We start from the raw sequence: 56,496 nt of genomic DNA on the forward strand, positions 1-56,496 counted from the left end.
AACAGGTTCTGTCCTCGATAACTAATGACATATCTTATATCAGTTTTTTCTGTTTACACAAAACTTGAAACGCTCTCAACACGGTAGATAGGGGTTTGACATTGCTACAGTCAGGTCCACATACTCTTCTGCCATATGTACTGCCATAGCACCATCTGCCACTGCTGTTACTATCTGACGAAGTAACTTTGTTCTGACATCTCCTACAGCATAAACACCCGGAATACTCGTTTCAGTGTTTTCACCTGCCACAATATATCCTTTATTATCCAGTTCTATCTGATTATCTAAAAAATCTGTTGTCGGTTTTCTTCCTATACTCACAAACAGGCCGTCACATTCTATAATGTTTTCTTCTCCTGTAACTGTATCTTTCAACCGCACACCAGTCAATCGTTCTCCATAAATCAGTTCATTTACTGTATTATTCCATCGAAACTCTATATTTTCAGTTTTCATCAGCTGGTCATGGTAGATTTTCGTTGCACGTAATGTATCTCTACGATGAACAATGATGACTTTCTTAGCAATTCGACTTAAAAGAGCAGCATCTGATACAGCAGAATTTCCACCACCAACAACCACCACGATCTTATCTTTATAAAACATACCATCACAGGAGGCACAATAAGCAACCCCATGACCTATCAATTCTTTTTCTTTAGCGAGACCAAGTTCTCTTGGATTTGCTCCAGTAGCAATCACTACTGTTTTCCCAATATAAATTCCCGAACTAGTTTCTACTCTCTTAAGCTTTCCTGTTAAATCCATATTATAAACTTCAGCATATTCACTTTTAGCGCCAAATTTTTCCGCCTGTTTTTGCATTTTCTCTGCCAATGAAAATCCGTCAATTCCATTTTCAAAACCAGGATAGTTATCAATCTGCCAGGTCAATGACATCTGACCACCTGCAGATAATTTTTCTATAACAATGGTATCAAGTCCTGCTCTGGCTGCGTATAATGCTGAAGTATACCCTCCAGGTCCTCCCCCTACGATAATCATATCGTAAACATGATTTTCATTCATACAGCAGTCCTCCTTTTATTTTTCCAATGCTTCATTAATAAAATTCTCTATCATTATTTTTGATTCAGGTGCAACAATAGAATCTATTGCCTTTCCATTTCGATATAAAACCAGCGTAGGAATCACCTCAATCTTTTCAGCTTCTGCAATCTGCGGTTCTTCATCAATATTTACTTTTCCAGCAACAAGAATATCGCTGTATTCTTCACTTATTTTTTCATAAGCTGCTCCAATTCTACGGCAATAACCACACCAAGGTGCCCAGAAATCAACCAAAACCGGTTTTTCCTTATGAATTAATTGTCCAAACTTTTCTTTATTTATATTTATAGATGTCATATTTTTCAACTCCTTCTCCTATTTGAACTTAATATACCCCAAATAAGTGCTTGCTTCCGTGATGATATCACAGAAAAGTTTACTTTATTACGCTTTTTTACTTCTATTTACAGCATATGTCAGTTATATAATTGACTCTTCTCAATAAATTAAGTATACTCTCAGCTTTGACAGTTACAAAAAGATGGGAGTATTATACGTTCAATTCATTATTTTCGGCAAGTAAGAAATAATCAATATGAGAATCACATAACACAAAAGGATGTGCTGCGGTAACTTCTACATTACCTTGGCACATCCTTTCGTACTATTATTTTTTGCTATTCTTCTTAATGGCAGCTGTGGCTTCCACATCCATGCTCACCACATGTATGTCCTTCCCCGTGGTTGTGCTCATGGTGAGAACATTTCACATCCGGATTATACTCAAGTGTTTCATTGATAAAAGCTTCTACTGCTTCATCTGCATCTCCGGAAACTCCTCCGAAAAGCTTGATGCCTGCTGCCGCTAACGCTGTCTGTGCGCCACCTCCGATTCCGCCACAAATCAAAACATCTGCATTCAATGCATTAAGAACTCCTGCCAATGCGCCATGTCCGCTTCCATTCGTATCTACTACTTCTGAATGTACTACTTTTCCTTCCTCTACATCGTAAATCTTAAATGTCTCTGTGTGTCCAAAGTGCTGGAAAATCTGTCCATTTTCATATGTTACTGCTATTCTCATAATACCTTCTCCTTTTTCTGCTGCATATTTTTTGTAAATTTCCTGTTTGTAACATCCTCCAAAGCTGCAGTTGCCGCTCTGACCGTCACAGATTCTGAAATCCCCACCCTCGATTCTGAGTGGATATCCATCAATGAGTGCATCTGCTATTTTCTTCCTGGCAATCCCGTAAATTCGTTGAACCGTTGTTCTTGCGATCTGCATAGATGCTGCACATTGCTCCTGACTATAACCTTTCTTGTCCAAAAGACGGATTGTCTCGTACTCATCTACCGTCAGAACAATGGGTGTTTTTTTCTCCGTATCATCTGCCGGAAGAAATTCTAAAACATTGGGGAAATGGCAGACTTTTCTGCATTTTACTGGTCTCGGCATAAACTGCTCCTTTCTCGCTTTTCTTATATAATAGTCCTATAAAAGGCATATGTCAATAATGTTTTTGACATATGCCTTTTATGAATCACCTTATAGTATTACTTCTTTTCATTATTTTTTAATTTACAGATACCCTGCGTCATTGTTCCCATTGGACAAAATGTACACCAGGTTCGTGGCTTATATAACACCATTACAATCAACCCTAATAACAAAGATGTAAGCATCAAACTATAAAATCCAAAACTAAACTGTGCCACCCAATCAGCTACTGTTCCGGCAGTATATGTCCATCCCCACGGAACACGGAAGGTCCAGAATAATTTGATGGCTTCACGCAAGGAGGATGCTCCGGCACCAACTAAATATGTCTGAAATACCATATTCCCAAACATTGTAAGGAAAAATATCAAAAAGCCGTATCGGAACCATTTTGAACTCATCCATCGCGGGGTTGGTTTATTTCTTGAGCATTTTAAATCTCCACCAAGCTTACTAAAAAGCTGGCCACGTCCACACAAATGATTACAGAAAAATTTATTTTCACCGAATATTGCTATTCCTAACGGCAACAGGAAATCAATCATCCCAAACCAAGCGAACAAAACATTAAAAAAACCGAGAGCAAAATAAAGGATCGCCCATATCCATAAATAATCATACCAATGTTTCTTTTTCTTCACATCGCTGTCCTCTCTTTCATTTCAATACAACCTGCCGGACAGGACTTTGCACATTTTCCACATCCTACACACACTGTTTCTTCTACCACAGCATAACATCCATGGTAAACTTTGGCCGCTGCCAGCGGACAAGTATTTTCACATACTCCGCAGGCAACACATCTTTTTTTATCGACACTTGCCACTCTTTTTGCCAATGCTTTATTCCCCTTTCAAATTTTGTATCTCTATTGTACCTGAAAAAGGTAAATCCTTCTGTGACATTATTACATAAGAATTTACCTAGAACGCTAATAACTAGAATGACATATTTTTATTATACATTACCTTTATATTTATATATGATGTTTAGAATCTCCTCGGTTGTTCTAATAATTACTTTTTGTTTTTCTTTCATTGTTATAGATTTGCTTTCTTCTTCAGCTAACGAAGAATAAAGGTGGATGGTATTAGCATGATGCCATATCTCATCGCAAATTTTTTCAATTTCATCAGCCCTCCGAAATGCCTGGTCTGTTTGTATTTGCAAGTGTTCTCGTTGCTCTTCCAGATGATTCATCTGTTCTAGTAACTGATCCCTTTCTTTCTGCAATTCATCATGTTGTGCCTGCAGTTGATCCATTTGTATTTTAATTTCGCTCATCTTATCTTTCTGTCTCCGCATAAGCATCATCAAATATATAACTATGAATGCAAATAATAGTATTATGTACAGCATAAACTTCTCCTCACGACACATATATTTCGACGTTTTTCCGCAAATCAACTATTGATAATGGCATAGAAAGAACAGTTAGTTTTCCTGAATTCTTTTTAATTTCAACAGCATCAGGATTGCCTGTGATTATAATTACAGGTGTTGTCCTGTCAGCACGCCATGGCTGATTCGGTTGTCTCGTCATATCTTCGGTAACAATCCAAAGATCCGGTTTATGTTTTCCTAATTTTGTTTTAGCGCTTTCCGGTGTGTAAAACAGCATGATCTGCTCTGAAATAAACTGCAATGCTTCTTTTAATCCTTTTGCATAGTGTTCATTGCCACAAATCAGTGCAATAATAGAAGCATCTTTCTTTTTTTGTGTTACCTGAATAAAATCCAAAACTGGTGTGTTATAGAGACTAAAGTCTTTTTCCAAATTAACTTTATCATAGTAGCTCTTTGCTGCCTTGCACATTCTCAGACAAAAATGTTCTATGTCTATACGAATATCGATTCTGTTCTCCTGTATGTTCATACTGTCCAACTGACAAACTGACATTCCACAGTTCAATCCAAGATGAAAGTGTATATTATTTTCATCATTTAAAAATCCTTTGTTTTGATGAAGATATTCACACCGAAGCTGCCAACAGCGTTCTCCGCAAATATATGGCTTTTCATCGGATTGAGATAGTTTAAAGTGATCCCCTGCATATTCATCAAACCAACGGATATACTGGGTTCCCACATCACGGGTCGGATTTTTTTGCCGATCCAGCATAACCCGACCATCTCGATAATGTTTAACAATTTCCGGGAAAGCAATACCTCCACAAATATCTGGCAAAGTCAATGCCAATGCCAGTGCAGACTGCCATCGTCCATCTACAATATTCAGTTCTACTTCTTCAATTCGGTCCAAAAATGTAAAACTGACATCTCCATGCATTATTTATCCCTCCCTCATATTTACAACCGTCATGTACTATAGTCAGTATATTTTTATTTATGGCATATGTCAATTATTTAATTGACGCATCTTAAAAAAGCAAGTATACTATGTTCGTAAAGGAGATGACTGCTATGAGCTTCGAAAATTATTTTCCACTATGGAATGACTTAAATACAGCACAGAAAAAACTAATTTCAGACAATTTAATCACGCGGGATGTAAAAAAAGGAACGATCATTCACAATGGAAACCTGGACTGTACTGGATTATTACTGGTTAAATCCGGGCAGCTTCGAACTTACATACTTTCAGATGAAGGACGAGAGATTACACTTTACCGTCTGTTCGATATGGATATGTGTCTTTTATCCGCCTCATGTATCATGCGGTCTATTCAATTTGAAGTAACCATTGAAGCAGAAAAAGATACGGATCTTTGGATCATCCCTGCTGAAATCTATAAGGGCATCATGAAAGAATCTGCTCCTGTCGCAAACTATACCAATGAGTTAATGGCTACCCGTTTTTCTGATGTCATGTGGCTGATTGAACAGATTATGTGGAAGAGTTTGGATAAGCGTGTTGCTTCATTTCTTTTAGAAGAAACATCCATTGAAGGAACAAATGAACTGAAAATCACTCACGAAACTATCGCAAACCATCTTGGTTCCCACAGGGAAGTTATCACTCGAATGCTTCGATACTTTCAAGGCGAAGGACTCGTCAAACTCTCTCGCGGCAAAATAACAATCCTTGATTCGAAAAGACTGGAAACACTACAAAGATCATAAAACGTTTTTTTCTCTAAAGAATCCTCCATTTATCAGAATTATGAAAGTCATTCTAATAAATGGGGGATCTTTTTATACTACAATCAAACTATAAAAATATTTTATTTATTTCTAATAATCCATACCACATGCATATGATCTTTCAATCAGTGCATGGTCATTAGCCACTGCATCATAAAAGCGGAATCCACCTGAAAAGTTGTATGTTTCATATCCATTTCCTTCTAAAATACGGCTTGCAATATAACTGCGTAGCCCACTCTGGCATATCAGGTAAACAGGCTTTCCCTTCTCAATTTCATTGATACGTTCCCTTAGTTCATCTACAGGAATGTTTTTGAATCCATCCATATGCCCCCTGTTAAATTCACCTACAGTTCTCACATCCAGCAACACAACACTTTTATCTCTAGAAATCTTATCCATATCTTCCAGATGCCATTGTTTTAAGGTACCTTTTGCTATATTGTCTATCATGAATCCTGCCATATTTACAGGATCCTTGGCAGAGGAATAAGGCGGTGCATATGCGAGATCCAAATCCTTCAGCTGGGTTGCCTTCAGCCCTGCATGAATTGCTGTTGCCAGCACATCAATACGTTTATCAACTCCTTCATATCCAATAATCTGAGCGCCAAGCAAACGATAGGTCTCTTTTTCAAAAACCACCTTCATGGTCATCACTTTTCCACCAGGATAGTAACCGGCATGACTCATAGGAGAAAGAATTACTGTATCTACCTCTAATCCTGACTTTTTGGCATTGGTTTCATTGATACCTGTAGTGGCTGCTGTCATATCAAACACTTTTATAACGGAGCTTCCCTGACTGCCCAGGTAACGACTATCACCGCCACAAATATTATCAGCGATGATTCTGCCCTGCTTATTGGCTGGTCCTGCCAAAGAAATCAGCACATCATTACCCGTAACATAATGTTTTACCTGAACTGCATCACCTGCAGCATAAATATCCGGTACAGAGGTTTCCATTCTGTCATTCACTACAATACTTTCCTTGATGCCAAGTTCCAGACCGGCTTCTTTTGCTAATACTGTGTCTGGTGTGACTCCGATTGCCAGAACTACCATATCAGCCTGAAGGGATGGATTATCTTTCAACAGGACCTCCACTCCGTTGTCTTTTTCTTTAAATCCTTCTACTGTATAACCCAGTACCAGTTTTATCCCATGCTTTCTCATTTCATTATGGATCATGGATGCCATATCCGGGTCAAAAGGGTTCATCAGCTGCTTAGGCCGCTGGACAATCGTAACATCCATGCCAAGCTCCCTCAAATTTTCTGCCAGTTCCAGACCAATAAAACCGCCACCTGCCAATACAGCCGATTTTGGATGATTCTTATTTATATATTCCTTTATCCGAAAAGTGTCTTCTACAGTACGAAGTGTAAAAAGTTTATCAATACCTACTCCGGGAAGTCTCGGCTGTGTTGGCTTTGCACCTGGAGAGAGGATCAGCTTATCATATTTTTCTTCAAATATCTCACCATTCTCTAAATTTTTCACTGAAACCGTTTTACGTTCCGGATGTATGGAGATAACTTCATGATGAATTTTCATGTTAATACGGAAGCGTTTAAAAAAACTCTCTGGTGTCTGTAGTGTAAGTTCTTCCGGGTCTGTGATCACGTCTCCAATATAATATGGAAGTCCACAATTTGCATAGGATATGTATCCGGATCTTTCAAACACAGTAATTTCTGCATGCTCATTCAGTCTGCGTATTCTTGCTGCGGCTGTAGCTCCTCCGGCTACACCTCCTACAATTATTACCTTCATCTTATTTTTCCACCTTTCCTGAGTAAGCTGCAATGCCACCGATATTATTTACTTTAGAATATCCCATTCGTTGCAGTATCCCAGTTGCCTGGCGGCTTCGTGAACCGGAATAACAGTATACAAACAGTGGGATATCCTTATTCTTCGCTACAGAAGCAATATTGTCAAGTTGCTGCAACGGCACATTTTTACTTTCTGGTATATGTCCTTCCTGATATTCCTGCGGTGTACGTACATCCAGCAGAACTGCACCAGCAGTCCTTTTATATTCTTCTATGCCTTGATTAATATTCGACTGTTTAAAGAGATCAAAAAATCCCATTAGCACACCTCCCTAAAGCATTTCTAAAATCGCATTCTTAGGTCTCGCCCCTGAAACCTGCTGTACAATCTTCCCATTCTTCATAACCACTAAAGTCGGAATGCTCATAATACTGAACTTATTTGCCAGTTCAGGCTCTTCATCTACATTAATCTTTCCAACTTTAATATCTCTACGCTCACTTGCAATCTCCTCTACAATAGGTACTACCATGCGACAAGGTGCACACCAAGATGCCCAAAAATCTAAAAGAACGGGTTTATCGGAATTCAGTACTTCGTTCTGAAAATTATTTTTATTGATATTAATAGCAGACATTTTACAGTCCTCCTTATCTTTTTCTTTTTGTAGATTTATTATAGTCTTAATTTCATTTATTTTCCGTGATTACATCACCATACCTCATTAACTTAACTTCTTGCCATACCATCTACACTTAATATAACCCCTGTAATATAACTCGCCTCATCTGAAGCAAGAAACACAAACGCATTGGCAATATCTTCTGGCTGTCCAAGACGACGCAATGGAATTCTTTCAATCATAGGTTCGATAACTTCCTTTGGCACGGCCTTCATCATATCAGTTTCTGTAATCCCAGGTGCAACAGCATTAACACGAATACCTTTAGGTCCTAGTTCTCTTGCTAATGATACAGTCAATCCGTTTACTGCAAACTTCGATGCCGGATAAGCAAACCCACTTGGCTGTCCCGAAATACTCACCATGGAAGAAGTTGAGAGAATGACCCCCTTGCCTCTTGCCACCATACATTCTGCAGCTACACGAGTAGTATTAAATACTCCTTTTACATTTAGATCCATGACTTTATCGAAAGTCTCCTCTGTATAATCCATAAATGAGGTGTTTTCTGAAATTCCTGCATTATTTACCAGTATGTCGACACATCCATATTTTTCAGTTGCCTCTTTAAAAGCCTTTCTGACAGACTCCATGCTTGCCAGATTTGGACTAATTCCAGCAACTATTGCATTGGGATATTTTTCTTTTAATTTATCTACAGCAACATCTGCCGATTCCTGTGAACTTGCTGCCAACACAACTGAAGCACCTTCCTTCAAGAATTTATCAGCTGTAGCAAATCCTATACCACGGCTTCCACCCGTAATGATTGCAACTTTATCTTTTAATCTCATTTAGACTACCTCCTTACTTAGTTTCTAACTACATTATAAGCAAAAGGTAGATTATTTTCTGTGATATCATCACAAAATATCGCAATAAAAAACCCTGTTGCTCACGCACCAGGGTTTTGGTTTATCCATCCGTATTTAACACAAGATTAGGCTTCTATTCAACTTCTGAAAACTGATCTTTTCCAACATTACATAATGGGCATTCAAAATCTTCCGGAACATCCTCCCACTTTGTTCCTGGTGCAATACCACCTTCAGGATAACCTTCCTCTTCATCATATTCCCATCCGCAAACGTCACATACATATTTCATTAGTTTGTTCCTCCTTATAAATATATTAATACACAGCATATATTACTGTTGTATTTGTGTTGTTCTGTAACCTTAATATGTATAAATGCTTTTAGCATTTCCATAATCCATGCAGGTTACAATATGCATATACTTCTTCTACCTGTTCACCATCGCAAAGACAAAAATCTGCTACCGGCTCCTGCCCTGGATTTAACTGTTTTCTGTATATTCCCTGGTTTGTATTTAATGTAATCCATTCAATGAAATGCTCTTCAAGCATTGGATGTTTTGTCTCTCCGACCACGACATGAACATGACTGCCTTCTATCGTATATACAGGTACATGCTTCTCGACAGCAGCATCTGTCACTCCGGCTTTTAATTCCTGCATAGGTTCTCCGCAACAAATTACAGGTACACCCTTATCCTTTACCTTTTCAACAATGTTTCCACAATGCTTACAAATATAATACCTTACTTCCATGCCTTTTTCTCCTTCCATGTGTAAAATTTATAATTCAATTGTCTCCTTAATAATTCTCTTCATGTACTTCAAAATAGCTCTGTGGATGATTACATACCGGACATACTTCAGGCGCCTTAGTTCCTACCACAATATGTCCACAGTTACGGCATTCCCATACCTTAACTTCGCTCTTTTCAAATACCTGTGAAGTTTCAATATTCTTAAGAAGTGCACGATATCTTTCCTCATGGTGCTTCTCAATCTCACCTACTGCCCTGAATTTTGCTGCAAGCTCAGGGAATCCTTCTTCCTCAGCTGTTTTAGCAAAGCCATCATACATATCTGTCCACTCATAATTTTCGCCTTCTGCCGCTGCCGCCAGGTTTTCCTTTGTATCACCAATTCCTGCTAATTCCTTGAACCACATCTTTGCATGTTCTTTCTCATTATCTGCAGTCTTTAAAAACAATGCTGACATCTGCTCGTAACCTTCCTTTTTCGCTATAGAAGCAAAATAGGTATACTTATTTCTTGCCTGTGATTCCCCTGCAAATGCCTCCTGTAAATTCTTCTCTGTCTGTGTTCCTGCATATTTGTTTGCTGCCATCTCTTTTACCTCCGTTTTCTTTACTACTTTTTCAAAATCTGATGCCGGGTGCTTGCACAAAGGACATATAAAGTCATCTGGTAATTTCTACTTTACCTTCTCCCTGCATTTCGGGCAAATGCCTTTAAATGAAATATCATAATCCACAAATTCAATTCCATGAGTGTTATGAATTCTTTCCAGCAAATCCGGTATTTGATCCATATCCACATCAAAAATTTCACCGCACTTTATACATCTTACATGGTAATGATTTTTCAATATAAAATCAAATCGGTTCGGTCCATCCGGAACTTCAACCTTTCTTAATGCACCTTCCTCTACCAATATATCAAGATTTCTATATACAGTTCCTTTTCCAATTGTTGGATATGCTTCTTTTATAAATTCATACACTTCATTTGCCGTAACGTGTCTTCTCATTTCGTATACGGTATTTCTTACAAGATCTTTTTGAATGGTATTTCTCCTACTTGTCATTCGTCCTCCTTATTAGGATTAGTTCTTAATAAGGATTATATACCACTATTATCTTGTCGTCAATAAAAATAGTAATAATTCTCATTATTATTATTTTATTTACGTTCAAATACATATTCTGAATCTGAAGATAAATCAGACCTAAACGAATATCCGAGTCTGTCAAATTTCTGAATCTCCACCGGATTTTCAATATTATTTTCCGCTATGAATCTGACCATTTCACCACGAGCCATCTTGGCATAGGTACCTTTTGTTACCATTTTATTTCCGGATAACTCACAAAATACAATCGTAATATATCTGTCCTGTGGTGTCAGATACTTTTCTATACATTTTGAGTATTCTTTTGATGCAAGATTAATGATAATCCTACTGTCATCGATTACTGAGCGGTATAACAATTCTCCCCAGTACTCATACAGATTTTTTGCATCTCCAATTCCAACCTTTGCCTGCATTTCAAGACGATAAGGAGTCACACCATCCATTGGTTTTAAAATGCCATAAAACGCAGACAAGATTCTTAAATGATTTTGCAAATACTCAAACTGTTGGATTTCAAACACAGATGGTGCCATATATTGAAATGCAATCCCTTCATATGCTAAAACAGCCGGAGTAAGCCTGTTATAAAGATCCATATTTTCCAATCTGTTAAAGTTCTGCTCTGCAATCTTGTCATTACATTTCCAGATAGCTTTCAGTTCTTCTTTTGATTTGCTTTTCATCCAGTTTAATACTTCTGCTGTCTTATCAATATAGAAAGGCAGTTCAACCGGTGCCAAGTTATCGGTATCTACAATCATCTTTTTTGCAGGTGATAAAATAATCTTCATTATGCCAATTCCTTAAGCATATTTTCAGGATCATCTGCCGCCTTGACTTTATCATTTGCCTTTATAATGATTCCCTGCTCATCAATATAACCTGTTCCACGGGCTTGTCTACTGCGCCACCTGCGGGAAGTCCATGCAGGTACGGTATGAAAAAGTCGGCAGAAGCGGGAAGAACCGTTTTACCGGTGAGATGCGGGAACCGATTGACAAGGCATACTATATCTGCCAGACCTACAACCGGCTGAGTAAGAACGCCTGTACCAGCCACAAGATTGAAGCAAGGGATTTGTATAATCTAGTGCTGAAGGATATACAGGAATTGGCGGAGCAGGCCATGAAAGATGCGGATATGTTTTACCAGCGGCTCAGCAGCCGGATGGAGCGCCGGTATCTGATGGACGCTTCCCAGACAGAGAAGGAACGGAAACGGCTGGAAGCCCAGAATCAGGAAATTGACGGGATGTTTTTAAGCCTGTACACGGATAAAGCCAAAGGCATCCTGACCGAACAGCGATTTATGAAACTGACGGTGGCGCTGGAACAGGAGCAGGAAGCCAACCAGAAGCGCCTGCATGATCTGGCGGTGATACAGAGCCGGGCAGATGCGCAGGAAAGCGAAGTCCGTACCTTTATCAAGGAAATCCGGCACTATGCCGCCATTGAGGAACTGGACGTGTCCGTACTGAACCGGCTTATCAGCAAAATCCTGATTGGCGAGGTTAAGAAGGTGAATGGCCAGAAGGTGCAGGAAGTCAAGATTGTGTATAACTTTGTTGGGGAAATCCCGGAGATTGCAACATAAGAACAGCGAAGCCCTCCCCATGCAGGGGAGGGCCTTTTGTTTTGGCTAAATATGTGATATTCAAATTGCGAGTAATTGTCTGAGTATTTAACGCACATGCAAATATCTGCATTTTTATAAGTGTCCGCCTTGTGCTGCAACCAATCGCTGGAACAACCCGTTTTCTTCTAATAATTCTGTTGGCGTTCCCATTTCCACGACCTGTCCATGATCCAAAACAACAACTTTATCCGCATTTGCAATCGTCCTCATGCGGTGCGCAATCACCAACACAGTTTTTCCTTGCAGCAGTTCTGACAACGCCTGCTGGACAAGGGTTTCATTTTCCGCATCCATAGAAGCAGTGGCCTCGTCCAATATTACAACAGGAGCATCCTTTAAGATTGCCCTAGCAATCGAAATACGCTGTCTCTCACCGCCGGAAAGAATACACCCATTTTCTCCGATATTGCTTTGATAGCCTTCTGGTAGCCGTGATACGAACTCCTCGCATTGCGCGGCTCTTGCCGCCGCCAGTACTTCCTCATCGGTGGCATTCTGCCGCCCCAGCCGGATATTTTCCATGACGGATTGATCAAACAAAGTAACTTCCTGGAACACAATCGAATAATTTTTGAACAGCGTTTCAGGCTCTACTGTAGTAACGTCCACACCGCCTAATAAAACCCTGCCGGAATCAGCATCCCAAAATCTTGCCGCCAGCCGGGAAACGGTAGATTTTCCGCCGCCTGACGGGCCTACCAGAGCAGTAATCTCACCCTGCTTTGCCACAAAGGAAACACCATTCAGGACACGCTCGCCATGTCTGCCAGAAACAGCCGTATCCTCCAAATCTGCATGATAGGTAAACACAACATCCTGAAATTCAATATCATATCCCTGATTATTGCAGACAGGCAGCCCGCTCTGCTCCTTGATAGCCTCCATTTGTTTTGTCCGTTTAATACTGACAAGAGATGAGATCATTTCCGCCATCAGCATGAACGATGAACCAAATGGCTCATATACACGCCCGGCCATAACAAGATATAAAATAAACATGGTAACTGAAAGGCTTCCATCCGCAACCATCAGACCACCTGCAAGCAATACCGCCACAATCCCAAACCGTAAGAAAAATTGTGCTAATGTCACGGCGATTCCTGGGGGCAGCTCATTTTGGAACGCACAAGACACAACATGCTCTAACTTTTTGTCCACATCCTCAAGATATGCTTTTTCAAGTCCGTCCGAGCGCAGTTCTTTCATCACATCTAAATACTCCTGCACACTGTCATATGCGGCTCGATGCGCATCCAGATTCCGTTCTTCTGCCTTTATTTGTTTTTTTCGTGCGGCAAGCACTACAAGTGCAGAAATTGGAACCGGAAGGATAATACACAATCCCATACGCCAGTCAATCACCAGCAATCCGCAGGAAATAATGATAAACATGATGACAGTTCCCAAAAAGCCGGGTACCGCATTTGAAAACATGCGTTCCAATTTTGAGCAATCCCCCATCATCGTTGTTGTCAAATCGGATAGATCTCTTTGACCAAAGAAAGACAACGGCAGACGGCGCATTTTTTCAGCAAGGGACATCCGGCGCTCAGCGCTTTCCTCATATGCCACCTTATAGGTCAAGTTGTATTGAACCCACTGAGTGACAAAGATAAGCGCAGTCAAAAAAGCACATAATAAAAGGATAAACGGAATATTTGATTCTGCGCCGCCACGACCGACCGTTTTATCAATCAACGCCATTGTCATAGTCATCAGCAAGGAAACAGGCAGCATGACACAGAGATGCGCCGCCGCTGTCGCAGCGATACCTTTTTTCAAATCCCGTGCGCCCTTATCACTGAGCGCAAGCATTTCTTTTAGCATGACCGCACCTCCTTTGTAAGCTTCCAGGAAATAGACTGATTGTAGTCCTCCCACATACGGGCATATTCCCCCTGCAGTTCCAGTAATTTTTCATGTGTTCCTCTCTCTACAATGCTTCCTTCTTTCATTACTAAAATCTGATCCGCATTTTGTACCGTACTCAAACGATGCGCAACCATAATAACCGTTTTCCCTTTTTGCAGTTCCACAAGAGCCTTCTGGAGCTGCGTCTCGTTTTCCGGATCGGCAAATGCTGTGGCCTCATCCAACACAAGAATAGGCGCATTTTTTAGTATCGCTCTGGCAATTGCAATCCGTTGTACCTCGCCGCCGGACAGGTACACGCCTTTTTTCCCGACCACACTGTCAAGGCCATCCGGCAGCTTCTTCAAAATATCATCACACTGTGCCAGATGTGCCGCACGAAGGATCGCATTCCGGTCTGCATCGTGGCAGCCGCCACGGATATTATCCTCAAGCGTTGCCTTCCGTAATTTAGGATTCTGGAATACGAAAGCAACCTGCTTCATCAGAGATTCCCTCTCAATCTGCTCCAGCGGCGTTCCTCCAATCAAGATGGTTCCCTCTTGCGTATCGTAAAAACGAGGGATCAAGCTGGCAATAGTCGTCTTTCCGGAGCCGGAGTGTCCTACCAACGCAGTCGTAGTACCTGTCGGGGCACTAAAGTTAATATCGGAAATCGCAGGCGTTTCTCCCGTGGGATAAGTAAATGTCACATGTTCAAAACAAATATCCCCGTTCTGCGGTTTTACAGGCTGCATCGGCTGCTTTTGTGGTTTCGCCAAAAGAATGGTATCGATTCTTCGCATAGATTCTACCGCCTGCATTTTATAATTGCTCATATACATAATTTTATTGAGCATGGAAGCGCAGGCCGGAGCGAACACCAGATAAAACAGGAATTTTCCTGCAAAAGCAACGGTATCACCTGAAAACGTCATTCCTATCAGCGCTGCCGGGACAAGTACCAAAAAGGAAGCGTTCACTATTGTATTAAACCCGACATATCCTGATTTACACGCCATTGTAAAAGCAAGGGCGTCGTCACGGTATGCAGTAATTGCGTCCCGGAATTTTCTTATGGACCAGGCGGATTGTCCAAAAACCTTGATAACCGATATTCCCCGTACAAATTCTACTGCCTCATGGTTCATTTCTTCCTGTGCGTCCTGATACCGTTTCATAAAGCGCATGGTTTTTTCACCCATTATGGTCATCTGGCAAGTAAAGCTGACAATCAGAAGCAGGAGCAACGGTAAACCGATCCGCCAGTCAATCGCAAGCATTAAAATAAGCCCGACAACCGTCGCTACTTGTGCGCCCACAAGATCGGGCATCTGATGCGCCAGATAGCTTTCTACTTGGGCGCTGTTTTCATCAATAATCTTCCGCAGTTTTCCACCGGGATTTTCTTCAAAATAGCCCAACGGCATTTCAGAAAGATGGCGAAGCGCTGCCATTTTCAAATTCTTTTCCGTATGAAACGCCCCCACATGAGAGCAAAGAAGTGCAATGAAATTGACTGCTAACCCCGCCAACTCAAACACAAGCGCCCATATCCCCCATTGCATCATATGCACAGTGCCATATCCGCCGCCCGACATGCCGATGAGCAATTCTCTTGTGGCAAAATAAATACACAGAAAAGGTGCCAGTAATAACAGAGAACTGAATCCTGCCAAAATCTGAGACATGCTGAAAAGCCCTTTGTATTTTCCGGAGAACTCAAGCAACCGTGGGATTCCTGTTTTTAGCGGTTTTTCTGTTTGTGAGTTTTCTCCAAACACCTTTTTCATATAGAGTATCCCCCTTTCGTCTAATTTAATAAATTTTTTTATCTCACCAGAATGGATATGAAGAATATGTGTGGCGCAGCGCAGGATCAGTTCCGGATCATGGGTAACCATCATACTGCAAAAAGCATTTTCGTTTGCTTCCCGGATCATTTCCGCAGTTCTCATCAGATTATCTCCATCTTGACCGCTTGTGGGTTCATCATACAGCATAATTTCTCGATTTGTACATAACGCCACACTAAGCGAGAGCCTCTGCTGCTGACCGCCTGACAAAGAACCCGGATGGCGGTTTTCCAATCCTGCCAGCCCCATTTTCTCCAAAATGGCTACCGCTTCAGTCTCTGTAACAGTTCCTTTATTCAGCATCAGTTCACCTAGCACCGAATCACTGAACAATTGATGGCCGGGTTCCTGCATGACCAGGTAAGCCTGCTCCGGCAGCTTTTTGTTTGATATTCGCTCTCCATTGATCCGCACAGTTCCATGATGTTTCAGCAAACCGCAAAGACAAAGCGCAAATGTTGATTTCCCCGCACCATTTTCTCCAATGACCGCTACAATTGCACCTTTGGGAATCGCCAGTCTGTTTATATCCAATACTTGCCTCATTTGACGCGAAAACCGAAGCCCTTCTATTTCAAGAAAAGCCGCCTTTTCCATGTCCTTTTCCTGCCTAATCGTGCGTGTCCCCATATTCCAAAGTTGTTTGCGGCGTACTGCTCTTAAGCCCGACTGTTCAAGTTTTTGACGCGACAGCGCCAGAATTTCATCCGATGTAAATTCATTTTCTATTTGTCCATCTTTCAACAGAACGTACCTGTCTGCAATATCTTCCAGATACCATAAACGGTGTTCGGAGATCAGAATCGTCTTTCCCTCGTCCTTCATGGTTCGAATCAGATCTTGCAGCTTTCGGATGCTTTCCATGTCCAGATTCGAGGACGGTTCATCCATGACGATGACCTCAGGCATGGAGGCATACACGGAACCACATGCAATTTGCTGCTTTTCCCCACCGGATAATTGAAAAATATCTCTGTCCATCAAAGTCTGTATATCCAGCTTCCAGGCAGTTTCCTTTAAGCGTTCCACCATTTTTTCATGCGGGATGTTCAAATTTTCCATATTGAACGCCATCTCTCCGGTCGTATCCAGATGAAAAAACTGTGTCCTCGGATTCTGAAACACGCTGCCCGCCACGGCGGCAACCTGGGGAAGGGATGCTTCCTTTACATGGACGTTTCCAACAGTAATGTCTCCCTCCAGGCGTCCCTGATAAAAATGAGGAACAAGGCCATTGACCATGCGCAGCATCGTCGTTTTCCCGCATCCGCTTTTTCCGCATAATACGATACATTCGCCGCGTTCCGCATGAAAATGAATATGCCGGAGAGCCGGTGGTTCTGATCCGTCCGGAATACCGCCCTGATAGGCAAAGCTGACATCATCGAAGGTAATCATAGTCCTCCCCCCTTTCAAACAATCAGGTTCCATGCCAATATTCCGGCCGATACGGTAATGATGCACCAATCCAGAATGGACAGTTTTACTTCTATGTAGCTGCTGCGGCGTGTATCTCGGTCAAATCCTCTTGCCATCACAGCGGCGGACATTTCATCCACAACAACGGAGCATTGCATCAAAAAAGGAACCATCATATACTCCAACATATGGACAGGTCGAGTCAAAACATTGCGCCAGTTCCATGCCAGCCCCCTCAGGCGGAGTGCCTGATTTACCATTTGCCATTCCTCCTGAATCGTGGGAACAAAACGGAACATTACCGCCAGTGGTATTACAACCTCGGACGGCATGTGCATTTTGGTAAGTGCGGATATATATTCTCCAATTTTCGTTGTCTTTGTAATAAGATAAAAGGACGCAAACAGAGGGAGGATAAAACGCAAAACATGGCAGATAGCTGTCATAATGTTCCTTGATACCCCGGTTAGATGCGGCACCATATACAAATCTGAAAGCAGCATGGCAAGAAAAAGAACGCCTGTATAAAATGCCCGTTTCCATTTCATGCAAAGAAGCGTGGTAAACACACATAACGCAAGCAACGATATTTCCTGTATGTACGACAAGCCTGAAAAGACGGAGAAGCAAGCTGTGACAAACACCGCCAGCTTGCTCCTCGGATCTAATATGCCAGTCGGATTATTCCGCTCCATCACGCAGTGATTCCCGCTTTCTCAAAATGCTTTTTCAGAATGCGCTTTCCAAGGAGACCTCCCAGCAGACCGCCGATCAGTGCAAAGGCGATCAGAACCGCAACAATCCAATCAGGTGTCAGGGCATCCAATGCTGCGGCATAATCCGCGCCATAATAGGTTGCACAATTCTCCAGAAACGCTTCCTTTGCTACAATAATTGCAAAAAACGGTCCCATTGAAGTCATATTGAATACGACATAGCTTGCAGCCAGCATACCGGCAGATCTTCTCTCTTTTCTGGATACGATTACTTCCGCAAGGATTCCCCAGATAACGGAAAACAGCAGCGGATAAAATGTTGACATAGAAGTGATTAGTCCCACCAACACAGCCAATATCAGGATTGCACCTTTCTTGGGAACCTTTGCCGCATACAGCATGTATACTGTACCCAGAACGATACCGGCAATCAGGGGAGTTGCTAAAAAGAGAACCGGAACAATGGGCAGAACCATCGATGACAGGACGGTCAGAACCACAAGATAAATGGCGCCGAAAGCACCTGCGGCAATTAAATCTTTTGTCGTAAGTTTTGTTTTCATATAGATACCTACCTTTTCATTATTTTGGTTAGTTTATGCTAACTCTTATATATTGTAGCATTTATCGATCTTTGCTTCTACTCTAAAAGGCCGACAAAACGCAAAAATGCTCCAAAAAGCCAAAAAAGTGACGCTATCAAAAGACAGCATCACCGAATCTTTCGTTCCTGTTGATTTTACTTTGGTTATACCGCAGCACTTGATTTTTGTGACTTACGATAGGCATTGGGTTTGCATCCCATCACGGCGTAAAAGGCTTCTGAAAACTTGCTTGGATTCTCATATCCCATCATCAATGCAACCTCACTGATTTTATGATCGGTCTGACGCAGTAACTGCGCAGCCTGATGCATCTTGTAATTCCGCAAATACGCATAAGGAGATTCTCCATACACCTGCCGGAACCCATCCTTTAACTGCGTCAGGCTTAAATCATGTTCCAAAGCTAACTCCTTCAAATTTGTTCTCTGCGTCATATCCTGCAGCAAATGCTCTTTCACATGCTTAATACGCTCCACAGTTGCTCCCGAAAGATACTCCCGGTATTCTTCAAAAACTGATTGTTTTGACTGAAAATGATAAAGCAGCTCCAATACCTTTAACCTCAAAAATGGTAACGATGGATGGGGAAGTGCCAAATGTGCATATAACTCCTGATATACATGCTCTATTTCCGCATTACGGCGATACACATGGCATTCTGTATTGAGAGAATACTTTTCAACTATTTTCTCTGCACTGATTTGAAAAGCCTGTAATTCGTGTCCCCTTTTCATGATTTCCGGAAAAAGCAAAATGGTAGAGCCGTAATAATATTTTAAAGGAAAAGAAGAAGCAACCGGCGGATGCAGTTGACTGTTAATCGCAATATCTCCCTCTCCTAAATAGATATAGCTCTTATTATCGAAAGCACACTCATATCTACCCTTTTCGCAATGATTGATTTCAATAACATTTTCTTTTCCACTTCCACGAAAACAGCTTTCGATAGCAAAATCAACCACCATTAACTGTACGCCCGGAAAAATATCATATACCCACATATCAGCGGGGGCATCACCCGCCTGATAATCTACATAAGTAATAAAAGGTTCCTTGCCCGGATTTTTCTTATATTGCTTTAAATATTGAAGTTCTGTCGTAGCTGATACACCTCCAGATGACGCTTTTATATGGTTAGCGTTAACTAATCATAGTTTACAATATGGGGACATAAAAGTCAATTTGAACACAGAAAAGTTCCTTATGAAGAAGGCAAAAGAAAATTTATCTACACTGGAATCGACAGTTATTTATTTTTCTTTGTGGAGAAGATGGCTGTATGATTATTTTCTTAATTCATCACTTAACATTGTGGCAAAGATTTGCCCATCCTTTATCTTTTTCTGGCATTTCGGACAAATACCTTTAAATAATATGTCATATTCTAAAAAGTCCGTTCCATGTGTATCATGAATTTTTTCTAGCAGGCCCAATATTTCATCCATATCCACATCTGAAATCTCACCGCAGTTTACACACCTCACATGGTAATGGTTCTTTAATGTAAGGTCGAACCGATTAGGTCCATCCGGAACTTCCACTTTTCTTAAATCACCTTCTTCTACCAATATGTCGAGATTTCTATATACAGTCCCTTTGCCGATTGTAAGACAGGATTCTTTTACAAATGCATATACTTCATTTGCCGTAACATGTCTTTTCATTTCACATACAGCGTTTCTTACAAGATCTTTTTGAATGGTATTTCTTCTACTTGTCATCAGCTCTCCTTATTAGGACTAGTTCTTAATAAGGATTATATATCACTTTTACTCTATTATCAATAATAATAATTATTATTGTAAAAGTGGCCAGTTCTGGAACCTTTAATCTAAATCATAATTCTATTTCGCGTTCAAAAACATATTCTGAATCTGATGATAAATCAGACCTAAAGGAATATCCAATCCTGTCAAATTTCTGAATTTCCACCGGATTCTCAATATTATTTTCTGCCATAAATCTGACCATTTCTCCACGAGCCATCTTGGCATAGGTACCTTTTGTTACAAATTTATCTCCGGATAACTCACAAAATACAATCGTAATATATCTGTCCTGTGGTGTCAGATACTTTTCTATACATTTTGAGTATTCTTTTGATGCAAGATTAATGATAATCCTACTGTCATCGATTACTGAGCGGTATAACAATTCTCCCCAGTACTCATACAGATTTTTTGCATCTCCAATTCCAACCTTTGCCTGCATTTCAAGACGATAAGGAGTCACACCATCCATTGGTTTTAAAATGCCATAAAACGCAGACAAGATTCTTAAATGATTTTGCAAATACTCAAACTGCTGGATTTCAAACACAGATGGTGCCATATATTGAAATGCAATCCCTTCATATGCTAAAACAGCCGGAGTAAGCCTGTTATAAAGATCCATATTTTCCAATCTGTTAAAGTTCTGCTCTGCAATCTTGTCATTACATTTCCAGATAGCTTTCAGTTCTTCTTTTGATTTGCTTTTCATCCAGTTTAATACTTCTGCTGTCTTATCAATATAGACTGGCAGTTCAACCGGTGCTAAGTTATCGGTATCTACAATCATCTTTTTTGCAGGTGATAAAATAATCTTCATTATGCCAATTCCTTAAGCATATTTTCAGGATCATCTGCCGCCTTGACTTTATCATTTGCCTTTATAATGATTCCCTGCTCATCAATAAGATATGTAGTTCTTACTACACCCATAGATACTTTTCCATAATTTTTCTTTTCTTTCCAGACATCATATGCTTCAATAACTTTACGCTCCGGATCTGCTAATAGCGTAAATGCCAGTCCGTATTTTTCTTCAAATCTCTTGTGAGACGCTACAGAGTCCTTGCTTACTCCGAGAATAACAGCTCCCTTCTCAGTAAACTGTGGATAACGCTCAGAAAAGCCACATGCCTGCTTCGTACATCCTGGTGTATTATCCTTTGGATAAAAATATAAAATTATTTTTTTACCTAAATAATCACTTAATTTATGCACTTCTCCGTTCTGATCCGGCAATTCAAAATCCGGTGCTTTTATTCCTAACTCTAGCATTTACTATTCCTCCGCTTTTGTATTTTCCACCTGTTTTCTTGTTCTTTTATTGCCTGAAATCATTTTATGACCAGAATAGACTGCCATAATCATGCATATCAGAGAGCCAAATGCAAAGTATTTGTGTGCTGCTTTTAACCCTTTATATCCTGTATAAAAAGTTCCAATCATTGTGATTAAAGCTCCTACTGACCAATATTTATGTGCTTTCATGTAATTCCTCCATTTTTTCAGTGTATTCAATTCTAATTATACGCTACCATATTCCTATGTCAATTTGATAATAGAGCATTCCTATAAAATTTTTCAAAATGTCATTGTCAAAACTATGTTTTGTTATCCTTTAATTTATCTTTGAAATAATTGACAAAAAGCTTGCTTTCAGGAGATTACTATTTAATCTCTTTTCCATCTATATATAGTTGAAATTTATCAGGATTATTGACAACATCATAGTCCTTTCCGTATTCTACAGGTCTATATTCGGCTGTCATTACCGATTCCCCGTCTTCAATATCCTCTTTCCATAAATAGATGTTCATATCAATGCTCGTCGCATATCCTCTGTCTGTGGAGAATTTTGTCGAATGAAAAGAATCATCCTTGTACATCTGCAAAAGTTTTCTTGCAAACGCTTCTCTATCCTCAATATCTTCCCTATTTGCGACCACGGTTATATTTTCATCCCGATTTACAGAAAAAGTTCCAACTACATCTGGTTCGCCTTCTTTATGACTGGATTCAAATTTCCCATAAATACTTCCTACAGCAATTATCAAGATTGCTGTTCCTGAAATTACTGCAATTATCCTTTTCTTCATATTTTTAATTTCCTTTTAATTTTTTTACTGCGTAATTGATTACTTCTTCCGGTGTGGGCCTGTCTCCTTTAAGTGTCATTTTCTTCCATTCTTCCTGCACAGCCGGGTCAGGATTATCAAATCCTTCATCTATGGCTATCTGCATTTCTCTGCGTACTTCTTCTGGTATTGTGTTATACTTTTCTGCAATCTTCTCATATATAGTTTTCTCTCTCATTCATTTTCCTCCGATACTGTTGGCATGAAAAGAGACTTTACAACTTAAAATTGGATAAAAAGGACAAAAAAAGAAGAGCTGCTTGCTCTTCCCATATAGTAGTAGTAAAATAATATGTCATGCCAGCACAATATATTACCTAGAATATCGCTATAACAGAAAAGGGGCTGCATTGTGACAGCCCCTAGTTTACTTCATCACGTTGTCTACATTCTGAATGAACTCGTTCCCTGGTTTATTTTAGCATCGGTCTGGATTTTGTTTCATAAAGATAAATTCTGCCACAGAGCGGTCGTATGTTTTAATGTGTCCAAACAGCCAGTCGATTACATTTTTCTGTACAAGTTCACTGAACCGATCTGTTGGTCCTTCATAATCCTGAAGGTATTCATACAGTTCCTGAATTGTCTTTTTAAACTCTTCATGTTTTTCATAATGTTTTTCACGCTCTGGATAACCGGATTTTTCCTGAAGCTTTTCCTCTTCTTTGAAATGAAAGCCAGTATATTCATCCAGATAATCCAGCATTTTGATTGCTTTTACTTTGCTGTCGCCATTTTGACAGGCAGTTACAAAGTTCTGGATACGGTCGATCAATTCTTTATGCTGGGTATCAATTGTTTCATTTCCTGTTACTAAATTGTCATCAAAGGTAATGTTTAAATCGTAAGTCATAATTTGACCTCCATTTCTTTTGTATGTTCTCTTAGGATCTTTTAATGTCTGGCAGTTTCGTACCTGCATTTTCTGCTTAGTCTTCTACAGGAACGAAAACATCTTTTCCTAATCCACAGATTGGGCATGTCCAGTCATCTGGAATATCCTCAAATGCAGTTTCTGGATTGATACCAGCGTCTGGATCTCCTACTGCCGGATCATAAATATATCCACATGGTTCACATTCATATTTTATCATAGTCATTTTCCCTTTTCAATGTCGATTTATTTTTGTTACCAAGTTCCTAGCAATTTTTCTAACACTTTTTTTCTTGTATATCTGTATTATACATGATAATTATTTCTCCTGTCAATAATAGTAATTATTATTATTTTACTTAGCATAAACTGATATTTGAATTGCAAATTTACATATTGTATATATCATGGGAATAGTTGAATAAAAAAATGAACTCTATTCATTAAAGACAGAGTTGCTGAAAATTATTTCTCTCCAACAACTTTTTTCGTCTTTAAGTCCTTGAAACACAATACTGTCCAATCAGATTCATCCAACTGTTATATTTATTCTTTTCACACACCTTTCGGCAAATTTCATTTTCCATCAATACACAGAACATCTTATCATAATCAAATGCCCAAACAGCACCATTCACATGGTTTTCCACTGCTTTCTGATCTATGTTCTTTAAACGTGTGACCATTTTTTCAATTTCTCCATTTCTCAAGTTACCGATATTTTTGCAGATAAACCGAAAGAAATTCAACGTTGCATATTCGTCATGCCAATGGAACTCTTCTGGATTGTTTATAATTTTACTGACTCGCTGCTGTTCTTTGATTATCTGATCAGCTACACCTTTCATCGAATCTTCATATCTCATATTACTCACCTACTCTTCCTCAACGCCCAGTGACGGTTTAAATCTTTTATCCTTTGCCTGCGGTACCACGATCTCATAAAAATAAAATCCTAAATATCCAAGTGCCTGCTTCTTCATTTTATAAAAAGAAGTCCTGCCTATTCCTAACTCCTGCTGTACTTCCACATCTGTCTTATTATAATGACTGCAAAAACAGGAATGAAGGATTTCACTGAGCATCACACCATTCGGTGCATAGAACTTCACCAGTGTCATTCCACGATAGATCATATCAGACAAGCCATAAATGATCATCAGGTTATTCATTTCCCGGTGCATCTTTGGCACATTCAGCTGATTGTTATAAATGCTCAGATAACTCAATGCATATGCCATATCTTCATTGATTTTCTCCTGGCACTCCATATCCAGTTCTTCTAATACAACCTGGTTTTCTAAAATCAGTTTCTGGTAGCTTGTCATCAGTTCTTTAATATCAGTATAATGTCTTTCGATTGTAACTTCCAGATAATCCTGTGCATGACTTGCCATCTGGAAGGTAATTTCTTTCATTGATTTAATTGCATAATCTCTGTCTGTCATCAGTTTCAAAATCTCCTTATCATCATCACACTAACTGGCGGTCTTTCAGACCAGTTCGCTTTCCCCATGATTTTGATGGGAAGCAATTACTTACTACAACTTGCAGAAGCGGATATCCAAAAGGAATTGTGGGAGCTGCCTTTGCTGACCGAAATCCATCTTCTTATGTAAAACCTGCAGGAATATAAAGGGAAAGTGACTATCCCTGCCGGTTAATAATCCAAATAATATCGTCTATACCAATCTCTCCTTATGCTGTTTTTCTCTCCATAAACCATTTATCCACTTCGTAAAACAAGTGGCTTTCCTGCCCCTGTATCATACAGGTGTACATCACTCCTACACCGCCTGCCTTTCTGCTGGCGCATCGCTCAATTTTCAAAATTCTGTCAATACTATATTTTCTTCCATCCTCCCATGTAAAAAATATGGGAACCAGCCGTCCGTCTTTCCGGAACTCTGCCACTACATCTACATATACTTTGTTCATGCCGACACCTCACTATAAAATCTCGATTGCTCTTGGTGATGCCGGGATTCTGCGGATATATCCATTTTGCTCCAACTGCTTGATTCTGGAAAAAGCAGATGATGTTGATCTTACTCCGATCAGTTTTCCAAATTCCCGAACTGTCGGCGGGTATCCATGCTCCTTCGTATAATTCAAAATACACTGATAACTTTCTTTCTGTTTTCTGGTTAATGCTTTTTTCAAATCTATCCCTCCAATTACCCATGAAAATAACTGTGTGGATGGATCGTGTGCGTACCAGCGTCTAAGTGGGATAAGACTTTATCCTGATACATTGCCGCTCGCTGTATACTGAAATAACCAAACCGTCGTCTGATCTCATCTACAGTACGATCCAGCTTCTCTAACTTTTCCTTTTTCTCCTGATTTCCAAATAAATCCAACTGTACGGGAATATCATCTAACACAAGATCCGAAGCTCGGATTCCCAGGCTTCTAATGGGATGTTCCCATTTGTAATTATCTTTAAATAGCTGAAATGCTGCAGTTACAATCTCATTTGTAATATTCGTTGGCTGTCGTAAATGTATCTGTCTGGAAAAACTATACAATCCATTATCTCGAACTGTAATTTCTACTGTTTTGCATTTAAATCCATGTTTCCGCAATCGTGCAGCTACACTTTCTGCCAATGCTATTTGAATGATCCAGACATCCAGATCATTTTCCAGATCTCTCGGTGTTGTAGTGCTATTACCTATCGACTTTACTGGTGCTTCATATCCTTCCTTGCAAACCGGATCTTCATCCCAGCCATTTGCGAAAGCCCATAATACATTTCCTATTTTTCCAAAATGACTCTCTAACAACTTTTCGTCTGATTCCGCAAGTTGCCCGATTGTCCGGATTCCAAGTTTTTGCAATTTCTTATTTGTCTGTCTTCCGACATAAAGCAAATCTGACGCTGGAAACTGCCATATCCTGTCTTTATAATTTTCTCGATTAAACTCTGTGATTGCATCCGGCTTTTTATAATCTGAACCAAGTTTCGCATAAATCTTATTCCAGGAAATTCCAATACTTACCGTTACACCCAGTTCGTATTTAATCCGATGGCTGATTTCTCTTGCAATCGTCATTCCGCTTCCTTTCAGATTTCTGCTGTCCGATACATCCAGCCAGGCTTCATCAATTCCATATGGCTCGATCTTGTCCGTATACTCCGAATAGATTTCTCTTGCCATCTGTGAAAATCTCAAATACAAATCCATCCGTGGTGGTACAAAAATAAGTCCCGGACAAACCTGTTTCGCCTGCCATAATGCCATTCCGGTTTTTACTCCTTTTTTCTTGGCAATATAATTTGCTGTCAGTACAATTCCATGTCTGGCTTCCGGATCGCCACCGACTGCCAGAGGCATTCCGGCAAATTCCGGATGATGTAGCATTTCTACACTGGCATAAAAACAGTTCATATCACTATGCAGGATCACACGCTCACTCAAACTTTTCACCTCCCAGCTGTTTCCTTCAACATAATGTCTTATCAATCTCTGTATGTTTAGTATATATCGACATTTCGGAGATAGTCAAGTGACATCTTGGTTGTGTTTTCTCCATTTTGGAGATTATTGTTGATTTTATTTCCAACATACGGTATAATAATGCATATAGAAAATTCAAATAGAAATGAGGCGAACAAATGCGTGATTTCGGGGAAATATTAGCAGAAAATAGAAAAAAGAAAGGATACTCTCAATCAGATCTGGTAGACCTGCTTTCTCAGGAAGGTATTCAGGTCACTACAAAAGCAATCTCCAAATGGGAGACCAATGCACGAGAACCAGCTTTACATGTTTTCCTGACACTTTGCCAGTTACTTGATATCGAAGATATATATGAATCCTTCTTTGGAGAAAACCCATATAACATTATGAGTGGATTGAATGAAGAAGGTAGAAATAAATTGATTGAATTTGCTGATATTTTGAAAGCTTCTAAAAAGTTTTCTCCACTGTCTGCAAAGATTATCCCATTCCATCATCCTGTAGAAATTACCTGGGAACCAGTTTCTGCTGGTACTGGAAATTACCTGGAGGATTCTGTAAAAGAAACCTATGACGTAGGACACCTTGCTCCTGAGCAGACTGACTTTGGTGTACGGATTTCCGGTGACAGTATGGAGCCACTTTATCATACAGGCGATGTTGCATGGATTCAAAAAAAAGATTCTCTTGCTAATGGTGAAATTGGAATCTTCTATCTCAACGGCAATACTTACATCAAGGAATTACACGATGAGCCAGATGGTGTTTATCTGATCTCGTTAAATCAAAAATATCGTCCTATCCAGGTTTTGGAATCTGACTCTTTTAAGATTTTTGGAAAAGTAATCGGGAAATGCAAAGGTGCAGAAATTCCGGGATTTCATTAGATTTCAACAGCAGGTTCATGATCCTGCTGATAACAATAAGCAAAGGAAGTGATTGAATGGCAATCAATAATACACTAAAAGATATTCGTGAAGAACGGAATCTCATTCAAGCAGATTTGGCTGAAGCCATAGGTTCCTGCAGCCAGACTATAGGCCGCATCGAACGTGGAGAACGTAATCCCTCTCTTGAGATTGCAATCCGGCTGGCACATTACCTGAAAGTGCCTGTAGAAGATATTTTTCAAATTGAAGACTGAAGCACAACAGCCAGAAAACCGAGGAGTAAAATCCCCGGTTTTCCTTTTGCTCAAAAATCACTGTAATCCACTTACATTTTCTTCTTTTCTGCCTGCTCCGTCAATCAGATCATAACTCATATCTAAAAAGTCCAGTACCTTTGCTTCACTGACTGAACCATCCAGTAAAATCGTGATCCAGTGCTGCGTGTTCATATGGTATCCAGGTAAAAATCCATAAGTTTGAATAATCATATTTGTCATATCCGGATCACACTTTACGTCCATGATATCAACCGGCTCTTTTCCATCTAATCCCAGTTTCGATTTTTCAACCGTCATGATCACTGCATACCATTTTCCATTTTCATGTCGGAGTACTGCACTGTCCGGTAGTTTACTCCATAAATATTCCGGAATCGTGCCATACTGTTTCTGCACATATTCAAAAATTTCTTCTTTCTTCACAATCTATTCAACTCCTGATTCTTCTGATATCCTGCCCATAATTATACCACATTTTCGTATCCCGTACTACCTGCAAAATTCTTTTGCATTTTCCCGGTTCTCCTGACTTTAACTAATAGAGGGGTAAAACAGCAAGGACAGGAAGTGAGGATACACTTCCGGAAAATCCCAATTTAGGGTACCCTGCCCTAAATTGAAAAACGCTGAAAGCAACGATACAACTGCCCTCTCAGAAAGGAGAACCCGCCAATGGCTGAAAGAAAGAGAAACAAAGAAATCCATTTCTATGTCACCGAAGAAGAACGTAAGCTTATCCGCAGAAAAATGATAGAATCAAAGACAAAAAACATGGGAGCTTATCTTCGTAAAATGGCAATTGACGGTTACATCGTCAACACCGATACCACTCCATTAAAAAAACAATATGAAGAAATGCATAAGATTGGTGTGAATATTAATCAGATTGCCAAAAAAGTAAACAGCACCGGAGATCTGTATCCGGAAGAAATGCAAGAATTGAAAGAGATGGTGAAAGAATTATGGCGTATCTTAAGATCTTCCCAATTAAAGTAACAGACAAGAAAGCTCTGGACTACATCACGAATCCAGATAAAACAGATGAAAAACTATTAGTCTCCAGTTTTGGCTGTTCCCCGGAAACTGCAGATCTTGAATTTTCTATGACAAGAGAACTGGCAAAAAAGAATGGAATGGACAAAGGCGATAACCTGGCATTTCATCTGATCCAGTCATTTAAACCTGGAGAAGTTGATGCCGAAACTGCCCATCGCTTAGGACAACAATTTGCAGACGAAGTACTGAAAGGAAAATATGAATACGTGATTAGTACCCATGTTGACAAAAACCACATTCATAACCACATCATCTTTAATGCAGCAAGTTTTGTTAATCATCACAAATATGTTTCGAATAAGCGGAGCTACCATAAAATCTGCCGGATCAGTAATCGTATCTGCCATGAAAATGGACTTGCCACCAGTATGCCAACCGGAGAAAAAGGTAAAAGCTATAAAGAGAACATGGAATATCATCGTGGCACGAGTTGGAAAGCCAAACTACGTGTTGCAGTTGATAAGGCAATCTGGACTTCCATCAACTATGAGGAATTTCTACAAAAAATGCAGTTAGCCGGATATGAAGTCCGCCAAGGAAAACACCTGTCCTTCCGTGCACCGGAGCAGAAGAATTTCACTTATATGAAATCTCTCGGAAGCTATTATTCAGAAGAAAATATCCGCATCCGCCTAGCTAAAAATCGTAACAAAGTGAAAACTCCGAAGCATCTGTCCAGAGAAGCTCGCCTGTATATCAATATTTCCACTTATGTTACGACCGGCAATCGAGAAGGATTTGAACGATGGGCAAAGCTCAATAATCTGAAAGAGGCAGCCCGCACCTTTAACTATCTTTCCGAAAATAACCTGTTGAATTATGAGGATTTCAAGCAGCATGTATCTGACATTGAAGTTTCTGTGAAAGTTGCCGACCAAAAAATAGCACAAATCAACAGTGATCTGAACACGCAGAAAGTCATTCAGAAACACTGCGATTCTTACCGGCTCTGCCGAAAAGTGATTGAGGATTGCAAATTTGCTAAAAATCCAAAAGATTACCGTACCAAGCATCAGGCAGAATACCAGCTCCACGATTCACTAAAAAAAGAGCTTCAGGATCTCGGTGTCACCAAAATCCCAAGTTCTAATAAAATCCAGAAGCAAATTGAAAATCTTGAATCTGAACAGGCTGCTACCATCCGAGAAAAACAGGAGCTGCAGAAAAAGCAAAAGACACTTGATATCATTCGGCAGAATTTCACATCACTGCTTAATGCTCCAGAGATGCAAGTTCCCGTATCAGGAAAAGAGCTAGCTCTTTAAAAAGAAGAGGTACCTACTTAACGGTGCCTCTTCCTTTCCATCTAATCTATTCTTGCGCTACCCTATCACACTCGCACCCAAAAGTAGTCCACGCATACTTATTTCAATCAAAAAAGAAAAAGAGCATATGAATTTGATTGATTCCATACACTCTATATTTATAATCTTCATACTTATTTTGCCATGTCAAAATACCCGATAATTCCTATGCATAGGTAAGCTGAGTGTACAGCTGGAATAGCAACTGTCAACGAACCTTGACAGCCTGATAATTGCTCCAAAACTCGTCATAGGGATTTTATGCCCTTTTTCTGACGAATTGAGAGAAGTTATGGCTGCATGGATCATTTTTTCAATTCATGGTGCAAGTTTTAGGTTAGAAATTGCTCCATGAATAATTCAGGTTAATTATATTTGGCTTATTACTACTCTCATGTTTTAGCAGGAGCATAACCTCCTGCCAAAACGGAGGTCTTATTCTTTCTAAATAGCCCTGTACCTTCCTGATAGAGTTAAATAGCCCATCCTAGACTTTCTTGTTGAATATGATACAACTTTTCGTACAGCCCTTTCTTTTCCATCAATTCTTTATGTGTCCCCAGCTCGGCCAGTTTGCCATCTTCCAAAACGATAATCTGATCAGCATCCACCACCGTACGAAGCCGATGAGCAATCATAATGACCGTCTTTCCTTCCACCAACTTTGCAATAGCCCGTTGGATTAAAATCTCATTTTCCGGATCAAGGGATGCGGTGGCTTCATCAAGAAGAATAATCGGAGCATCTTTCAATAACGCGCGGGCAATAGAAATCCGCTGACGCTCACCGCCGGAAAGAGTACTGCCGTTTTCTCCGAGGACAGTCTGATAACCGTCCGGCAATCGCTGGATAAATTCGTCACAGTACGCGGCCTTTGCCGCCGCCATAACCTGTTCCTCGGTAGCGTTCATGTTACCTACGCAGATATTATTAAAAACAGTATCGTTGAACAGGGTCACATCCTGAAATACAAAGGACATACAGCGCATCAGGTGTTCTGGCTCAATGGTTTTGACATCCATACCACCAATGGTAATCTGACCCTTTCTTATATCCCAAAAGCGGGCAATCAATTTGGAAATCGTACTCTTTCCGCTTCCAGAAGGCCCTACCAGGGCTGTTATACTGCCAGCAGGAATAGAGAAAGACACATCCTTGATAACATCGTCACGGTTATATCCGAAAGTGACACTTTTCAGTTCAATGTCGTACTTGGATACATCTTTATCCTCGCCCTCCATAGCTGGTGTGGTCAGCAGAGTACGCATACGGTTGGTGACTGTTCCCAAGTGGAACAGAGAAGTCAACTGCGAAAGAATGGCAAGGATCGGCCCGTAAATCTTCGTGGAGAACATGAGCAGTACCAACAAAGGAAGCAGCTCAATCTCACCGCCGGTTATCAGCACTGTTCCAATGAAAATAGTGATGCCAAGTCCCGCTTGCAGGATCAGGCTGGCTCCCTGAACCAGAACACCGGAGGCCAGTTCTACCTTAATGGCGATTTTTCTCATGGCTTGGAGTGCTTTATCCAGCGTAGAGAAACGGGAACCACTAAGACCGCAGGATTTGATGATCTTGATACCCTCCAGGTATTCCTGAATCTGGCTGGACGCCTCCAATTTCACATCTACCTGTTTGTCAAACAGACGGAGTTGCAGTTTGCGTCCGCACCAGATGATGAGGAATGTAACCGGCATCGTGCAGAAAATCGCAAGGGCCATTCTCCAGTCAAAAAATGCCAGACAGATACAGGTCAGGGTAACGGAGATAATATTCGCAATCAGCGGCGGAATAGTACTGCTTAGCATGGATTCCATGCTGCTGCAATCAGCCATCATGTTTGTGGTAATATCGGATAAATCTTTCGTGTTAAAGAAACTCATGGGGAGCTTGCGAAGATGTTCTGCAATCCGAAGTCTGGTCGTGCTGGCCTCCTTATAGGAGGCAATATAGGTTTTCCTGTAATCGTTTTTCGCGGCCAGAAATACTAGGATAGCCGCAATCACTCCCAAGCCCAGCAGCTTCCACAGTGCGACCCACGAAATTGTTTCTCCTGTAAACGGTTTCAGCAGCTCCCAAAAGAGCAAGCAGGCTACCATTGAAGGAAGCAGTAGCGCAATATTGGTTATTGTGCAGGCTGTAATCGCTTTTTTCAGGTCGGAGTAGCCTTTCTCCGACAGCATTAGCTTTTCTTTCAGCTTACTCATAGATCACACCGCCTTTCCTGTGCTAATTTTCCAGTTGATCGACTCCGTATAGCTGCTCCACATCTGCGCGTATTTTCCACCCATCTTCAGCAACTCGTCATGGGTGCCGGATTCAATCAGGTGTCCTTTTTCCATGACAAGTATCTGGTCAGCGTTGCGAATCGTGGACAGACGATGGGCAATCATTACAACCGTTTTATTCTGGATTAGCTTTTCAAAGGCTTTTTGAATCAGGTACTCATTTTCCGGGTCGCTGAATGCAGTTGCCTCGTCCAGCACAATGATGGGAGCATCTTTTACGATAGCTCTTGCAATGGCAATCCTCTGGCGTTCACCACCGGAGAGATGAACGCCAGTGCTTCCAATCACAGTCTGATAACCATTTGGAAGCTGCTCGATAAATTCGTGGCATCTTGCCGCTTTTGCCGCCGCAATCACCTGTTCCTCTGTAGCATCTGGATTTCCCATGCGGATGTTATCCATGATGCTCTGCTTAAAGAGGAATGTATCCTGAAATACAAAGCTGACCTTATCCATCAGCGTATCCAACGGAATATCCCGAATGTCAACGCCGCCGATTTGAATACTTCCGTCCGTCACATCATAAAATCGGGAGATCAGGTTGGCTATGGTACTTTTACCGCCACCGGAAGGACCGACAACAGCTGTTACCTTGCCCTGAGGCGCAAGGAAAGAGATGTGAGCCAAGGCCTTGACCTGGGAATCGGCTTCATAGGAAAAGCTGACATCTTGAAAAGCAATGTCATAGTTTTGTATATCAGCCGAGGTATTCTTTTCCGGCAGTACCGGGATGCGCAAGATTTCATCCATGCGCTCTACACTGCCGTCAATCTGCGTAAAGGACTCCGAGATATACATAATCTTATTCAGGATACCGGAAATCGCATGGACAATAATCAGGTAGAAAATGAATGTCAAAGAATACTCTCTGAAATCCGTAGTGTGCATCCCAATCAAAACACCCACCGGGATTAAAAACAGATAAATATTATTGATGATTGTGGTAAATGCAGGCATACAGTTTTGCCAGCCCAATGCGTACTCCAGCACGAAAGAGGTATAGTCCGTAATGGATTTACTCAACCGCTTAAAAGAATCTGCGGTCTGATTAAATGCTTTGATCTCCGGCATACCGCGCACATATTCCACAGAGGCGCTGTTCATGTTCTCCTGGGCGGTCTGAAAACGGTGCATTTTTCCCTTTGCTTCGCCGTTGAAGCCCGCAAACTGAACGATGAAGGCCAGAACAATACCGACCAGACAAACGATACCATACCGCCAGTCAATCCCAAGAAGAATAATGACCAGAACAAGCGGCGCAACCAAAGAGGCGACAAAATCCGGGAGCTGGTGAGCAATAAATTTCTCAACGCTTTCAATGTTTTCGTCCATGATTTTTCTCAGCTTGCCGCTTCCCAAGGTCAAATGATACCCAAGGGGAATATGCATGATGTGGTCGGCAAAGGCTACCTTCAATTCATAAAGTGTTCCAAACGCTGCAATGTGTGAACACAATAGGGCAAAAAAGTAAAATACGATGTTCCCCAAAATACCAGCCAAGGCAAGCCAGCCCCAAGTTGAGATTGTAGAAACATTCAAGAGCGACATATCCGGGTAAACAAACAGGATTTCCCGAATGATGTAATAAATTGATAAATAAGGTACAAAAGAACAAATTGCGGCCAGCGCAGCCAAAACACCTGATAGAAACACAAGTCCTTTATGGCCTGAAGCCAATTCTAGGCAGCGTGCCAGTCCGGTTTTAACCTTCGACTGACTCTTATTTTGCTGTGCCATTTCTACCCCTCCTTTTGGTTATAATAATCTCTCGGAATCTCTAAGTCAGTAAATACAAGGCCTTCAGATTCCTTTTTTATTAAAATCACCCACTTTTTTTGCCAAAAACAATTGACAACTTCATCGAAAAATGCGGCGCTCCGCGCCTATTGATCAATAAGAACCGTCGCTTGCGGCGGCAGATATTTTTCGATTGGAGGCGATTTTTTATGTTACCTGTTAACTGTGGCAGTCATGCCGACTACCAACATTTTGTTGTTACTAATTTTCGTAAATATTATCCTGATCCTGACGCTCTTGCCCGCTCTACATGGGATATTATCGAGCGTTTCTGGAATCTCGATTTATCTTTTACCGATACTTTTATGGCTGATAAATATTCTAAATTCGGTCCAACACCAAGAACTCCTTCCTGTATGCAGCGTTCTTACCTGCTTTCCATTGACTTTAAAGTTACTTCGCTGACAGAATGGGCTGCCCAGCTTAAAATGAATCCTCTTTATGCCATTCTCAGCGGATTTGAACCCGGTAATACTCCCGGTGTTGGTACTTTTTATGATTTTATAAACCGCTTATGGAACTCTGATTATACCCAATTTTTTCTAAAAGAAGCTCTGATCCTCTGATTTGAAAATCATCGGTAATGCAGCCGTTTTCAAGGCGTATTGCCCGCTCGCAGCAGGCAAGCGCACACTCCGCGTCATGGGTAATGACGATAATGGTGCGCCCCATCTTCGCCAGTTTGCGGATCATCCTGCTGACATTTCGCATATTCGTACCATCCAATCCGCTTGTCGGTTCGTCCAGCACAATAATTGGTGCTTTGTGCATCAAAGCTACGCCAAGAGCCAGTCTCTGCTTCTGTCCGCCTGATAGTGTGGAAGGATGCTGTTTAATAAACGGTGTCAGTTCCAAAGCTCCCAAAATTTCTTCGGCTTCTTTTTTTCGTTCGGGAGTGACTTCTGCTCCAGTGGTCAGTTCATCCAGCAAGTTTTCACCGAAAAGCTGGCTGTCTAAATCTTGGGGAATGTACCAGACCTTTCCCAAGCGGTCTTTGGGTCTGCAATGCTTTCCGAATAAAACGACTTCGCCGGATTTCTCTTTCAAAAGCCCTGCCAAGATTCGCCCTATGGTGCTTTTGCCCGTCCCGTTGGGGCCGATCAGGGCAATCACTTCTCCCTTACGGCATTGAAAGTCTATATCCTTAGCTACAATTGTTTCACCAAAAGAGTGGTTTAGCTTTTTCACTTCCAGGACAACCTCGCTGGTTGCCGCAGACGGGATTTCCATATACTCAATCTGATGCAGGTCAGGAGTTCGAAGCCCCAATGTCTGGATTTTCTGATTAGTTAGAGCCTTCATCTGCGGTGCGGTAAATTCCCGCACAATTTTTCCTTTCTGCACACACAGGAAGCGGTCTGCCAGATCCATCAGATAATAAAGCCGGTGTTCTGCTATGATAATGGTTTTTCCCTGCTGTTTCAAATCGCGGATAATGTCCGCAAAGCGATAAGTAGATGCAATATCCAGATTGGCAGAAGGTTCATCCATGACATAGATTTCCGGGTCAATCGCCTCTGCCGATGCAATCGCAACTTTCTGGCGCATCCCATAAGACAGGCTGTGCAGACTGTGATCCAGAATGTCCTGAATTTTGATGTCTGCCGCTGCCCGGTGAACATGGTTCTGAATGTCCTCATGGGAATACCCATAGTTCTCACAGCCGAAAGCAATCTCACCAGCTACCTCATTGGCAAAAAACTGGCTCCTGGGGTCTTGAAAAACATTTCCCGCGATTTTGCCGCGCTCCCAGGATGGAATCTTTTTCAGCGGTTTTCCGTCCACAAAAACCTCGCCGCTCAATTCCCCCTCGTAAAAGTAGGGGATCAGGCCGTTAATCACTCTCGTCAAAGAGCTTTTCCCACTTCCTGATGGGCCGGTCATAACAATGACCTCCCCGGCGGCAATGTCTAACGATATATGTTCCAGTTGATTTCCGTTCCCGCCATAGGAAAAGGTCAGGTCACGGATCATAATTTCTTTTCCCATTCCATTCCTCCTATAAAAGACAGCAGCACACGGCAGCTCCCACGCTGACAACAATCAAAAAGTAATCCAGCGCAGCGATCCGGCTGACATAGTAGCTTTCTTTCTTGTAGGGGCTTTCAATTCCCCTGACAATGGCAGAAGCGGCTAACTCGTCCGCGATCTTTAAGGAGCGGAACACCATCGGAACAATGGCGTATTCCAATGTGTCCATTGGATGCCTCAAAACATTGCCAACCGATTTTAAGAAGCCACGGATTTTCATGGCTTCCCTGACTTCTCCAAATTCATGCAGCACAGTCGGAGCAAAGCGGAGCATGACGATCAAAACAAGCATGATACGGGTGGGGATCGGCATTTTCCTCAAGCTGGCTGTCAGCTTCCCGGACGGGATTTTCGCCAGAAGATAGGCTGGCATAGCGGGCAGTAACAGCTTGTAAATCATACTGAGTAACAGCGGAGAGGGGATGCTGATTTGATACTTTGTCTCGATCATCAGCCATACAATCGCCACCAAATAGACCGCAAAGCACCCCAACGCCTGTTTATACAAGCCAAACCAGCACAGAATTAAAAAAATGCAAAAGGTAAAAATCCCATGTCCCCAAAAGCTTGTCGTCAAGAAAGTCACAAGGCAGGCGCACAGAGTCAGAAAAAGAACTGTGCGCCCGTCAATCCGGTCAATCCGCCTTTGCTTTTTTTCTCCGGCCATCATCCTACAATGCCAGCTTTTTGGAAATGCTTTCTGAGCAGGCGCTGGCCAAACAATGTACCAAGAATTGCAAGAACCGCAGTAATGACAACACCCAGAAGCATCAGTGCTGGAGAAGTTACCATAGAAAACTGCATATTCAAAGTATTTGCATCAAAGCCACTACTTGCTGCCATTTCCTGATAGCTGTCCCAAGACCACCACAGCGGTACGGCACAGCCTACAAAATTTCCGATTGAGTTGACCATCCAGCCAATTCGGTTGCGAACTGCACTTCGGTATGTATTCTTGCCAACCATGCATAACTCGGCAATGAGGGCTACAATCAAGAAATAGGGAACCAAGAACATATAACCCATAACACCTTGGATTAGTCCATAAACCGTAGCCCAAGCAAACAACAATCCGTGTTTGTTAATGCGATTTGCCGCAACCAAATAAAATGTTGCTCCAATAAAGGCATCAATACCAGCAGAGCCGTATAAATATACTGCTGGGAAAGGCAATGTAACCATACCAATCACCATTGCAATTGCAAAATTGATGACCATCATTGCGGCAATCGTCATAATATCTCGAACGCCAATTTTTTTCTTTACCGTTTGTTCCATTTTTGAAACCTCCTTAAAATAAAATGACAGTGTAGTTAGCAATATCTAACTACGCTGTCATTTTACACCGGTTTGCAGTCTCTAACTACTCCAAAGGGAAAAGTAAATCAAGAAAACAGCCCAAAAGTTAAATCACTTTTTTTGCTTTACGGTAATCCTTTGGAAGCATTCCAAACACTTCTTGAAAGGCTCGCGCAAATTTACTAATATTTGAATATCCAAGTTCACCGGCTATTTGCGTGATTGATTGATCTGTTTCCTGCAAATAAACAGCCGCAAGATTCATTTTATACTTTTTGATATGTGCATAGGGCGTATCGCTATAAATCTGTTTGAAAATAGCTTGAAATGTGACCTTGCTCATTGGCTCCTTTCGCAAAAGTTCTTCTATGGATATTTTTTTGTCGAGGTTTTCTATGAGCTGTTGGCGGATGCGTTTGATGATTTCAATTTGTTCTTTGGCATAATACGTTGCCTCATACTGATCTTCAATCCGCAGCTGTTTGATATGGTAAAATAGTTCCAATAATTTGATACGGAAATAATCTCGCTCTTCAACACCTTTTGCAGCATACAATTCTTCAAAGATATGTAACAACCGCTGTGGTGTACGACATAAAAACCACTTTTTTTCTAATTCCAATTCTCGTCCGAGATTTAGAACATCAATGTTGTAGTACGAAAAAATCTGTTGTGTTTCCACATCGACAGAATCTTTATCAATCACACAGCTTAGTCCTACACTATATCCAAAGGGAAAGGAATAGGCCGCAGGAATATTAGCAAGGGCATTGATGCAAAATTCTCCCTCTTTCATGTGGAAAACTTTATTATTTCTTAGCTCAAACTCAACGCGTCCTTTTTGGTAATGACGGATTTCAATGATATTTTTATTAGGAATAGGCTCATGAAAAGTATCTGAGCAGTTAAAATCCATAAAAATCAAATCAATGCCTGGAAACAACGCATATGCCATAAGAATACCAGTTCCATTACATTGATAATTAATTAAATTATATTCTTGGCGTTTTTTTACTGAAGCAACATTTTCTCCATACCAACTATTTTTCATGTTGATACCCCATTCCTTCAATTAGTTGTAACTTACTTGTCCTTATTAGTATAATATAGGAAACAATAAAAATGCAACTTCAACTTTGATATTGATTTTTATTTTCGAATAATTTCACATAGTTTCTCTGGATGCAAACTTAAAACCTCAGAATGCCCCATATTATCATAGGCATAAACTTCGCACTCAGAAACGCATTTTTCTTTAACAAGCGAAACTGATTTTGCAGCAAAAAGCTCATTTTCACCATACATTATAACAACTTTCATTCGTAATTTCTCCATTCTTTTTTTTATGTCGTATCCATAAGCTGCCAATGCCGCATCATATAATGTATCAAATTGTATTCTTTTGCAACACAAAGGATAAAGTACCTCTATTTCATTACCATTTCTGTAACCCATTTGTTTGCTAACATATGACCACATTCTTTTCTTTTGAATTACTTTTTGAAATTCCTTTGCCATAAAGTATGCATCTATTTTTTTCATAATACCCATGGATTCAAATTGCCCGCCATCGAGAATTAATTTATTTATCCTAATACAATCTCTCAATGCGATTTCTATCGCAATGCTAGCCCCTAATGAAATACCATAAATACAATCCAGCTCCTCTATTCTATGATTCCGTATAGATGTAATGATTTCATCGGCACATTCATAAACATTCGAGAATCCGCCCAAGCCCTGCATATTATGGCCTCCCAGTTCCGGCAGAATAAGGCAATAGTTTCTCTTGAGTTCTTCTATTACTTTTTTAAAACAGAATTTCCATTGAAAACCCATACCATGAATCAATAATACTTTTTTCTTGCTCGGATCTCCAATTATATGTAATTCAAATAGTCCCTTCTTCAAATTCGTCATCGAATGATTCCTCCTGCATCACATATTCACTTATATTTAAGTCTATGTTCAATTTCGGTAAATCACCTAAAACAATGTCTCCCTCAATAATATCCGTTGCATAGTAAATTCCAGGAACAATTTTTTTGTTTAAGAGTTCAATTGAGGCATCTTTTAGCTGTTCACATAATTCTCCAAACGCTTCTCTGCACCGAACTGTCTCCTTTTCTTGCTCTTTCACAATGGTTATCTCACATCCTCTTTTGGCTCTGGAAACATATAAGATATTTTCCACGTGTATGCGTATTATCTTCCCCGCCGATGTCACCGTTACCGCATAGTCATTCAGAAAGCGTCTCTTTACCTCAGTCATAATAGCTGCAATTTCCCGGCGTAAGCTGGTATCGTGTAAGTCCTTCATAATATACCGAAAGGGCTGTCCGAAATTTATACTGTCCACTGTCGGCTCAAAATAACTGGAATAGAAGATTAAAACTGCATCTTTGTTATAATTTCTCAATTTTAATGCTGTTTGGTTTCCATCCAGCCCCGGCATACGGATATCTATAAAGACTAATTCGTGGAGAATATCCGTATGTTTCAAAAGTTCATTTCCTGATTCGTATTCATAAAATCTGATTTCATTTTCAGGCAAACTATTTTCATGCTCTATAATCTCTCTGATCGTTTTTCTATATCTTTTATCATCATCACAAATCGCTATCTTATACATAATCCTCCCTCATTGTTAGTTACAGCTAACCTTATTTCATAAAAAAACCATCCCGCAGAATTTTGCCATGAGATTATCTCTTACTTCTATAACTCCGGTTCCAACTCTGCAAAGATGGAATCTCCAAAAAATTCTGGTATTGTGATTTCTAATCCATCACACAATTTCTTGATTGTAACTACGCCTACATTCTTACTCTGCCCATACAAAATATTCTTCAGCGTTGATGGCGGAACACCAGAACGTATCGCCGCCTCATTCACGGTAATATCCTTTTGCCTTATCAATTCTTCAAGACAATATATAACTGCTGTTTTCATATCCATGATTTTTCATAACTTTTCTCTATTCTATATAAATTGCCCGTAAAAGGTCGCCCATATATAGTCTTTTTGAACAAAGATACATCTTTGTAGGCTTTGTATACTTTCGTGGTAGATAATTCAGCATTTTTACCAAAACAAAAAGACATCGGCGCATACCGATGTCTCAAGATAATTTTTTTCTATTTTATATCACGCTGTTTTCATTTCCCCTTCTTTGTCAAATTCCATCCGCATCTGTCCTACAGATTCCCATGTTTCAAATGGAATTTCCATATATTCTAAGACACGCTTCATTCCTAAACCACCGTCTTGCACTGGCCGCATACATAAATCATAATGTTTCGGATGTGTAACCTACAGTCGCTGATGTCACGCTTTTCACATAACTTTGAAGCACAAATCATTCAAAACAAAAAAGCCGGGAGCCACATTGTTATCCGTGACCTCCGACTCCATTCTATTTTATACTACACCGTCCTTACACTCAAATCAGCCCCTCTCTCCGGCTTATCTTTTCCCTGCTTTTCTTGAATAATCCTCTTATTAATCTCAAGCCGTTCATGAATGGATAATTTCTTCCTTTAATCCGTTTTCCTTTCCTAAAAGTTAACTATTTATTCTAATATACCTCTTACAAGCTCGATTCAAAAACTCATAGTCATGTGTTACAACTATAATAATATATTTTTCTTCTGACAATTGTTTCATCAATTTTTCCACCTGACACATGTGCCTAAAATCCAACCCACTGGTAGGTTCATCGAAAATAAGCAGCTTTTTTTCACCCATAACTGCCTGGCAAATAGCAAGCCTCTGTCTCTGTCCACCAGATAATATCATCGGATGATATTCTGCATACTCTTCCAAGTCAAATTTTTCAAGTAATTCCCTGATTTCTTGTTCAGAGGCTTCTTCATTTGCAAGCAGACATTCATTTTTCACACTATCTGAAAACAACTGATGATTGACTTCCTGCATGACCATCCCGAACAGTTTGGTCCGGGCCTTTTCCGACAGCTTTTTCCCTTGATACAGAATCTCGCCGCCTTTGGGCTTAAGCAGACCGCACAAGCAATTGCAAAAAGTAGATTTTCCGGCACCGTTTTTCCCTGTGATACCGATGATGTCTCCCGCTCTTGCAGATAAGCTAATATTCTGAAAAATCATCTGTTTCTTTCTCTTACATGAAAGGTTACAAATCTGAAGTACTGCGTCTTCTGAGTTTCCTGTAATCTCCGGAATCTGTATCTGTTCAGGAACGATACTTCTGAGCCCCATTTGTTTTCGTTTCAGATCAGACAAAGCCTTAAACTCATCTGATGTAAATTCTTGTTCTATACGTCCTTCTTTCATATAAATAATTCTGTATGCGAATTTCTGGATCCATGCCAGACGATGCTCTGCCACAACTACAGTATGTCCCTTCTCCTTAATTACCTTCATTCTTTCACTCAGCTTTTCCATCGCTGCTATATCCAAATTCGCTGACGGCTCATCCAGCACATAAATCTGCGGATTCATGGCATATACTGATGCAAACGCAAGAAGCTGTTTCTCACCACCTGACATGGAAAATACATCCCGGTCTTCCAGCTTCTCTATATCTAATTCATTTATTGTATTCTTAATTCTTTTTCGTATATATTCCGGTTCCACGCCTCTGTTTTCCAGGCCAAATGCCATCTCAGCATTAGAATTCGTATAAAAAAACTGAGTTTTTGGATTCTGAAAAACAGACCCTACAAGCTCTGCAATCTCATACATAGGCATCTCTGCAACATTTTTCCCGCAAACCGTAATCGTTCCATCTACGCTGACATCCCTCACAAAATGCGGAATCAATCCATTAATCAGTTTTGTCATTGTGGTTTTTCCACATCCACTTTCCCCGCATATCAATACGAACTCCCCATCCTGTATCTCCAGATTTACATCTGACAGAATTCTTTTTCCTTGCATTGTTACATTTACATTTTCAAACTTTATCATTTTCTTTATCCTGCAATCACCACTATAAGTATTCCAAATGTTACCAAAATCATTATCAACCAGTCTGAAATCCCCATGTGAAGTATTATTTCACTGGTCTTTTTTCCTGGATTCTCGATTCCTCTTGCCACTGCCGCCGCTGCTATTTCATCCGATGTATTGACTGCAGACACAATCAATGGAACTACCGTACACTCCAAGCGGGATGCCCATGAGATATTCTGAAGTTTCATGGCAGCATTTATATGTACGAACTCCTCTTTCAAAGCTGGAAAATATCGAAGTGTCGTAGACATTGCTATGATAAATCCTTGTGGTAGATGCAGTGTATACATGGCAGCGATCATTTTCCGCATGGACGATGTTCGAAGCAACAACAAACCTGCCAAAACACACGGCAGCATACGCAATGAATAATTAACTAAAACTGGAAACACCATATTCATCCATGCGGGGCACTGCGGAAATACATACATTAGTAAAAGGTGGAAAGAAATAAGTAAAACGATACCTTTACCTGCCGCCTTATATAGTCCATGCACCAGCATAAGCAGGAGAAATATGCCTGAAAGCATACTCCCCTGCTCAGAATTTTTCTGACAGAACATACCAATATTTGCCATTAAAAGCAGCCACAGCCCAGCTCTTGGATCAAGATGATTGATGACTGTTCTCTTATTCATCAGACAATCCCTGCTTTCTTAAAATGTTTACGGAATAAACCTTTAGCAATCAACGCTCCAATCACGCCTCCTATGACTGGAGAGATACAAAGTATAATCAGCATTGGCGTAGAAATCAATCCTGATAAAGACCGGACATATTCTGCAGACATTCCATTTTGCTGAATCTGCGCCAGAAAACTGTCTTTATACACCCATATTGCCAGTGGAGAGCCAAGCATTCCATAACAAAAAAACACAAACGATATCATCATATGTGTAAAACTGTTATCATACTTTGTCACAGCTCTGTACAGTTCTGACAATATACATGCAATGGCAAATGTAATCAGTAACAATACTGTAAACTGACCAGTCACAAAATAAAGCAATGCAGTAATTGTTCCCATAATAAGTACTGCCCCTGATTTTCTCACTTTAGATGCCATAAGCAGGAATGGGATTCCGGTCACAATTCCTGTCACGCCCGGTAACAGCAGCCACAACACTGGCACAAATCCAGTAAACATAGCTGCCAGATTGAGCATAAAATAAATTGCAGAGAAGATTCCTATTGTAATAAGATCCTTTCCTGATAGTTTTCTTGATTCTTCCATGTTTTTCGTTCCTCCTTAGCCAATTTTCCAGCCTTCCGACTGGCTTCTTATATCTACAAAATCCTTGTATTTTCCAGGAATAACCACAAGTTCTCTGTGGGTTCCTCTCTGAACAATCTGCCCATTATCTAGCACCAGAATCTGGTCTGCCTGCTCAATCGTCGCCAGTCTGTGTGCGATTGTTACTATGGTTTTTCCTTTTGTAAGTTCCGATATAGCTGCCTGGATCAAATGTTCATTTTCCGGATCTACACTGGCTGTCGCTTCGTCAAGTATAATAATCGGTGCATCCTTCAGAATCGCTCTTGCGATGGAAATGCGCTGTTTTTCTCCACCGGACAGGCTCCCACCCCCTTCACCGATGACAGTATCGTAGCCTTCCGGTAATGCCATAATAAAATCATGGCAGCACGCTTTCTTTGCCACTTCGACCATTTCTGCTTCTGTTGCATCCGGTTTTCCAAAGCAAATATTATTCCTCACTGTATCATGAAACAGATATACATTCTGAAATACCATGGAAATGTTGGATAACAGACTGTCACAGGTAAATTCTTTCACATCATGTCCTCCCACACGAACACTTCCACTGTCTGCATCATAAAATCGAGCAATCAGATTGCAGATTGTAGATTTTCCGCTTCCGGAAGGACCAACGATTGCTGTAACTGAATACTCCGGAATTTTCAGATTCACATTATGAAGCACCTGTCTTCTTTCCTTCCCTTCCCCGTAAGAAAAATCTACATTCTGAAATTCGATATCATAGTGTGCAATCTCTATCTGCTGTCCATCTGCATCAATGAAGGACTCTTTTGTCAACGCATCCAAATGATCCAAGGCATCATCAATGACAGCCAGTACATGGGCGCAGTCTGCAATCGGCTCCAAAGAACCAAACACATGGAATGACAACAGAATGATAATCATCATATAAGTAAAATCCAGCTGTCCAGAAAATCCCAGATAAAATGCAGCGATCACGATACACACACTTGCTGTCTTTAACGCCAGCAGATGCAGTGCATTATAAGGAATATACCCCCATTCTATTTTCAGATTAATATCACGGCTGTCCCTGCATGCTTTTTTCATAGAATCCATAGAAGCTCCTGCTTTTCCAAAGGATTTTACTACAGAAAGTCCTCTGGCATATTCCAGGGTTGCTCCAGTCAGATCTCTGTTTGCCGCAGCTAGGATTGGTGCATTTCTTGTACTGTACTTTGAAATGATAAGCAGAAATATCAGAGAAACAGCAGCACCCGTCACTGCAATCAGCCCCACTCTCCAGTTCATACAGGTGAGCCACAAAAGGATGCAGATAAAATTCAGATAACCTCCCACAAAGTTATCAATCATACGGATTCCCATTCCTTCCAGCGTATGAAGGCCTGTCGTGATGGAATTGAGAATCGTACCTGTATTCATATTCTGGAAATATCCTAAAGATACACGTTTCAGTGCATCTCCTACTGCAAGTCTGTCTCTGGCAATCAATTCATAACTGATCGACTCCTGAAATCTTGCTCTCAGATAATCAAACAGAAAGCGCAGAAAAATGAAGAACAGCAGAATCACGATACTTTTCCCAATCCAAACCGTTGAGACAGCTTTTCCCTGTCCTTCGCATTCTACAAGCTTCCCGATCATATATGCAGCCCATACGACCGGCATTGCCGCAAACCAGCCTGAAAAAAAGGAAAAAATAAAACCGATATACAGATTCTTTTTAAAGCTTCCACACCAGTCAATGATTCTTTTTACAGTACCAAACATGATTCTTCACCTTCTTTCTGGCTTTCAACTGCCCAGTGCCTTACTCCCACATGGGCCTGCCACATTCTCTGATAAAGCGGACAGTTCTGAATCAGTTCTTCCTGAGTTCCTGCTTCTTCTATACAGCCATTTTTCAAAACAACGATTTTGTCTGCATCTGTGATTGTGGAAAGTCTGTGTGCAATGACCAGCAATGTCTTGCCTTTTGTCAGTTCTTCAATACTCTTCTGAATCTTGTTCTCATTTTCCGGATCCGTAAATGCAGTCGCTTCGTCAAGGATGACGATCGGTGCATTTTTTAATACCATTCTGGCAATAGCAATTCTCTGCTTTTCTCCACCGGACAGGCGTTTTCCTGCTTCCCCTGCCTGAGTATCATACCCCTGTGGCAGTTTCTCTATAAATTCCTGGCAGCATGCCTTTCTTGCCGCTTCCTGCACCTCTTCATCCGATGCTGCCGGATTACCAAGACGTATATTTTCCATAATGGAACACCTGAACAGAAAATTATCCTGTGTTACAAAACTAACCATTTCTGAAAGCTGTGACAGCGGAATTTCCTTAATATTTACATCACCTATAGTAATGCTGCCTGACGTCACATCCCAGAATCTTGAGATCAACCTTGCTACTGTGGATTTACCTCCGCCGCTTGATCCGACCAATGCGGTAAAACTTCCTGCCGGCATTGTCAGGTCTATTCCATGCATCACCTCATCCTTTTCCTCACCAGTATAGGAAAAATGCACATTTTCCAGCTTCACATCATAATTGCTGATATTTACACGTACAGAAGACTCCGGCAATTCTTGCATCGTAAGGAAATCCTGTATGCTTTCAATGTTGTACTGCATTTCACGAAGATTTTCGGAAAATACCTCTATCTTTGCAAAAGATGTTACCATGGACATGGACAACATGATTACCAAAACAAGCTGTGATATGGTCAACTGACCATGCATCGTCAGATACAGCCCCACAGGCAGAGTTCCAAGCAGTGTCGATGGAAACAGGGCGAATGTCATTTTCATGGTGATCCAGGTGGAGGACAGCCATTTCACAACAAATTTCTTGTAATCCAGGATTGCTTTTGCATATTTCTCATAAGAGGTTCCAGCCCTGCCAAATGACTTAATGACTTCGATTCCTTCTATGTATTCTACAATGGTACTGTTCATATGTGCATTAGATTCATCGTACTGAGTGAAACTTTTTCCGCTGATAATCATGGTAAGTGTCATAAATACCATGGACAATGGAACGGTTACAAGAGAAGCCAGTGCAATTCTCCAGTCCAATGTAAACAAAGCGATAAAGCTGATTACCGGAAGCAGGAGATGTCCGCTTCCTTCCGGAATCATATGGGCAATGGGAGGTTCCATATTTTCGATTTTTTCTATCATAATGCTCTTGATTTCACCAATACTGTGCCCTTCTACATCTCCTAACGGTGCTTTCAGAAACCGGTCTGTCAGGCGGATCCTTAGACCCTCCAATATGTGATAGGCTGCTATATGGGAAATCCATGTGGATGCAGAAAAGCTTACAATTTTTATAATGTAAAAGAGTAGGGCATATAGACACCACTTTAAAATTTCCTGCATAGGAGCCTGGTTCAGATTTCTTATATACAAATCAATGCCACGGTAAATGCAATAATATGGCATGAGTCCACTGATAATACTGATAACAGATAAAACAACGGATATTCCAAGCCTTTGCCCGCTTCCTTCGGTATAGCCAAGCAATACTTTCAGCCAGCTGTCTTTTTTTTCTGATGTTTTCCTATTTCCCATCTAATATTTCCCCTTTCCGAAATCTGTACTCTACAGGTGATAACCCCATCACACTTCGAAATGCAGATGAAAATTTTCCCGGATTTTCATATCCTAAACAGGAGGCGATCTCCTGTATTTCTTTCGCCTTATCCTGTAACAACATATTTGCAGCCAGATTCATGCGGTATCTCTTCTGATAAGAATAAATAGAATCTCCATAAACATCTTTGAAGCATTTTTTCATAGTTGTCAGTGGAATCTCATACATAGAGGAAAGTTCTTCGATGGTAAACCGTGTCTGAGGATTCCCTGTGATCTGCGCATGAATCCCTTTGATTTTTTCCATCTGAGTTTTGTAATAATATGGTCTGACTTCCTTCCTGTCTTCTACGGTCATCGTGTTTAAGTACAACAATAATTCCACGACTTTTATCTGATAATATTCTTTCGTTTTTGCAAGCTCTGGATGAGCCATGTTTTTCTGGTAAAATCCGGAAAGAATCGACTCAAATTCCTTATCTCCTCGAATTACATAAGGTTTCTCTTCGGCACAATACCGGCTTCGAAGTTTCTCAATGGAAACGGAAAATCCATGATACAATTCATCAAGTACCTTCTGAACTTCCGCAACTTCCATGAAAATACTGACTCCGTGATAATGCTTCAGCGGATAATAAGTTGTCCCTTTATGATTCTCTCTGTTATCCAGACGAAGTTCATTTTCCTGCATAATGCTGAACACGCCTGGCTTTACCTCCATCTCAATTCTTCCCTCCCGGCAATGGTCAATACAGAATATTTTTCTGTCATTCTTCAATTCAAATTCAGATGCGCACTGTTCCATGTGTATGTCTGAAAAACAAATCATCACACCTGGCATTACTCGGTAAACCGTCATAACGCCCTCTCCTGTCGCATCATTTAACATAAGAACAGAGCAATTCTCATTCTGAATCACAGGCTTCACATTACTTCCAAGTCTTGCAATTTCATTTATATTCAAATTTCTTCTCCTTTCACATAGTGGTATTTCTTTGTGTTAGTTTTATCTAACCTTTTCTATTATCTTAACATGAGAATCGAGCATTATCCAGACCTGAACGGACAGCAATAATCCATTTAGACAAAAATAAAGTTCCAGACTTATTATCTGAAACTTTATTATAAATCCAGCATCATTGCATTACTTCACACAACGGAAATATACCATAGAACCGTCAACATGGATATCCGTTTCTTTATATAGTTTTTGAAGGATATCTCTCAGCTCTTTCTCCGTCTGAAATGGTGGAGAAAACCACCCTTTCTTTGCAAGAATATTTTTTACCAGCCAGTCTGTCCGTTTCGATTTTCCCCTGATATAAAAGCAGGCAATAAAATTGCCGCCTGGTTTCAAAACACGCCATATTTCATGAAATGCTTTTTGCTTGTCAGGAAATGCATGAAAACCATTCATACTGACAACAGTATCAACAGATTCATTCTCCATTTGCAGATTTCCCACATCACCCTGAATACATTTGATATGTGCATGACTACCAAGTCTTTTTCTGGCTTGTTCAAGCATATCCATGCTGTAATCAATACAAGTAATATGTGCATTTTTCAGAGAACTCCATTTGTTTTCCGTAAATACAGCAGTTCCAACCGGAACATCAAGAAGATTTCCTAAAAAGTCATCAGGAACATATGATAAAACTTTTCGTGCTATATCATTATCATCAGTGCCACTCCAAAATAACTTAATATACAGTTTGCTGAAAATATTTCTTTGCGTAAGAACATCGTCATATATATTTTTTGATGTTTCATAAGCATTTTGTATTTTGTCTGCCATATTACCCTCCGAATTTAATTTTAATTCTAAAAGCTTAAAACTATCGTTCTCTAATCTTCCTGACATTACGATTCATGAGGTGTCTTCCAATATGTCTATAAGCAAATGCTTTAAAGACTGAAATTTCTTGATGATGTTCCTTCAACAGTTCATCTGGACAATCATAAACACCAAAATCCTGATTGATTCCCTCGCTCTGAATATAAGTATTGTTCCTATCAAATTCAATACTGAGATTTCTGAAATCCTTGACTGCTACTCCATAACCGCAAAATGCACCTTTACATTCCGGATTTCGTTCCTGTAACTTCTTTATATAGGTTTTATCCAAAATGAAAGCTTCCAGTTCGTACCACTGATTTTCAAAATTAATTTCTACCCAGCTATGGAAAATACTTTTTGGAGCATTACGGTAAACAAACCCTGTCATAGCCCCTTTCTGCAATCTTTTATCAATCGTAAAACCATGTACTCTGCATGGAATATTGCAGGCACGTAAAAGTGCCATAAATAAAGTTCCTTTTGTATTACATTGTCCATAACCATCTGCAAGTACTTTTGAAGCTGAAATTCCATCATCAATATTATATCCAAATAAAATATCATCTCTTACATAGTTGTATATTGCCTTAATCCTTTCAAATTCACCCATTTCCTTCCAATTCATATTTTGAATAAGATTTTGAATTGCCGGATTAGAAAAATCAACCATTCGTGTTTCCCTAAGATACTTATCTTTCATTTCCTATCGCCTTTCCCATAGGTTGTCTCACAACACAATGCATTCGCATACCTTTACGAATTTCAAATTTTTCTACTTTTAATCCTGCTTTTTTGCAAGCTGATGTACCATATAATTCAATGCTTGAAAAAGAATCTGATGATTTTAATTCTCCATTCTTATCAAGTCTGGACTTCAATATAGTTTCTGCAAGCTCATAAGCATTTTTCATAGTTTTTTCCTTTATATCATATTGCAAATGTCAATTTGGGTAATCGATCAGTCTCCATTATCGTTTCCAACATTCTGGCAAACCCTTCCGGGTCGCGGATCTGATACTGCATATGGTTAAATCCCTGAAAAACCGGAAAGTTACCATATATATAAGTCTGCATCACTGCACTCCTGTATTTGAAATGTTCTTCTTTACTTCCGAATTCCCAGAACGTATGTTTTTGTAATTCTTCCGGCAATTTGGGAAACGGTTTATCTTCCAGACTGTCTGTCAGCTGCCTTCTCAGATTTCTATAAGTCAGGTTCTTTCCTGCCTTTATAAAGTAAGGCTTAATCTTGTCATCGTCACACCACATAATTTTCTTCAGCGTTTTTCCATTTGACCAGTACAGGCTTTTCATTGCCACATATAAGAATGGAACCATAATCCTGCGTGTCACCTTTCCAATCTGTGCAAACTGTCCGCCATCAAAAAATATATGCTTAACCGGTATTTTGGCATTCGTCACAAATGCAATGGCAAGATCTGCACCGATAGAAGATGCCACTACAAGTTCTATCTCTTTGATTTCTTGTTTCTCCAGAAATCGTACCACTTGCTGTACCTCATCTCTTTTGCTGCAGTACCTCTGTCCGGAGCAATACACTGTTGAGGTTGGCATAATACAATAGAATTTTCCCGCCAATTTGTCAGCAACCGGCATGCTGCTTTCCCCAGTCACTCCCATTGCATGAAAGAAAAGAACAACTGGTTCTGATTTGTTTCCTGTTGTTTTAAAAACCATATTTCCACCTTCTGTCCATTTTTTATTTTTTATCCGTCTCTTTTTCTACTCTTCCATTCTGCAACAGCATTTCTCACCCGCTGATCGATATCCAGACGCGTACTACGGCATTCTTTCGGATGTTTTCTTGCTGCCTGAAATGCCAGTTTCATGAAAACTCCAGAACCAACTGGCAACATCGTCTTTAACATACTCTCTGGAAAAACGAAATGGGTTCCATGCTCATAAATAACATACTCCAATCTGCATGTGTGTGGATGTTCTTTCATACGCTGCTTCATACGGCGGATATATTTTGCTGTATCCCATAACACATCATCTTCAGCACCAATCAGCAATAATATTCCATTGATTTTTTCAATCTTGATCATCTCGTCTTCTGTGATTGTGTGAGCCTTTTCCGAATCATCAAACAGTTTTCTCGAATTAATCATATCACCTGTTCGCTTTGTTTCTTTCTCAATCACATGCCAGTAATCCGGATGTTTGTAACAAAATGGCATATACGGAAGCGGTTCTCCTTTGTAAGAAAAAAGAGATTCTCCCTCAATCGGCCATTCTTTACATCCATCTTTTTTGCCCTGCATAAATCCCTGCCAGATAAAGTCACTCGGTGTCAGACCAATCGTCAATGTAATATCTTCAAAATAAGAAGCTGCAGTTAAAGCAAGTGTTCCTGTAGTAGATGCCCCGACAATTCCTATCTTCTGATTACCATGTGCTTTTAACCAATCAATTGCTTTTTCTATACGCTCCAGCGGATAATTATGATGTCCATAATCCTTTTTTCCAGGTGACATTGTCATCACATTCACACCGAGTTTATGTAACCATTTCACAGATGTACGCGCTAGATAATCCTCTGAATCATCTCCGATCATGGCAATCATTGCACAGTCTGAATCTGATTCACATTTCCAGTATGCAGCATAAAATCCATCTGTTCCCACATCAAAATGTCTTTTCTTCATCTGTATCATCTCCTGCTCGTATAATATCATCCATGTTTTTCCATAACTATTATTTTGTTCGAGATATTTCGAACAGTTGGAATTTTACCTATCACATGATAAATCGGCATAAGTTCTTTCATCCCTTCGACCAGACTGACTTCCTGCTGAACAGAAAATTCCGATATGATTCTTTGCAGCTCTTTTCCATTCTTAACTCCCCATGTGAATTTTGCATTGCTTCCCTCTATGGATTTTTCTTTCACATGTTTTACAACAAAAGGTGACATGGTTTCGGCCATTACGGTTACTTCCTGAAATGATTTTTCAATAATAGAAAACATTTTTTTGATGTCCTTCTCATACAAATACATAGTAAGTCCTTCGATTATCACCAAAACATTTTCTCCGTGATAATCGATATCATCCACGTAGGAATCATCCATTGCAGACTTTGTAATCTGATACACCGGACCTGTTTCTGTAAGAAACTGTTTCCTTATCTTCATTGCTTCCGGCAGATCCACATTGTACCAACGCAGATATTTTCCTTCCATTCGATAACATCTGGTATCCAGTCCACATGCAATATTTATAACAACTGTATTTGCATACTTCTCCAAATATTGCTCAACCATCCGGTCTAATACAATTGTTCTCGCAATCACACCATAAGTCATGGCGTTATCTTTATCTGCCTTGGAAAAGTCATAATCAAGCTTTTTCACAAGTTCTACTGCAATTTCGTCATTTATTTTGGCATTTTTCTTTCTTGTTTCTTTTGCTCTTGCATACAGAGTCTGTACCATTGTTTCCGGCACACCTGTCACATTCACTTTTTCTTTCATTGTCTGTCGCCTTCCACTGCTTTTTTCACTTCTTCCACCCACTCTGCACTATGACAGCAAAACAGTTCTTCATGCTGCATGTTATGTCTTCGGATGTCCGGATTTTTGAAATAAGTACAATATCTCTTTTCGTATTTTTTACCCATCTTTGTCGCGTAAAACACGTGGATTGTTGTTCCCGGCACATCAATTCCATGTTGGACTTTCGTAACCAGATCAGAATAGAACTGATTATAAATACTCTGTTTCGTAATCCACGGACTTCCTCCCTGGTCAATACCGAACATATTTAAAAATCCAGCAACCAGTTCTTTCTTTGATTTATCTGCTTCATTTATTTTCTTTTGCATAAATTTAGGTAATTTACCTGTGTGAACCATTCTATACATAATCGGCACAACTATCGATGACTGGATTCTTGCCATAAATGAACCCGCTTCATCCATATCACTACTCCCAATGATGCCATGATCTATATGAATTCTTTTCCGCTGAATCAAAAGGGATACAAAACTTCCTCCAAGGGAACACCCATATGCTGCTTTAATTCTGCCACCATACTTTTTCCTGATTTCCTGCTCGATTTTTTCACATTCATCTTCCATTGAACAAAATTCTGTTTTCTCATTTGGATCAAATCCATCATAAGAAACTGCTACCGTATAAAAATAAGAATGTAACCCATCCAGTATATGGTTAAAGCTGCTATACAGGCAACAGGTACCCGGAAATAAAAAAATCACTGGTTTACGATTGTCTCCACTTTCATAAAATTTCATAGCTGGTCTCCTTTAGGCTTTTCTCACAACACAATGCATTCGCATACCTTTACGAATTTCAAATTTTTCTACTTTTAATCCTGCTTTTTTACAACATTTTATGACTACATCTCTTGTTGGCACCTGGACATCTCCATGTCCGCATATATTTGCCAACGGCATTTCCAATGTATTCATTAGCCATACTAATACTTTATTGTCACTGGTCACATCTCTCAGTATCAATCTTCCATTTGGGCGGAGACATCTTTTCACACTGTCAAAAAATGCCTGTGGATTCGGATAATGATGGAAGCTCATAGAACAAATAATTGCATCAAATGAATCCTTTTCAAAAGGAAAGTTCTCACAGTCTCCTACAACAAATGTTGCATTTGAAATATTTTTCTTTTTTGCCTGTTCAATCATGGCCGGAGTCAGATCCAGTCCTGTATAATGTCGGTCTGGATATTTTTCTGCTAATAAAGAAATCATCGGAGCAGGTCCGCAACCTGCATCTAATAAATCTCTAAATGACTCCTTCTCTAATTCTTCCAGAATATCCGGATAATCTTTCTTGCACATTTCGTAAATACCAGCATGGCTACTTTCATATCTTCCTGCTGCTTTTGTAAATTCTTTAATTGACATTTTTTTATATTCTTCATTTTTCATGCTTTTTCTCCAATCACAATACCTTTTTCGTCTTGCATCCGCATTTCTTCATTCTTTTCATATAAGCATAAAACTGCTTATGCAATTCCCTCATTTCATCTGGTGCCTTCATAGCATGTTGATACATAAATTTATCTCCAAAACTACTTCCAAATGTAACTGCCAGCATAATCGTCAAAAATGACAATGGCAAAAAGCGAAAAATATTCATTTTCCATGGTGACAGTTTACCCTTTTGTTTTCGCAAAAAGTTAAAATTTCTTTTCAGCCTTTCCGCTGTTTTCCTCATAATTTTCCATTCTTTTTCCACTTTCTCCGGATCGTCTGATTCATAATACGCATCCGCAATCGGTACCACCATAGCAAGATGACAAAGCTGCCATAGATGCATATCCGTTACTTTCTGGTATGGTATATGAGCATGCCTCAATATCTCTGAAAACTGCTTAGTTCTTTCGGATTTATTTCCTGATTTTTCTTATATAGCAATCCATTATTTCTTAAAGCCTCAAATCTTTTTCCTCTGGCATAAATACTTGTATCATAACCGGCTTCTGCAAATAAAGCTGCATACAAGGAGCCGATCACACCCGCACCATAAATCAATATTCTCATAAGAATCATTCCTCTCCTCTTACCCCAGTGCCACATCCAAGATCATCATCAAACTAAATCCAAGTGCAAAGAAAAGCGTACCGATATTCGAGTTCTGTCCCTGAGACATTTCCGGAATTAGTTCTTCAACCACGACATATAACATGGCTCCTGCTGCAAAGCTGAGTAAATATGGTAATGCCGGGATTACCAGCTGTGCGACAAGAATCGTCATTACTGCTCCAATCGGTTCAACGACTCCTGAAAGTACACCTCCCAGAAATGCCTTTCTCTTACTTTCACCCTCTGCCCTAAGCGGCATGGATATAATCGCTCCTTCTGGAAAATTCTGGATAGCAATTCCAAGTGATAAAGCAAGTGCACTTGTTGCTGTAATCTGTGCATTTTCAGCAAGAAATCCAGCATACATTACACCAACTGCCATACCTTCAGGGATGTTATGTAATGTAACTGCCAACACCATCATCGTAGTACGGCCAAGTTTGCTTTTCGGTCCCTCTGCCTGATCACTTCCAACATGAAGATGCGGAATCAAATGATCAAGTGCGAGTAAAAACAATATACCAATCCAGAACCCAACAACTGCAGGAACAAACGATAAAGTTCCCATATTCTCAGATTGTTTAATTGCCGGAATCAGAAGACTCCAGATTGAAGCCGCAACCATTATACCTGCTGCAAACCCTGCAAGTGCACGTTGCAGTAACTTGCTAAGTGTTTTTCTCATAAAAAACACGCATGCTGCACCTAGCGTTGTTCCAACAAACGGAATCAGTATACCTTCAAAAATATTTATTCGCATTATATTTTCCTTCCATATATGCTCGAAAAAATTCATTGGCAAAAATAATTATCTTCAGCGGTATAGTATTAGTTCTATAGCTTATTGATTATATTGCCTAATACCTAATATATGTTATTCTATAATCTTTCATACTTTCATCGTGTTAGTTTTAACTAACCGTCTAGTATAAAGAAAACCGTGTAAAAAGCAAACTGTAATTTTACACGGTTCTCTTATGCTTAAGTATATCACTTACGTAATCATATAACAATATATTTCTTTCAACAATTTACAAAACTGGGCGGTGGAATTTACTCTTTCACACAATGATGTTATGGTTATATTTCCTTCTGACAGCAGTACTGTAAAAATATCATATCTTCCAAAGGTGTAAATTCTACGTTTTTGCATTCGACTCTACGATTGCTGCATCAATCTTCTGAAAACGTTCTGTCAAATTT

General features: G+C 40.1%; 64 protein-coding genes and 4 pseudogenes. 7 read left to right on the plus strand and 61 right to left on the minus strand.

Annotation, left to right across the window (positions count from 1 at the left end):
- Positions 1–75 precede the first annotated feature (75 nt).
- The 7 genes from trxB to AB5213_RS13770 form a co-directional block, all read right to left on the minus strand.
- On the minus strand, positions 76–1,032 hold the full coding sequence (gene trxB / locus AB5213_RS13740; RefSeq protein ID WP_349124191.1) for a thioredoxin-disulfide reductase: 957 nt from the start codon (positions 1,030–1,032) through the stop codon (positions 76–78).
- A gap of 15 nt (positions 1,033–1,047) precedes the next feature.
- Positions 1,048–1,371 carry a co-chaperone YbbN gene (locus tag AB5213_RS13745; protein WP_015524989.1) on the minus strand — a complete coding sequence of 108 codons (324 nt, stop codon included), beginning with the start codon at positions 1,369–1,371 and terminating at the stop codon, positions 1,048–1,050.
- Positions 1,372–1,700: 329 nt separating this feature from the next.
- Complete coding sequence (locus AB5213_RS13750) at positions 1,701–2,474, minus strand: NifB/NifX family molybdenum-iron cluster-binding protein (RefSeq protein ID WP_368276829.1); 774 nt, start codon at positions 2,472–2,474, stop codon at positions 1,701–1,703.
- Between the two features lie 98 nt (positions 2,475–2,572).
- Positions 2,573–3,157 carry a 4Fe-4S binding protein gene (locus AB5213_RS13755; protein ID WP_121057214.1) on the minus strand — a complete coding sequence of 195 codons (585 nt, stop codon included), beginning with the start codon at positions 3,155–3,157 and terminating at the stop codon, positions 2,573–2,575.
- Positions 3,154–3,354: a 4Fe-4S binding protein gene (locus AB5213_RS13760; protein WP_028086469.1), complete on the minus strand. Its 201-nt coding sequence runs from the start codon at positions 3,352–3,354 to the stop codon at positions 3,154–3,156. The genes AB5213_RS13755 and AB5213_RS13760 overlap by 4 nt, the downstream gene beginning before the upstream one ends.
- A gap of 119 nt (positions 3,355–3,473) precedes the next feature.
- Positions 3,474–3,800 carry a hypothetical protein gene (locus AB5213_RS13765; protein WP_243116328.1) on the minus strand — a complete coding sequence of 109 codons (327 nt, stop codon included), beginning with the start codon at positions 3,798–3,800 and terminating at the stop codon, positions 3,474–3,476.
- An 85-nt stretch (positions 3,801–3,885) separates the two neighbouring features.
- Positions 3,886–4,806 (minus strand): hypothetical protein, encoded by a 921-nt coding sequence (locus tag AB5213_RS13770; protein WP_368276830.1) that lies wholly within the window; start codon positions 4,804–4,806, stop codon positions 3,886–3,888.
- A 134-nt stretch (positions 4,807–4,940) separates the two neighbouring features.
- On the opposite strand from AB5213_RS13770, the gene AB5213_RS13775 reads away from it, so the two are divergent.
- Positions 4,941–5,600, plus strand: coding sequence for a Crp/Fnr family transcriptional regulator (locus AB5213_RS13775; protein ID WP_368276831.1), 660 nt, complete (start codon positions 4,941–4,943; stop codon positions 5,598–5,600).
- Positions 5,601–5,711: 111 nt separating this feature from the next.
- Here AB5213_RS13775 and AB5213_RS13780 read toward each other — a convergent pair whose 3' ends face one another.
- The 10 genes and pseudogenes from AB5213_RS13780 to AB5213_RS13825 form a co-directional block, all read right to left on the minus strand.
- Entirely contained in the window at positions 5,712–7,403 is a 1,692-nt protein-coding gene (locus AB5213_RS13780; protein ID WP_368276832.1) for an FAD-dependent oxidoreductase, read from the minus strand.
- A 1-nt stretch (position 7,404) separates the two neighbouring features.
- Complete coding sequence (locus AB5213_RS13785; RefSeq protein ID WP_349124201.1) at positions 7,405–7,725, minus strand: rhodanese-like domain-containing protein; 321 nt, start codon at positions 7,723–7,725, stop codon at positions 7,405–7,407.
- Between the two features lie 12 nt (positions 7,726–7,737).
- Positions 7,738–8,043: a thioredoxin gene (trxA, locus tag AB5213_RS13790; RefSeq protein ID WP_005421612.1), complete on the minus strand. Its 306-nt coding sequence runs from the start codon at positions 8,041–8,043 to the stop codon at positions 7,738–7,740.
- A 92-nt stretch (positions 8,044–8,135) separates the two neighbouring features.
- On the minus strand, positions 8,136–8,882 hold the full coding sequence (locus AB5213_RS13795) for an SDR family NAD(P)-dependent oxidoreductase (RefSeq protein ID WP_005421611.1): 747 nt from the start codon (positions 8,880–8,882) through the stop codon (positions 8,136–8,138).
- A 154-nt stretch (positions 8,883–9,036) separates the two neighbouring features.
- The gene (locus AB5213_RS13800; RefSeq protein ID WP_005339874.1) at positions 9,037–9,195 is read right to left on the minus strand and encodes a rubredoxin; all 159 of its coding nucleotides are present in this window, start codon (positions 9,193–9,195) and stop codon (positions 9,037–9,039) included.
- A gap of 91 nt (positions 9,196–9,286) precedes the next feature.
- The gene (locus tag AB5213_RS13805) at positions 9,287–9,661 is read right to left on the minus strand and encodes a desulfoferrodoxin family protein (RefSeq protein WP_023920586.1); all 375 of its coding nucleotides are present in this window, start codon (positions 9,659–9,661) and stop codon (positions 9,287–9,289) included.
- A gap of 46 nt (positions 9,662–9,707) precedes the next feature.
- Positions 9,708–10,250, minus strand: a complete 543-nt coding sequence (gene rbr, locus AB5213_RS13810; RefSeq protein ID WP_349124200.1) for a rubrerythrin — start codon at positions 10,248–10,250, stop codon at positions 9,708–9,710.
- Positions 10,251–10,337: 87 nt separating this feature from the next.
- A complete protein-coding gene (locus AB5213_RS13815) occupies positions 10,338–10,730 on the minus strand; it encodes a transcriptional repressor (protein WP_349124198.1) in 393 nt (130 codons plus the stop codon).
- Positions 10,731–10,825: 95 nt separating this feature from the next.
- A complete protein-coding gene (gene yaaA / locus AB5213_RS13820; protein ID WP_368276833.1) occupies positions 10,826–11,569 on the minus strand; it encodes a peroxide stress protein YaaA in 744 nt (247 codons plus the stop codon).
- Positions 11,569–11,655 (minus strand): annotated as a pseudogene (locus tag AB5213_RS13825) (peroxiredoxin); the annotation flags it as partial. The pseudogene AB5213_RS13825 and the gene yaaA (AB5213_RS13820), both read right to left, overlap by 1 nt.
- Between AB5213_RS13825 and AB5213_RS13830 the strand changes: the two are divergent.
- Positions 11,655–12,371 (plus strand): annotated as a pseudogene (locus AB5213_RS13830) (DUF4368 domain-containing protein); the annotation flags it as partial. The pseudogenes AB5213_RS13825 and AB5213_RS13830 sit on opposite strands and share 1 nt — an antisense overlap.
- A gap of 114 nt (positions 12,372–12,485) precedes the next feature.
- On the opposite strand, the gene AB5213_RS13835 reads toward AB5213_RS13830, so the two are convergent.
- From AB5213_RS13835 to dinB, 18 genes are all read right to left on the minus strand, one after another.
- Positions 12,486–14,240 (minus strand): ABC transporter ATP-binding protein, encoded by a 1,755-nt coding sequence (locus AB5213_RS13835; RefSeq protein WP_368276834.1) that lies wholly within the window; start codon positions 14,238–14,240, stop codon positions 12,486–12,488.
- A complete protein-coding gene (locus AB5213_RS13840; protein WP_368276835.1) occupies positions 14,234–17,518 on the minus strand; it encodes an energy-coupling factor transporter ATPase in 3,285 nt (1,094 codons plus the stop codon). Before AB5213_RS13840 ends, AB5213_RS13835 begins: the two co-directional genes overlap by 7 nt.
- 14 nt (positions 17,519–17,532) lie before the next feature.
- Positions 17,533–18,234: an energy-coupling factor transporter transmembrane component T gene (locus tag AB5213_RS13845; RefSeq protein ID WP_368276837.1), complete on the minus strand. Its 702-nt coding sequence runs from the start codon at positions 18,232–18,234 to the stop codon at positions 17,533–17,535.
- Positions 18,234–18,818, minus strand: coding sequence for an MptD family putative ECF transporter S component (locus AB5213_RS13850; protein WP_173763047.1), 585 nt, complete (start codon positions 18,816–18,818; stop codon positions 18,234–18,236). The genes AB5213_RS13845 and AB5213_RS13850 overlap by 1 nt, the downstream gene beginning before the upstream one ends.
- Before the next feature lie 185 nt (positions 18,819–19,003).
- Positions 19,004–19,861, minus strand: coding sequence for an AraC family transcriptional regulator (locus AB5213_RS13855; protein WP_349124153.1), 858 nt, complete (start codon positions 19,859–19,861; stop codon positions 19,004–19,006).
- Positions 19,862–20,143: 282 nt separating this feature from the next.
- Positions 20,144–20,581 (minus strand): Fur family transcriptional regulator, encoded by a 438-nt coding sequence (locus AB5213_RS13860; RefSeq protein ID WP_173763048.1) that lies wholly within the window; start codon positions 20,579–20,581, stop codon positions 20,144–20,146.
- A 115-nt stretch (positions 20,582–20,696) separates the two neighbouring features.
- The gene (gene yaaA, locus AB5213_RS13865; RefSeq protein ID WP_173763049.1) at positions 20,697–21,449 is read right to left on the minus strand and encodes a peroxide stress protein YaaA; all 753 of its coding nucleotides are present in this window, start codon (positions 21,447–21,449) and stop codon (positions 20,697–20,699) included.
- The gene (gene bcp, locus AB5213_RS13870; RefSeq protein ID WP_026648211.1) at positions 21,449–21,904 is read right to left on the minus strand and encodes a thioredoxin-dependent thiol peroxidase; all 456 of its coding nucleotides are present in this window, start codon (positions 21,902–21,904) and stop codon (positions 21,449–21,451) included. Before bcp ends, yaaA (AB5213_RS13865) begins: the two co-directional genes overlap by 1 nt.
- Positions 21,905–21,907: 3 nt before the next feature.
- Positions 21,908–22,117 carry a DUF6219 family protein gene (locus tag AB5213_RS13875; RefSeq protein WP_024854726.1) on the minus strand — a complete coding sequence of 70 codons (210 nt, stop codon included), beginning with the start codon at positions 22,115–22,117 and terminating at the stop codon, positions 21,908–21,910.
- Positions 22,118–22,296: 179 nt separating this feature from the next.
- The gene (locus AB5213_RS13880; protein WP_173763050.1) at positions 22,297–22,725 is read right to left on the minus strand and encodes a hypothetical protein; all 429 of its coding nucleotides are present in this window, start codon (positions 22,723–22,725) and stop codon (positions 22,297–22,299) included.
- 4 nt (positions 22,726–22,729) lie between these two features.
- The gene (locus AB5213_RS13885) at positions 22,730–22,942 is read right to left on the minus strand and encodes a sporulation initiation factor Spo0A C-terminal domain-containing protein (protein ID WP_173763051.1); all 213 of its coding nucleotides are present in this window, start codon (positions 22,940–22,942) and stop codon (positions 22,730–22,732) included.
- Positions 22,943–23,182: 240 nt separating this feature from the next.
- Entirely contained in the window at positions 23,183–23,617 is a 435-nt protein-coding gene (locus tag AB5213_RS13890) for a bacteriohemerythrin (protein ID WP_173763052.1), read from the minus strand.
- A 76-nt stretch (positions 23,618–23,693) separates the two neighbouring features.
- Entirely contained in the window at positions 23,694–23,858 is a 165-nt protein-coding gene (rd, locus tag AB5213_RS13895; RefSeq protein WP_173763053.1) for a rubredoxin, read from the minus strand.
- 274 nt (positions 23,859–24,132) lie between these two features.
- The gene (locus AB5213_RS13900) at positions 24,133–24,504 is read right to left on the minus strand and encodes a hypothetical protein (protein ID WP_173724967.1); all 372 of its coding nucleotides are present in this window, start codon (positions 24,502–24,504) and stop codon (positions 24,133–24,135) included.
- 9 nt (positions 24,505–24,513) lie between these two features.
- On the minus strand, positions 24,514–25,086 hold the full coding sequence (locus AB5213_RS13905) for a hypothetical protein (protein WP_118410971.1): 573 nt from the start codon (positions 25,084–25,086) through the stop codon (positions 24,514–24,516).
- A gap of 250 nt (positions 25,087–25,336) precedes the next feature.
- Entirely contained in the window at positions 25,337–25,576 is a 240-nt protein-coding gene (locus AB5213_RS13910; RefSeq protein ID WP_008708201.1) for a hypothetical protein, read from the minus strand.
- Between the two features lie 12 nt (positions 25,577–25,588).
- A complete protein-coding gene (locus tag AB5213_RS13915; RefSeq protein ID WP_173763241.1) occupies positions 25,589–25,801 on the minus strand; it encodes a DNA-binding protein in 213 nt (70 codons plus the stop codon).
- Positions 25,802–25,815: 14 nt separating this feature from the next.
- Entirely contained in the window at positions 25,816–27,063 is a 1,248-nt protein-coding gene (dinB, locus tag AB5213_RS13920; RefSeq protein WP_349123649.1) for a DNA polymerase IV, read from the minus strand.
- A 197-nt stretch (positions 27,064–27,260) separates the two neighbouring features.
- Between dinB and AB5213_RS13925 the strand changes: the two genes are divergently transcribed.
- Both AB5213_RS13925 and AB5213_RS13930 read left to right on the plus strand, forming a co-directional pair.
- Positions 27,261–27,992 carry an XRE family transcriptional regulator gene (locus AB5213_RS13925; RefSeq protein WP_008688138.1) on the plus strand — a complete coding sequence of 244 codons (732 nt, stop codon included), beginning with the start codon at positions 27,261–27,263 and terminating at the stop codon, positions 27,990–27,992.
- Positions 27,993–28,048: 56 nt separating this feature from the next.
- Positions 28,049–28,249: a helix-turn-helix transcriptional regulator gene (locus AB5213_RS13930; protein ID WP_008688136.1), complete on the plus strand. Its 201-nt coding sequence runs from the start codon at positions 28,049–28,051 to the stop codon at positions 28,247–28,249.
- A gap of 57 nt (positions 28,250–28,306) precedes the next feature.
- Here the strand turns inward: AB5213_RS13930 and AB5213_RS13935 are convergent, their stop codons facing one another.
- Complete coding sequence (locus AB5213_RS13935) at positions 28,307–28,696, minus strand: MmcQ/YjbR family DNA-binding protein (protein WP_173763240.1); 390 nt, start codon at positions 28,694–28,696, stop codon at positions 28,307–28,309.
- 249 nt (positions 28,697–28,945) lie between these two features.
- On the opposite strand from AB5213_RS13935, the gene AB5213_RS13940 reads away from it, so the two are divergent.
- Both AB5213_RS13940 and AB5213_RS13945 read left to right on the plus strand, forming a co-directional pair.
- Positions 28,946–29,269: a MobC family plasmid mobilization relaxosome protein gene (locus tag AB5213_RS13940; RefSeq protein WP_173763239.1), complete on the plus strand. Its 324-nt coding sequence runs from the start codon at positions 28,946–28,948 to the stop codon at positions 29,267–29,269.
- Positions 29,236–30,594, plus strand: a complete 1,359-nt coding sequence (locus tag AB5213_RS13945) for a relaxase/mobilization nuclease domain-containing protein (protein WP_349123648.1) — start codon at positions 29,236–29,238, stop codon at positions 30,592–30,594. The genes AB5213_RS13940 and AB5213_RS13945 overlap by 34 nt, the downstream gene beginning before the upstream one ends.
- Positions 30,595–31,106: 512 nt before the next feature.
- Here AB5213_RS13945 and AB5213_RS13950 read toward each other — a convergent pair.
- Together AB5213_RS13950 and AB5213_RS13955 are read right to left on the minus strand one after the other, a co-directional pair.
- Entirely contained in the window at positions 31,107–32,840 is a 1,734-nt protein-coding gene (locus tag AB5213_RS13950; RefSeq protein WP_055156906.1) for an ABC transporter ATP-binding protein, read from the minus strand.
- 3 nt (positions 32,841–32,843) lie between these two features.
- Positions 32,844–34,658, minus strand: a complete 1,815-nt coding sequence (locus tag AB5213_RS13955) for an ABC transporter ATP-binding protein (protein ID WP_279203939.1) — start codon at positions 34,656–34,658, stop codon at positions 32,844–32,846.
- A 209-nt stretch (positions 34,659–34,867) separates the two neighbouring features.
- Here AB5213_RS13955 and AB5213_RS13960 point away from each other — a divergent pair, with 209 nt between their 5' ends.
- Entirely contained in the window at positions 34,868–35,284 is a 417-nt protein-coding gene (locus tag AB5213_RS13960; protein ID WP_243187899.1) for a hypothetical protein, read from the plus strand.
- Here the strand turns inward: AB5213_RS13960 and AB5213_RS13965 are convergent.
- The 23 genes and pseudogenes from AB5213_RS13965 to AB5213_RS14075 form a co-directional block, all read right to left on the minus strand.
- On the minus strand, positions 35,220–36,707 hold the full coding sequence (locus tag AB5213_RS13965; RefSeq protein ID WP_195255557.1) for an ABC transporter ATP-binding protein: 1,488 nt from the start codon (positions 36,705–36,707) through the stop codon (positions 35,220–35,222). The genes AB5213_RS13960 and AB5213_RS13965 overlap by 65 nt on opposite strands.
- A 10-nt stretch (positions 36,708–36,717) precedes the next feature.
- Positions 36,718–37,419 carry an energy-coupling factor transporter transmembrane component T gene (locus tag AB5213_RS13970; protein WP_279203942.1) on the minus strand — a complete coding sequence of 234 codons (702 nt, stop codon included), beginning with the start codon at positions 37,417–37,419 and terminating at the stop codon, positions 36,718–36,720.
- On the minus strand, positions 37,416–38,027 hold the full coding sequence (locus tag AB5213_RS13975; protein WP_195255555.1) for an MptD family putative ECF transporter S component: 612 nt from the start codon (positions 38,025–38,027) through the stop codon (positions 37,416–37,418). Before AB5213_RS13975 ends, AB5213_RS13970 begins: the two co-directional genes overlap by 4 nt.
- Before the next feature lie 127 nt (positions 38,028–38,154).
- Positions 38,155–39,099, minus strand: a complete 945-nt coding sequence (locus AB5213_RS13980) for an AraC family transcriptional regulator (RefSeq protein WP_349123646.1) — start codon at positions 39,097–39,099, stop codon at positions 38,155–38,157.
- Positions 39,100–39,197: 98 nt separating this feature from the next.
- The gene (locus AB5213_RS13985) at positions 39,198–39,968 is read right to left on the minus strand and encodes an alpha/beta fold hydrolase (protein WP_368276838.1); all 771 of its coding nucleotides are present in this window, start codon (positions 39,966–39,968) and stop codon (positions 39,198–39,200) included.
- Positions 39,940–40,680 (minus strand): LytTR family DNA-binding domain-containing protein, encoded by a 741-nt coding sequence (locus AB5213_RS13990; RefSeq protein ID WP_195255552.1) that lies wholly within the window; start codon positions 40,678–40,680, stop codon positions 39,940–39,942. The genes AB5213_RS13985 and AB5213_RS13990 overlap by 29 nt, the downstream gene beginning before the upstream one ends.
- An 86-nt stretch (positions 40,681–40,766) precedes the next feature.
- On the minus strand, positions 40,767–41,006 hold the full coding sequence (locus AB5213_RS13995; protein WP_368276839.1) for a helix-turn-helix domain-containing protein: 240 nt from the start codon (positions 41,004–41,006) through the stop codon (positions 40,767–40,769).
- Between the two features lie 606 nt (positions 41,007–41,612).
- Positions 41,613–42,965, minus strand: coding sequence for an ABC transporter ATP-binding protein (locus tag AB5213_RS14000; protein WP_368276840.1), 1,353 nt, complete (start codon positions 42,963–42,965; stop codon positions 41,613–41,615).
- Positions 42,966–43,000: 35 nt separating this feature from the next.
- Positions 43,001–43,678: an energy-coupling factor transporter transmembrane component T gene (locus AB5213_RS14005; RefSeq protein WP_173902521.1), complete on the minus strand. Its 678-nt coding sequence runs from the start codon at positions 43,676–43,678 to the stop codon at positions 43,001–43,003.
- The gene (locus AB5213_RS14010; RefSeq protein ID WP_173902520.1) at positions 43,678–44,274 is read right to left on the minus strand and encodes an MptD family putative ECF transporter S component; all 597 of its coding nucleotides are present in this window, start codon (positions 44,272–44,274) and stop codon (positions 43,678–43,680) included. Before AB5213_RS14010 ends, AB5213_RS14005 begins: the two co-directional genes overlap by 1 nt.
- 15 nt (positions 44,275–44,289) lie before the next feature.
- Entirely contained in the window at positions 44,290–46,050 is a 1,761-nt protein-coding gene (locus AB5213_RS14015; RefSeq protein WP_173902519.1) for an ABC transporter ATP-binding protein, read from the minus strand.
- A complete protein-coding gene (locus AB5213_RS14020) occupies positions 46,035–47,846 on the minus strand; it encodes an ABC transporter ATP-binding protein (protein WP_173902518.1) in 1,812 nt (603 codons plus the stop codon). Before AB5213_RS14020 ends, AB5213_RS14015 begins: the two co-directional genes overlap by 16 nt.
- Positions 47,836–48,831, minus strand: a complete 996-nt coding sequence (locus AB5213_RS14025) for a helix-turn-helix domain-containing protein (protein ID WP_368276841.1) — start codon at positions 48,829–48,831, stop codon at positions 47,836–47,838. Before AB5213_RS14025 ends, AB5213_RS14020 begins: the two co-directional genes overlap by 11 nt.
- A 180-nt stretch (positions 48,832–49,011) precedes the next feature.
- Entirely contained in the window at positions 49,012–49,665 is a 654-nt protein-coding gene (locus AB5213_RS14030) for a class I SAM-dependent methyltransferase (RefSeq protein ID WP_349123631.1), read from the minus strand.
- Positions 49,666–49,708: 43 nt separating this feature from the next.
- A pseudogene (locus AB5213_RS14035) lies at positions 49,709–50,407 on the minus strand (transglutaminase family protein); the annotation flags it as partial.
- Positions 50,397–50,618 carry a hypothetical protein gene (locus AB5213_RS14040; RefSeq protein WP_368276842.1) on the minus strand — a complete coding sequence of 74 codons (222 nt, stop codon included), beginning with the start codon at positions 50,616–50,618 and terminating at the stop codon, positions 50,397–50,399. The pseudogene AB5213_RS14035 and the gene AB5213_RS14040, both read right to left, overlap by 11 nt.
- A 16-nt stretch (positions 50,619–50,634) precedes the next feature.
- Positions 50,635–51,405, minus strand: coding sequence for a hypothetical protein (locus AB5213_RS14045; protein WP_349123628.1), 771 nt, complete (start codon positions 51,403–51,405; stop codon positions 50,635–50,637).
- 29 nt (positions 51,406–51,434) lie between these two features.
- Entirely contained in the window at positions 51,435–52,385 is a 951-nt protein-coding gene (locus tag AB5213_RS14050) for an acyl-CoA thioester hydrolase/BAAT C-terminal domain-containing protein (RefSeq protein WP_349123651.1), read from the minus strand.
- 17 nt (positions 52,386–52,402) lie between these two features.
- Positions 52,403–53,203, minus strand: coding sequence for a class I SAM-dependent methyltransferase (locus tag AB5213_RS14055; protein WP_368276843.1), 801 nt, complete (start codon positions 53,201–53,203; stop codon positions 52,403–52,405).
- Positions 53,200–53,982: a hypothetical protein gene (locus AB5213_RS14060; RefSeq protein ID WP_294429374.1), complete on the minus strand. Its 783-nt coding sequence runs from the start codon at positions 53,980–53,982 to the stop codon at positions 53,200–53,202. The genes AB5213_RS14055 and AB5213_RS14060 overlap by 4 nt, the downstream gene beginning before the upstream one ends.
- 12 nt (positions 53,983–53,994) lie before the next feature.
- Positions 53,995–54,636, minus strand: a complete 642-nt coding sequence (locus AB5213_RS14065; RefSeq protein WP_368276844.1) for a class I SAM-dependent methyltransferase — start codon at positions 54,634–54,636, stop codon at positions 53,995–53,997.
- A 13-nt stretch (positions 54,637–54,649) separates the two neighbouring features.
- Positions 54,650–55,251: pseudogene (locus AB5213_RS14070) on the minus strand (ketopantoate reductase family protein).
- 19 nt (positions 55,252–55,270) lie between these two features.
- Entirely contained in the window at positions 55,271–56,053 is a 783-nt protein-coding gene (locus AB5213_RS14075; protein ID WP_211133958.1) for a ZIP family metal transporter, read from the minus strand.
- Between the last annotated feature and the right edge of the window lie 443 nt (positions 56,054–56,496).

It is taken from the genome of Coprococcus sp. RTP21204st1_G4_RTP21204_210225, assembly GCF_040915385.1.
In the GTDB taxonomy this organism is placed as follows: domain Bacteria; phylum Bacillota; class Clostridia; order Lachnospirales; family Lachnospiraceae; genus Allocoprococcus; species Allocoprococcus comes.

What these genes read in the sequence shown, in the direction of transcription:
- trxB (WP_349124191.1), bottom strand. Translation starts at nt 1,032, where the DNA reads ATGAATGAAAATCATGTTTACGATATGATTATCGTAGGGGGAGGACCT.
- AB5213_RS13745 (WP_015524989.1), bottom strand. Translation starts at nt 1,371, where the DNA reads ATGACATCTATAAATATAAATAAAGAAAAGTTTGGACAATTAATTCAT.
- AB5213_RS13750 (WP_368276829.1), bottom strand. Translation starts at nt 2,474, where the DNA reads ATGCCGAGACCAGTAAAATGCAGAAAAGTCTGCCATTTCCCCAATGTT.
- AB5213_RS13765 (WP_243116328.1), bottom strand. Translation starts at nt 3,800, where the DNA reads ATGAGCGAAATTAAAATACAAATGGATCAACTGCAGGCACAACATGAT.
- AB5213_RS13770 (WP_368276830.1), bottom strand. Translation starts at nt 4,806, where the DNA reads ATGCATGGAGATGTCAGTTTTACATTTTTGGACCGAATTGAAGAAGTA.
- AB5213_RS13775 (WP_368276831.1), top strand. Translation starts at nt 4,941, where the DNA reads ATGAGCTTCGAAAATTATTTTCCACTATGGAATGACTTAAATACAGCA.
- AB5213_RS13780 (WP_368276832.1), bottom strand. Translation starts at nt 7,403, where the DNA reads ATGAAGGTAATAATTGTAGGAGGTGTAGCCGGAGGAGCTACAGCCGCA.
- AB5213_RS13785 (WP_349124201.1), bottom strand. Translation starts at nt 7,725, where the DNA reads ATGGGATTTTTTGATCTCTTTAAACAGTCGAATATTAATCAAGGCATA.
- trxA (WP_005421612.1), bottom strand. Translation starts at nt 8,043, where the DNA reads ATGTCTGCTATTAATATCAATAAAAATAATTTTCAGAACGAAGTACTG.
- AB5213_RS13795 (WP_005421611.1), bottom strand. Translation starts at nt 8,882, where the DNA reads ATGAGATTAAAAGATAAAGTTGCAATCATTACGGGTGGAAGCCGTGGT.
- AB5213_RS13800 (WP_005339874.1), bottom strand. Translation starts at nt 9,195, where the DNA reads ATGAAATATGTATGTGACGTTTGCGGATGGGAATATGATGAAGAGGAA.
- AB5213_RS13805 (WP_023920586.1), bottom strand. Translation starts at nt 9,661, where the DNA reads ATGGAAGTAAGGTATTATATTTGTAAGCATTGTGGAAACATTGTTGAA.
- rbr (WP_349124200.1), bottom strand. Translation starts at nt 10,250, where the DNA reads ATGGCAGCAAACAAATATGCAGGAACACAGACAGAGAAGAATTTACAG.
- AB5213_RS13815 (WP_349124198.1), bottom strand. Translation starts at nt 10,730, where the DNA reads ATGACAAGTAGGAGAAATACCATTCAAAAAGATCTTGTAAGAAATACC.
- yaaA (WP_368276833.1), bottom strand. Translation starts at nt 11,569, where the DNA reads ATGAAGATTATTTTATCACCTGCAAAAAAGATGATTGTAGATACCGAT.
- AB5213_RS13835 (WP_368276834.1), bottom strand. Translation starts at nt 14,240, where the DNA reads ATGCTAAAAGAAATGCTTGCGCTCAGTGATAAGGGCGCACGGGATTTG.
- AB5213_RS13840 (WP_368276835.1), bottom strand. Translation starts at nt 17,518, where the DNA reads ATGATTACCTTCGATGATGTCAGCTTTGCCTATCAGGGCGGTATTCCG.
- AB5213_RS13845 (WP_368276837.1), bottom strand. Translation starts at nt 18,234, where the DNA reads ATGGAGCGGAATAATCCGACTGGCATATTAGATCCGAGGAGCAAGCTG.
- AB5213_RS13850 (WP_173763047.1), bottom strand. Translation starts at nt 18,818, where the DNA reads ATGAAAACAAAACTTACGACAAAAGATTTAATTGCCGCAGGTGCTTTC.
- AB5213_RS13855 (WP_349124153.1), bottom strand. Translation starts at nt 19,861, where the DNA reads ATGTGGGTATATGATATTTTTCCGGGCGTACAGTTAATGGTGGTTGAT.
- AB5213_RS13860 (WP_173763048.1), bottom strand. Translation starts at nt 20,581, where the DNA reads ATGACAAGTAGAAGAAATACCATTCAAAAAGATCTTGTAAGAAACGCT.
- yaaA (WP_173763049.1), bottom strand. Translation starts at nt 21,449, where the DNA reads ATGAAGATTATTTTATCACCTGCAAAAAAGATGATTGTAGATACCGAT.
- bcp (WP_026648211.1), bottom strand. Translation starts at nt 21,904, where the DNA reads ATGCTAGAGTTAGGAATAAAAGCACCGGATTTTGAATTGCCGGATCAG.
- AB5213_RS13875 (WP_024854726.1), bottom strand. Translation starts at nt 22,117, where the DNA reads ATGAAAGCACATAAATATTGGTCAGTAGGAGCTTTAATCACAATGATT.
- AB5213_RS13880 (WP_173763050.1), bottom strand. Translation starts at nt 22,725, where the DNA reads ATGAAGAAAAGGATAATTGCAGTAATTTCAGGAACAGCAATCTTGATA.
- AB5213_RS13885 (WP_173763051.1), bottom strand. Translation starts at nt 22,942, where the DNA reads ATGAGAGAGAAAACTATATATGAGAAGATTGCAGAAAAGTATAACACA.
- AB5213_RS13890 (WP_173763052.1), bottom strand. Translation starts at nt 23,617, where the DNA reads ATGACTTACGATTTAAACATTACCTTTGATGACAATTTAGTAACAGGA.
- rd (WP_173763053.1), bottom strand. Translation starts at nt 23,858, where the DNA reads ATGATAAAATATGAATGTGAACCATGTGGATATATTTATGATCCGGCA.
- AB5213_RS13900 (WP_173724967.1), bottom strand. Translation starts at nt 24,504, where the DNA reads ATGAGATATGAAGATTCGATGAAAGGTGTAGCTGATCAGATAATCAAA.
- AB5213_RS13905 (WP_118410971.1), bottom strand. Translation starts at nt 25,086, where the DNA reads ATGACAGACAGAGATTATGCAATTAAATCAATGAAAGAAATTACCTTC.
- AB5213_RS13910 (WP_008708201.1), bottom strand. Translation starts at nt 25,576, where the DNA reads ATGAACAAAGTATATGTAGATGTAGTGGCAGAGTTCCGGAAAGACGGA.
- AB5213_RS13925 (WP_008688138.1), top strand. Translation starts at nt 27,261, where the DNA reads ATGCGTGATTTCGGGGAAATATTAGCAGAAAATAGAAAAAAGAAAGGA.
- AB5213_RS13930 (WP_008688136.1), top strand. Translation starts at nt 28,049, where the DNA reads ATGGCAATCAATAATACACTAAAAGATATTCGTGAAGAACGGAATCTC.
- AB5213_RS13940 (WP_173763239.1), top strand. Translation starts at nt 28,946, where the DNA reads ATGGCTGAAAGAAAGAGAAACAAAGAAATCCATTTCTATGTCACCGAA.
- AB5213_RS13945 (WP_349123648.1), top strand. Translation starts at nt 29,236, where the DNA reads ATGGCGTATCTTAAGATCTTCCCAATTAAAGTAACAGACAAGAAAGCT.
- AB5213_RS13950 (WP_055156906.1), bottom strand. Translation starts at nt 32,840, where the DNA reads ATGAGTAAGCTGAAAGAAAAGCTAATGCTGTCGGAGAAAGGCTACTCC.
- AB5213_RS13955 (WP_279203939.1), bottom strand. Translation starts at nt 34,658, where the DNA reads ATGGCACAGCAAAATAAGAGTCAGTCGAAGGTTAAAACCGGACTGGCA.
- AB5213_RS13960 (WP_243187899.1), top strand. Translation starts at nt 34,868, where the DNA reads ATGTTACCTGTTAACTGTGGCAGTCATGCCGACTACCAACATTTTGTT.
- AB5213_RS13965 (WP_195255557.1), bottom strand. Translation starts at nt 36,707, where the DNA reads ATGGGAAAAGAAATTATGATCCGTGACCTGACCTTTTCCTATGGCGGG.
- AB5213_RS13970 (WP_279203942.1), bottom strand. Translation starts at nt 37,419, where the DNA reads ATGATGGCCGGAGAAAAAAAGCAAAGGCGGATTGACCGGATTGACGGG.
- AB5213_RS13975 (WP_195255555.1), bottom strand. Translation starts at nt 38,027, where the DNA reads ATGGAACAAACGGTAAAGAAAAAAATTGGCGTTCGAGATATTATGACG.
- AB5213_RS13980 (WP_349123646.1), bottom strand. Translation starts at nt 39,099, where the DNA reads ATGAAAAATAGTTGGTATGGAGAAAATGTTGCTTCAGTAAAAAAACGC.
- AB5213_RS13985 (WP_368276838.1), bottom strand. Translation starts at nt 39,968, where the DNA reads ATGACGAATTTGAAGAAGGGACTATTTGAATTACATATAATTGGAGAT.
- AB5213_RS13990 (WP_195255552.1), bottom strand. Translation starts at nt 40,680, where the DNA reads ATGTATAAGATAGCGATTTGTGATGATGATAAAAGATATAGAAAAACG.
- AB5213_RS13995 (WP_368276839.1), bottom strand. Translation starts at nt 41,006, where the DNA reads ATGGATATGAAAACAGCAGTTATATATTGTCTTGAAGAATTGATAAGG.
- AB5213_RS14000 (WP_368276840.1), bottom strand. Translation starts at nt 42,965, where the DNA reads ATGCAAGGAAAAAGAATTCTGTCAGATGTAAATCTGGAGATACAGGAT.
- AB5213_RS14005 (WP_173902521.1), bottom strand. Translation starts at nt 43,678, where the DNA reads ATGAATAAGAGAACAGTCATCAATCATCTTGATCCAAGAGCTGGGCTG.
- AB5213_RS14010 (WP_173902520.1), bottom strand. Translation starts at nt 44,274, where the DNA reads ATGGAAGAATCAAGAAAACTATCAGGAAAGGATCTTATTACAATAGGA.
- AB5213_RS14015 (WP_173902519.1), bottom strand. Translation starts at nt 46,050, where the DNA reads ATGTTTGGTACTGTAAAAAGAATCATTGACTGGTGTGGAAGCTTTAAA.
- AB5213_RS14020 (WP_173902518.1), bottom strand. Translation starts at nt 47,846, where the DNA reads ATGGGAAATAGGAAAACATCAGAAAAAAAAGACAGCTGGCTGAAAGTA.
- AB5213_RS14030 (WP_349123631.1), bottom strand. Translation starts at nt 49,665, where the DNA reads ATGGCAGACAAAATACAAAATGCTTATGAAACATCAAAAAATATATAT.
- AB5213_RS14040 (WP_368276842.1), bottom strand. Translation starts at nt 50,618, where the DNA reads ATGAAAAATGCTTATGAGCTTGCAGAAACTATATTGAAGTCCAGACTT.
- AB5213_RS14045 (WP_349123628.1), bottom strand. Translation starts at nt 51,405, where the DNA reads ATGGTTTTTAAAACAACAGGAAACAAATCAGAACCAGTTGTTCTTTTC.
- AB5213_RS14050 (WP_349123651.1), bottom strand. Translation starts at nt 52,385, where the DNA reads ATGATACAGATGAAGAAAAGACATTTTGATGTGGGAACAGATGGATTT.
- AB5213_RS14055 (WP_368276843.1), bottom strand. Translation starts at nt 53,203, where the DNA reads ATGAAAGAAAAAGTGAATGTGACAGGTGTGCCGGAAACAATGGTACAG.
- AB5213_RS14060 (WP_294429374.1), bottom strand. Translation starts at nt 53,982, where the DNA reads ATGAAATTTTATGAAAGTGGAGACAATCGTAAACCAGTGATTTTTTTA.
- AB5213_RS14065 (WP_368276844.1), bottom strand. Translation starts at nt 54,636, where the DNA reads ATGAAAAATGAAGAATATAAAAAAATGTCAATTAAAGAATTTACAAAA.
- AB5213_RS14075 (WP_211133958.1), bottom strand. Translation starts at nt 56,053, where the DNA reads ATGCGAATAAATATTTTTGAAGGTATACTGATTCCGTTTGTTGGAACA.